This is a genomic window from Bacillus sp. EB106-07-01-XG149, from assembly GCF_058791555.1.
In genome coordinates this window covers 437,665-495,335 of the sequence record NZ_JBYTDP010000003.1, presented here as the reverse complement: position 1 = coordinate 495,335, position 57,671 = coordinate 437,665, and the positions used below count along the sequence as shown (strand labels likewise).

The 57,671-nt window shown below is 36.1% G+C and carries 64 protein-coding genes, 3 riboswitches and 3 other annotated features (1 of these 70 running past the window's edge); of the genes, 12 read left to right on the top strand and 52 right to left on the bottom strand.

Features of this window, described 5'->3' with window-relative positions; all coding sequences use genetic code 11:
- A protein-coding gene (locus tag AC3WTA_RS14890; RefSeq protein ID WP_000455764.1) for a sulfite exporter TauE/SafE family protein crosses the window boundary here: on the top strand, positions 1 to 352 show its final stretch. It extends 449 nt beyond the left edge of the window; 352 of the gene's 801 nt are visible here — the last part of the coding sequence; its start codon lies off the left edge, out of view; it ends in the stop codon at positions 350 to 352.
- Between the two features lie 293 nt (positions 353 to 645).
- On the opposite strand, the gene AC3WTA_RS14885 is transcribed toward AC3WTA_RS14890, so the two are convergent.
- Positions 646 to 873 carry a hypothetical protein gene (locus AC3WTA_RS14885; RefSeq protein ID WP_000882907.1) on the bottom strand — a complete coding sequence of 76 codons (228 nt, stop codon included), beginning with the start codon at positions 871 to 873 and terminating at the stop codon, positions 646 to 648.
- A 170-nt stretch (positions 874 to 1,043) separates the two neighbouring features.
- Between AC3WTA_RS14885 and AC3WTA_RS14880 the strand changes: the two genes are divergently transcribed.
- Entirely contained in the window at positions 1,044 to 1,556 is a 513-nt protein-coding gene (locus tag AC3WTA_RS14880) for a Crp/Fnr family transcriptional regulator (protein WP_000600574.1), read from the top strand.
- A 31-nt stretch (positions 1,557 to 1,587) separates the two neighbouring features.
- Here the strand turns inward: AC3WTA_RS14880 and hmpA are convergent, their stop codons facing one another.
- The 4 genes from hmpA to AC3WTA_RS14860 form a co-directional block, all read right to left on the bottom strand.
- Complete coding sequence (hmpA, locus tag AC3WTA_RS14875; RefSeq protein ID WP_000947341.1) at positions 1,588 to 2,796, bottom strand: NO-inducible flavohemoprotein; 1,209 nt, start codon at positions 2,794 to 2,796, stop codon at positions 1,588 to 1,590.
- A gap of 159 nt (positions 2,797 to 2,955) precedes the next feature.
- Positions 2,956 to 3,474 carry a hypothetical protein gene (locus tag AC3WTA_RS14870; RefSeq protein ID WP_000734813.1) on the bottom strand — a complete coding sequence of 173 codons (519 nt, stop codon included), beginning with the start codon at positions 3,472 to 3,474 and terminating at the stop codon, positions 2,956 to 2,958.
- 359 nt (positions 3,475 to 3,833) lie between these two features.
- Positions 3,834 to 5,189, bottom strand: a complete 1,356-nt coding sequence (locus tag AC3WTA_RS14865; RefSeq protein ID WP_000101444.1) for an RNA-guided endonuclease TnpB family protein — start codon at positions 5,187 to 5,189, stop codon at positions 3,834 to 3,836.
- Positions 5,190 to 5,559: 370 nt separating this feature from the next.
- Entirely contained in the window at positions 5,560 to 6,657 is a 1,098-nt protein-coding gene (locus tag AC3WTA_RS14860; protein ID WP_000794476.1) for a site-2 protease family protein, read from the bottom strand.
- A 149-nt stretch (positions 6,658 to 6,806) separates the two neighbouring features.
- On the opposite strand from AC3WTA_RS14860, the gene AC3WTA_RS14855 reads away from it, so the two are divergent.
- Positions 6,807 to 7,004, top strand: coding sequence for a hypothetical protein (locus tag AC3WTA_RS14855; RefSeq protein ID WP_001053356.1), 198 nt, complete (start codon positions 6,807 to 6,809; stop codon positions 7,002 to 7,004).
- A gap of 100 nt (positions 7,005 to 7,104) precedes the next feature.
- Here the strand turns inward: AC3WTA_RS14855 and AC3WTA_RS14850 are convergent, their stop codons facing one another.
- Entirely contained in the window at positions 7,105 to 7,956 is an 852-nt protein-coding gene (locus AC3WTA_RS14850; protein WP_000824711.1) for a YhfM domain-containing protein, read from the bottom strand.
- Between the two features lie 108 nt (positions 7,957 to 8,064).
- Between AC3WTA_RS14850 and AC3WTA_RS14845 the strand changes: the two genes are divergently transcribed.
- A complete protein-coding gene (locus AC3WTA_RS14845) occupies positions 8,065 to 8,841 on the top strand; it encodes a class I SAM-dependent methyltransferase (RefSeq protein ID WP_000026252.1) in 777 nt (258 codons plus the stop codon).
- Between the two features lie 39 nt (positions 8,842 to 8,880).
- Here AC3WTA_RS14845 and AC3WTA_RS14840 read toward each other — a convergent pair whose 3' ends face one another.
- Positions 8,881 to 9,090, bottom strand: coding sequence for a hypothetical protein (locus AC3WTA_RS14840; protein WP_000880630.1), 210 nt, complete (start codon positions 9,088 to 9,090; stop codon positions 8,881 to 8,883).
- Between the two features lie 271 nt (positions 9,091 to 9,361).
- Positions 9,362 to 9,620: a binding site (T-box leader), on the top strand.
- A 56-nt stretch (positions 9,621 to 9,676) separates the two neighbouring features.
- On the opposite strand from AC3WTA_RS14840, the gene brnQ3 reads away from it, so the two are divergent.
- The gene (brnQ3, locus tag AC3WTA_RS14835; RefSeq protein ID WP_001099148.1) at positions 9,677 to 11,032 is read left to right on the top strand and encodes a branched-chain amino acid transport system II carrier protein BrnQ3; all 1,356 of its coding nucleotides are present in this window, start codon (positions 9,677 to 9,679) and stop codon (positions 11,030 to 11,032) included.
- A gap of 22 nt (positions 11,033 to 11,054) precedes the next feature.
- Here brnQ3 and AC3WTA_RS14830 read toward each other — a convergent pair whose 3' ends face one another.
- From AC3WTA_RS14830 to gltP, 9 genes are all read right to left on the bottom strand, one after another.
- Positions 11,055 to 11,351, bottom strand: coding sequence for a DUF3922 domain-containing protein (locus AC3WTA_RS14830; protein ID WP_116329309.1), 297 nt, complete (start codon positions 11,349 to 11,351; stop codon positions 11,055 to 11,057).
- Positions 11,352 to 11,449: 98 nt separating this feature from the next.
- On the bottom strand, positions 11,450 to 12,082 hold the full coding sequence (locus AC3WTA_RS14825) for a response regulator (RefSeq protein ID WP_000598709.1): 633 nt from the start codon (positions 12,080 to 12,082) through the stop codon (positions 11,450 to 11,452).
- Positions 12,079 to 13,134 carry a sensor histidine kinase gene (locus AC3WTA_RS14820; RefSeq protein ID WP_000744324.1) on the bottom strand — a complete coding sequence of 352 codons (1,056 nt, stop codon included), beginning with the start codon at positions 13,132 to 13,134 and terminating at the stop codon, positions 12,079 to 12,081. Before AC3WTA_RS14820 ends, AC3WTA_RS14825 begins: the two co-directional genes overlap by 4 nt.
- On the bottom strand, positions 13,134 to 13,874 hold the full coding sequence (liaF, locus tag AC3WTA_RS14815; RefSeq protein WP_000743886.1) for a cell wall-active antibiotics response protein LiaF: 741 nt from the start codon (positions 13,872 to 13,874) through the stop codon (positions 13,134 to 13,136). Before liaF ends, AC3WTA_RS14820 begins: the two co-directional genes overlap by 1 nt.
- 106 nt (positions 13,875 to 13,980) lie before the next feature.
- Positions 13,981 to 14,643: a PspA/IM30 family protein gene (locus tag AC3WTA_RS14810; RefSeq protein ID WP_000814152.1), complete on the bottom strand. Its 663-nt coding sequence runs from the start codon at positions 14,641 to 14,643 to the stop codon at positions 13,981 to 13,983.
- 57 nt (positions 14,644 to 14,700) lie between these two features.
- Positions 14,701 to 15,057, bottom strand: coding sequence for a lmo0954 family membrane protein (locus tag AC3WTA_RS14805; RefSeq protein WP_000808634.1), 357 nt, complete (start codon positions 15,055 to 15,057; stop codon positions 14,701 to 14,703).
- A gap of 229 nt (positions 15,058 to 15,286) precedes the next feature.
- Positions 15,287 to 16,603, bottom strand: coding sequence for a Na+/H+ antiporter NhaC family protein (locus tag AC3WTA_RS14800; protein WP_000665483.1), 1,317 nt, complete (start codon positions 16,601 to 16,603; stop codon positions 15,287 to 15,289).
- 94 nt (positions 16,604 to 16,697) lie between these two features.
- A riboswitch (SAM riboswitch) is annotated at positions 16,698 to 16,803 on the bottom strand.
- 120 nt (positions 16,804 to 16,923) lie between these two features.
- On the bottom strand, positions 16,924 to 17,442 hold the full coding sequence (locus tag AC3WTA_RS14795) for a ribonuclease FAU-1 family protein (RefSeq protein WP_000824646.1): 519 nt from the start codon (positions 17,440 to 17,442) through the stop codon (positions 16,924 to 16,926).
- 66 nt (positions 17,443 to 17,508) lie between these two features.
- Positions 17,509 to 18,780, bottom strand: a complete 1,272-nt coding sequence (gltP, locus tag AC3WTA_RS14790; protein ID WP_000821129.1) for a glutamate/aspartate:proton symporter GltP — start codon at positions 18,778 to 18,780, stop codon at positions 17,509 to 17,511.
- Positions 18,781 to 19,273: 493 nt separating this feature from the next.
- Here gltP and AC3WTA_RS14785 point away from each other — a divergent pair, with 493 nt between their 5' ends.
- Positions 19,274 to 20,545, top strand: a complete 1,272-nt coding sequence (locus tag AC3WTA_RS14785) for a murein hydrolase activator EnvC family protein (RefSeq protein WP_000726100.1) — start codon at positions 19,274 to 19,276, stop codon at positions 20,543 to 20,545.
- Positions 20,546 to 20,647: 102 nt separating this feature from the next.
- Positions 20,648 to 20,809 carry a hypothetical protein gene (locus AC3WTA_RS14780; RefSeq protein WP_001096003.1) on the top strand — a complete coding sequence of 54 codons (162 nt, stop codon included), beginning with the start codon at positions 20,648 to 20,650 and terminating at the stop codon, positions 20,807 to 20,809.
- Between the two features lie 30 nt (positions 20,810 to 20,839).
- Here the strand turns inward: AC3WTA_RS14780 and AC3WTA_RS14775 are convergent, their stop codons facing one another.
- The 12 genes from AC3WTA_RS14775 to AC3WTA_RS14720 form a co-directional block, all read right to left on the bottom strand.
- The gene (locus tag AC3WTA_RS14775; protein WP_141542155.1) at positions 20,840 to 22,195 is read right to left on the bottom strand and encodes a sodium-dependent transporter; all 1,356 of its coding nucleotides are present in this window, start codon (positions 22,193 to 22,195) and stop codon (positions 20,840 to 20,842) included.
- A gap of 111 nt (positions 22,196 to 22,306) precedes the next feature.
- Positions 22,307 to 22,554 (bottom strand) — a binding site (T-box leader).
- Between the two features lie 61 nt (positions 22,555 to 22,615).
- A complete protein-coding gene (locus tag AC3WTA_RS14770; protein WP_000283334.1) occupies positions 22,616 to 23,233 on the bottom strand; it encodes an NAD(P)-binding protein in 618 nt (205 codons plus the stop codon).
- Positions 23,208 to 23,963, bottom strand: a complete 756-nt coding sequence (locus AC3WTA_RS14765; RefSeq protein ID WP_000644371.1) for a sirohydrochlorin chelatase — start codon at positions 23,961 to 23,963, stop codon at positions 23,208 to 23,210. Before AC3WTA_RS14765 ends, AC3WTA_RS14770 begins: the two co-directional genes overlap by 26 nt.
- 1 nt (position 23,964) lies before the next feature.
- The gene (gene cobA, locus AC3WTA_RS14760) at positions 23,965 to 24,741 is read right to left on the bottom strand and encodes a uroporphyrinogen-III C-methyltransferase (protein WP_000521275.1); all 777 of its coding nucleotides are present in this window, start codon (positions 24,739 to 24,741) and stop codon (positions 23,965 to 23,967) included.
- An 85-nt stretch (positions 24,742 to 24,826) separates the two neighbouring features.
- Positions 24,827 to 25,027, bottom strand: coding sequence for a DUF3906 family protein (locus tag AC3WTA_RS14755; RefSeq protein WP_000366917.1), 201 nt, complete (start codon positions 25,025 to 25,027; stop codon positions 24,827 to 24,829).
- A gap of 10 nt (positions 25,028 to 25,037) precedes the next feature.
- The gene (locus tag AC3WTA_RS14750; protein ID WP_070168576.1) at positions 25,038 to 26,660 is read right to left on the bottom strand and encodes a nitrite/sulfite reductase; all 1,623 of its coding nucleotides are present in this window, start codon (positions 26,658 to 26,660) and stop codon (positions 25,038 to 25,040) included.
- 146 nt (positions 26,661 to 26,806) lie between these two features.
- A complete protein-coding gene (gene cysC, locus AC3WTA_RS14745; protein WP_000380517.1) occupies positions 26,807 to 27,418 on the bottom strand; it encodes an adenylyl-sulfate kinase in 612 nt (203 codons plus the stop codon).
- Positions 27,419 to 27,430: 12 nt separating this feature from the next.
- Complete coding sequence (gene sat, locus AC3WTA_RS14740; RefSeq protein ID WP_000027823.1) at positions 27,431 to 28,567, bottom strand: sulfate adenylyltransferase; 1,137 nt, start codon at positions 28,565 to 28,567, stop codon at positions 27,431 to 27,433.
- 38 nt (positions 28,568 to 28,605) lie between these two features.
- Positions 28,606 to 29,310 carry a phosphoadenylyl-sulfate reductase gene (locus AC3WTA_RS14735; RefSeq protein WP_000959000.1) on the bottom strand — a complete coding sequence of 235 codons (705 nt, stop codon included), beginning with the start codon at positions 29,308 to 29,310 and terminating at the stop codon, positions 28,606 to 28,608.
- An 86-nt stretch (positions 29,311 to 29,396) separates the two neighbouring features.
- Positions 29,397 to 29,540, bottom strand: coding sequence for a YezD family protein (locus AC3WTA_RS14730; RefSeq protein WP_000116163.1), 144 nt, complete (start codon positions 29,538 to 29,540; stop codon positions 29,397 to 29,399).
- A gap of 72 nt (positions 29,541 to 29,612) precedes the next feature.
- Positions 29,613 to 29,721, bottom strand: a riboswitch (SAM riboswitch).
- Between the two features lie 116 nt (positions 29,722 to 29,837).
- A complete protein-coding gene (gene lysA, locus AC3WTA_RS14725) occupies positions 29,838 to 31,154 on the bottom strand; it encodes a diaminopimelate decarboxylase (protein ID WP_000280665.1) in 1,317 nt (438 codons plus the stop codon).
- 180 nt (positions 31,155 to 31,334) lie between these two features.
- Positions 31,335 to 31,516: riboswitch (Lysine riboswitch) on the bottom strand.
- An 89-nt stretch (positions 31,517 to 31,605) separates the two neighbouring features.
- Positions 31,606 to 32,001, bottom strand: coding sequence for a DUF3888 domain-containing protein (locus tag AC3WTA_RS14720; protein ID WP_001228833.1), 396 nt, complete (start codon positions 31,999 to 32,001; stop codon positions 31,606 to 31,608).
- A 254-nt stretch (positions 32,002 to 32,255) separates the two neighbouring features.
- On the opposite strand from AC3WTA_RS14720, the gene AC3WTA_RS14715 reads away from it, so the two are divergent.
- Positions 32,256 to 34,142, top strand: a complete 1,887-nt coding sequence (locus AC3WTA_RS14715; protein WP_000941721.1) for an LTA synthase family protein — start codon at positions 32,256 to 32,258, stop codon at positions 34,140 to 34,142.
- 182 nt (positions 34,143 to 34,324) lie between these two features.
- Positions 34,325 to 35,026, top strand: coding sequence for a CDP-diacylglycerol--serine O-phosphatidyltransferase (gene pssA / locus AC3WTA_RS14710; RefSeq protein ID WP_000285422.1), 702 nt, complete (start codon positions 34,325 to 34,327; stop codon positions 35,024 to 35,026).
- 68 nt (positions 35,027 to 35,094) lie between these two features.
- Here the strand turns inward: pssA and AC3WTA_RS14705 are convergent, their stop codons facing one another.
- From AC3WTA_RS14705 to AC3WTA_RS14605, 21 genes are all read right to left on the bottom strand, one after another.
- Positions 35,095 to 36,066, bottom strand: a complete 972-nt coding sequence (locus AC3WTA_RS14705; RefSeq protein WP_001062816.1) for an NAD(P)-dependent oxidoreductase — start codon at positions 36,064 to 36,066, stop codon at positions 35,095 to 35,097.
- Between the two features lie 147 nt (positions 36,067 to 36,213).
- Positions 36,214 to 36,390, bottom strand: a complete 177-nt coding sequence (locus tag AC3WTA_RS14700) for a DUF4025 domain-containing protein (RefSeq protein ID WP_001118876.1) — start codon at positions 36,388 to 36,390, stop codon at positions 36,214 to 36,216.
- A 67-nt stretch (positions 36,391 to 36,457) separates the two neighbouring features.
- Complete coding sequence (locus AC3WTA_RS14695; protein WP_000861829.1) at positions 36,458 to 37,477, bottom strand: histidinol phosphate phosphatase domain-containing protein; 1,020 nt, start codon at positions 37,475 to 37,477, stop codon at positions 36,458 to 36,460.
- Between the two features lie 13 nt (positions 37,478 to 37,490).
- A complete protein-coding gene (gene hisI / locus AC3WTA_RS14690) occupies positions 37,491 to 37,814 on the bottom strand; it encodes a phosphoribosyl-ATP pyrophosphatase (protein WP_000426349.1) in 324 nt (107 codons plus the stop codon).
- A gap of 10 nt (positions 37,815 to 37,824) precedes the next feature.
- Positions 37,825 to 38,130: a phosphoribosyl-AMP cyclohydrolase gene (hisI, locus tag AC3WTA_RS14685; protein WP_048561390.1), complete on the bottom strand. Its 306-nt coding sequence runs from the start codon at positions 38,128 to 38,130 to the stop codon at positions 37,825 to 37,827.
- Positions 38,127 to 38,885, bottom strand: a complete 759-nt coding sequence (gene hisF / locus AC3WTA_RS14680; protein WP_000880102.1) for an imidazoleglycerol phosphate synthase cyclase subunit — start codon at positions 38,883 to 38,885, stop codon at positions 38,127 to 38,129. The genes hisI (AC3WTA_RS14685) and hisF overlap by 4 nt, the downstream gene beginning before the upstream one ends.
- On the bottom strand, positions 38,879 to 39,598 hold the full coding sequence (hisA, locus tag AC3WTA_RS14675) for a 1-(5-phosphoribosyl)-5-[(5-phosphoribosylamino)methylideneamino]imidazole-4-carboxamide isomerase (RefSeq protein ID WP_000402306.1): 720 nt from the start codon (positions 39,596 to 39,598) through the stop codon (positions 38,879 to 38,881). The genes hisF and hisA overlap by 7 nt, the downstream gene beginning before the upstream one ends.
- Entirely contained in the window at positions 39,571 to 40,200 is a 630-nt protein-coding gene (gene hisH, locus AC3WTA_RS14670) for an imidazole glycerol phosphate synthase subunit HisH (protein ID WP_000560364.1), read from the bottom strand. The genes hisA and hisH overlap by 28 nt, the downstream gene beginning before the upstream one ends.
- The gene (gene hisB, locus AC3WTA_RS14665) at positions 40,201 to 40,785 is read right to left on the bottom strand and encodes an imidazoleglycerol-phosphate dehydratase HisB (RefSeq protein ID WP_001206365.1); all 585 of its coding nucleotides are present in this window, start codon (positions 40,783 to 40,785) and stop codon (positions 40,201 to 40,203) included. It abuts the gene before it with no gap.
- Positions 40,785 to 42,074 (bottom strand): histidinol dehydrogenase, encoded by a 1,290-nt coding sequence (gene hisD, locus AC3WTA_RS14660; protein WP_000406988.1) that lies wholly within the window; start codon positions 42,072 to 42,074, stop codon positions 40,785 to 40,787. The genes hisB and hisD overlap by 1 nt, the downstream gene beginning before the upstream one ends.
- A gap of 11 nt (positions 42,075 to 42,085) precedes the next feature.
- Positions 42,086 to 42,721 carry an ATP phosphoribosyltransferase gene (hisG, locus tag AC3WTA_RS14655; RefSeq protein ID WP_001244483.1) on the bottom strand — a complete coding sequence of 212 codons (636 nt, stop codon included), beginning with the start codon at positions 42,719 to 42,721 and terminating at the stop codon, positions 42,086 to 42,088.
- Positions 42,697 to 43,959, bottom strand: coding sequence for an ATP phosphoribosyltransferase regulatory subunit (hisZ, locus tag AC3WTA_RS14650; RefSeq protein WP_000170332.1), 1,263 nt, complete (start codon positions 43,957 to 43,959; stop codon positions 42,697 to 42,699). The genes hisG and hisZ overlap by 25 nt, the downstream gene beginning before the upstream one ends.
- 308 nt (positions 43,960 to 44,267) lie before the next feature.
- Positions 44,268 to 44,849: a 3-isopropylmalate dehydratase small subunit gene (gene leuD, locus AC3WTA_RS14645; protein WP_000433136.1), complete on the bottom strand. Its 582-nt coding sequence runs from the start codon at positions 44,847 to 44,849 to the stop codon at positions 44,268 to 44,270.
- Complete coding sequence (gene leuC, locus AC3WTA_RS14640) at positions 44,827 to 46,221, bottom strand: 3-isopropylmalate dehydratase large subunit (RefSeq protein ID WP_070168574.1); 1,395 nt, start codon at positions 46,219 to 46,221, stop codon at positions 44,827 to 44,829. The genes leuD and leuC overlap by 23 nt, the downstream gene beginning before the upstream one ends.
- Positions 46,221 to 47,285 carry a 3-isopropylmalate dehydrogenase gene (gene leuB / locus AC3WTA_RS14635; protein WP_000415374.1) on the bottom strand — a complete coding sequence of 355 codons (1,065 nt, stop codon included), beginning with the start codon at positions 47,283 to 47,285 and terminating at the stop codon, positions 46,221 to 46,223. The genes leuC and leuB overlap by 1 nt, the downstream gene beginning before the upstream one ends.
- Positions 47,286 to 47,362: 77 nt before the next feature.
- Positions 47,363 to 48,883, bottom strand: a complete 1,521-nt coding sequence (gene leuA / locus AC3WTA_RS14630) for a 2-isopropylmalate synthase (RefSeq protein ID WP_000809605.1) — start codon at positions 48,881 to 48,883, stop codon at positions 47,363 to 47,365.
- Position 48,884: 1 nt separating this feature from the next.
- Positions 48,885 to 49,901 carry a ketol-acid reductoisomerase gene (gene ilvC / locus AC3WTA_RS14625; protein ID WP_097860084.1) on the bottom strand — a complete coding sequence of 339 codons (1,017 nt, stop codon included), beginning with the start codon at positions 49,899 to 49,901 and terminating at the stop codon, positions 48,885 to 48,887.
- Positions 49,902 to 49,921: 20 nt separating this feature from the next.
- Positions 49,922 to 50,431 carry an acetolactate synthase small subunit gene (ilvN, locus tag AC3WTA_RS14620; protein ID WP_000822948.1) on the bottom strand — a complete coding sequence of 170 codons (510 nt, stop codon included), beginning with the start codon at positions 50,429 to 50,431 and terminating at the stop codon, positions 49,922 to 49,924.
- The gene (gene ilvB / locus AC3WTA_RS14615) at positions 50,428 to 52,128 is read right to left on the bottom strand and encodes an acetolactate synthase large subunit (protein WP_000095843.1); all 1,701 of its coding nucleotides are present in this window, start codon (positions 52,126 to 52,128) and stop codon (positions 50,428 to 50,430) included. The genes ilvN and ilvB overlap by 4 nt, the downstream gene beginning before the upstream one ends.
- Positions 52,129 to 52,201: 73 nt before the next feature.
- Positions 52,202 to 52,429, bottom strand: a binding site (T-box leader).
- 17 nt (positions 52,430 to 52,446) lie between these two features.
- On the bottom strand, positions 52,447 to 53,343 hold the full coding sequence (gene ilvE / locus AC3WTA_RS14610) for a branched-chain-amino-acid transaminase (protein WP_001005492.1): 897 nt from the start codon (positions 53,341 to 53,343) through the stop codon (positions 52,447 to 52,449).
- 141 nt (positions 53,344 to 53,484) lie between these two features.
- The gene (locus AC3WTA_RS14605) at positions 53,485 to 53,691 is read right to left on the bottom strand and encodes a hypothetical protein (RefSeq protein WP_081339346.1); all 207 of its coding nucleotides are present in this window, start codon (positions 53,689 to 53,691) and stop codon (positions 53,485 to 53,487) included.
- 68 nt (positions 53,692 to 53,759) lie between these two features.
- Here AC3WTA_RS14605 and AC3WTA_RS14600 point away from each other — a divergent pair, with 68 nt between their 5' ends.
- Both AC3WTA_RS14600 and AC3WTA_RS14595 read left to right on the top strand, forming a co-directional pair.
- Positions 53,760 to 53,999 carry a DUF3911 family protein gene (locus AC3WTA_RS14600; RefSeq protein ID WP_000752504.1) on the top strand — a complete coding sequence of 80 codons (240 nt, stop codon included), beginning with the start codon at positions 53,760 to 53,762 and terminating at the stop codon, positions 53,997 to 53,999.
- 126 nt (positions 54,000 to 54,125) lie between these two features.
- Positions 54,126 to 54,365, top strand: coding sequence for a YkuS family protein (locus AC3WTA_RS14595; protein WP_000101010.1), 240 nt, complete (start codon positions 54,126 to 54,128; stop codon positions 54,363 to 54,365).
- Between the two features lie 351 nt (positions 54,366 to 54,716).
- On the opposite strand, the gene AC3WTA_RS14590 is transcribed toward AC3WTA_RS14595, so the two are convergent.
- Both AC3WTA_RS14590 and ytfJ read right to left on the bottom strand, forming a co-directional pair.
- Positions 54,717 to 54,806, bottom strand: coding sequence for a hypothetical protein (locus AC3WTA_RS14590; protein ID WP_000608225.1), 90 nt, complete (start codon positions 54,804 to 54,806; stop codon positions 54,717 to 54,719).
- Between the two features lie 108 nt (positions 54,807 to 54,914).
- Positions 54,915 to 55,382 carry a GerW family sporulation protein gene (gene ytfJ / locus AC3WTA_RS14585; RefSeq protein ID WP_002096773.1) on the bottom strand — a complete coding sequence of 156 codons (468 nt, stop codon included), beginning with the start codon at positions 55,380 to 55,382 and terminating at the stop codon, positions 54,915 to 54,917.
- A gap of 203 nt (positions 55,383 to 55,585) precedes the next feature.
- On the opposite strand from ytfJ, the gene AC3WTA_RS14580 reads away from it, so the two are divergent.
- On the top strand, positions 55,586 to 55,978 hold the full coding sequence (locus AC3WTA_RS14580) for an imidazole glycerol phosphate synthase (protein WP_116480634.1): 393 nt from the start codon (positions 55,586 to 55,588) through the stop codon (positions 55,976 to 55,978).
- Between the two features lie 33 nt (positions 55,979 to 56,011).
- On the opposite strand, the gene AC3WTA_RS14575 is transcribed toward AC3WTA_RS14580, so the two are convergent.
- Positions 56,012 to 57,355: a TrkH family potassium uptake protein gene (locus AC3WTA_RS14575; RefSeq protein WP_000454121.1), complete on the bottom strand. Its 1,344-nt coding sequence runs from the start codon at positions 57,353 to 57,355 to the stop codon at positions 56,012 to 56,014.
- Between the last annotated feature and the right edge of the window lie 316 nt (positions 57,356 to 57,671).

Sequence of the window (57,671 nt, the reverse complement as noted above, 5' to 3'; positions counted from 1 at the left end):
TCTCGCTATCTTTATCGCCTTTATAGTTGGTTTTATATCTGGGTTATTTGGAATTGGCGGCGGTGCCTTACTTGTTCCAGCAATGATGCTACTTTTTGCATTCCCAGCACATATTGCTGTAGCAACTTCGATGTTTATCGTATTTTTATCAGCAATTGTAAGTTCTGCAACTCACATCTCCCTTGGAAATGTCAGCTGGGTTTACGCATTAATTCTTATTCCTGGTGCATGGATTGGCGGAAAAATCGGGGCTTATATTAATACAAAATTAAGTGGTAATGCCGTAATTAATTTATTACGTATCACATTAATTATTCTCGGAACTAGATTAATCATCACTTCTTTTTTATAACGCGTTCTTTTTAGAATGCGTTTTTCTTATACACATGAATATAAAAATCCTCCTAAGAGAACAAATAAAATTAAACAAACACATAATAACATATAATTGGAAATATGTACTTTCTTCAAGTTGACCACTCCTATAACTGCGACTGTTATCTTTATGATAGCGAAAAAATAATTCACTTGCAGTTACAAAGTGCTAACAATGCAAAATCATTTATTACAAATTTTATCCTTATATTTCATTTCTTTGTATATTCTATCGTTTTAATAAAAAAAGATGTCATATTGACATCTTTTTTAGTGAAGAAGTGACCATCCCATAAAATCCTCATGTACTTGGCACGCCCTCTTATCATTTCGATCATATAATTCAGCATAACTATCTGTTTCTTCATCATAAGCCATCGTATAAATAATTTGGCCGTCTACTTCAACGGATAACACGACTCCACCTTTCATCTCTTCTACATGAATGATAGCATTCGCCGGAATTCTCATATCCGTCATTTTTATCGCATCTAACAATATACTAAACCCCCTACAGCGTATTCATTGCTAGTACTATTACACACTAAATAGTATACTACTGTAATAGCATATATTTCGTCAATGAAATTGCTGTTTAAATAGCATATTGTCTTTATACATATACGCTAAAATAGAAGAAATAGAAATGTTTAAATGGGGGGCTAACATTGATTCTACACAAAGGAGATGTACTATTCCGTCAAGGCGAGGACGGTCCTTTATATTTTATAAAAACAGGTTTATTAAAAGTAGTACGGATAGAAGAAGATGGAACACCATTTCTATTCAACATTATCGTTCCAGGTGAAACGATACCTCACCATTCTTTAATTTCACCGAAGGAATATCACGGTACAGCAATCGCTTTAATGAAAACAGAAGTTGAACCTATAATTAGTAATGAATGGTACGATCAACTTCAGGCAAATCCTGCATCATATGCGAATATCGCTATGCAACTACAATCAAAATTAAGAATGATGCAACAGCGTATCGATCAATTGACAACCGTCTCTCCGAAAGAACGTCTACATCGTTTACAAGAATGGTTCACACTATATTTAGGTGACATTCCTATATATGAAATATTAACACAAACTGAAATCGGTCAACTCATAGGTATACGCCGTGAAACAGTAAATCGGCTGTTAAGAGAACAAATAAAAAACGAGGTAAAATAATACCTCGTTTTTTCGCTTATTCAAATCCATTCTATTGTAAGCTTGCTGCTGGACCGAAAAATTCATAATAAATATGCTCTTGTTTCACACCTAAATCAGTTAGTGCAGCATTTATATGTTTCATAAATGGTACTGGACCACAGAAATAAAATTCTGCTTCAGTTGTCGGAATGATAGTTTGTAACCATTCAGCTTCAATGAAACCTTCTTTATCAAAGTTCTTCATTTCCAAGTCTTTTTCAGTTGGTGCAGAATAGCAAGTGTATGCTTTAACTTGTTCGTATTCATTATCTACTGCCTCAACGTGTTCTTTCATTGCATGTGTATTACTATTTATCGCTGCATGAACAAAACATACATTACGTTTTGAGTTTTTTTCAATTAACGTATTTAGCATACTCATCATTGGTGTAATACCTACTCCACCACTAATTAGCACAACTGGTAATGTTGAATCCATATTTAATACGAAATCTCCTGCTGGTGCACTTACCGGTAACATATCCCCTTCTTCTACATGATCGTGTAAGTAGTTAGATACTTTACCGTCCGGTGTATCTACACCTTTTTCTTTCTTTACACTAATACGATAATATTCTTTTCCAGGAGCATCTGATAAACTATATTGACGATTATGTGTATACGTTTCACCTTCTATGTTTATTTGAATCGTTACATATTGTCCTGGGATGAATGAAGAAACTTGCCCTCCATCCTCAGGTTTTAAATAAAATGATGTAATAACGTCGCTTTCCTTCACTTTTTTAACAACCACAAAGTTACGGAAATCTTTCCATCCACCTTCTTTATGTGCCGCTTCTTCATACATCTCTGCTTCAATGCTAATGAATGCATCAGCAATGACACCATAAGCTTCGCCCCATGCATTTAAAACTTCATCAGGTGCACCTGCGACCTCTTTAATTGCACGTAGTAAACATGTACCTACAATTGGGTAATGCTCTGCTTTAATACCTAAACTTCTATGCTTATGACCAATTTGTTTTACAACTGGAATAATAGCTTCTAAATTATCAATATACGTTGCAGCTGCATAAACAGCATTCGCTAGCGCTTGTTGTTGTCTTCCCTTTTTCTGATTTGTATGGTTGAAAATATTCAATAACTCCGGATGTTCCGAAAATAAAATTTGATAAAATCTCGTTGTAATTTCAACGCCTTTTTCTTGTAATAATGGTACTGTTGACTTTACGATTTCAATTGTTTTTGCACTTAACATTGTATCCCACTCCTCTATTTCCTTAACTGTTTTTAGTTTAACTGAATTGTATAGTACATATTGTGATTTTAATCACTATTAACACGGTGTTTTTGTGAATAATATATGAACATTGCACTTACAAAAGAAAATAAGCCAACTAGAATTCTAGCTAACTTATTATTTGGACTGTATAGCTTGTTCAATTACCCTTATATCTTTCCCATCTCCAAACTCTGTATACCCCCAGATGTTCGTTTCACCTCTATATTTATTTACAATAATATCTAAGTCATGGTATATACGATGTGCATAAACTACATACTCAATATTTTGAAGTTCCACACCTTTTTTTACAATTTCATAGCTTCTATTTACATCACGTTTTATTTTTTCATTCTTTATTTCTGTATGTATATTTTTTAAAGACGATTCTTGTTGTTGAAACCATTGTTTAAATTGGTTCCAGTCCCCTTCTGTATAATTCTCTGCTTTACCGTAATTTAAGAAATTATTATAACTTTCATGCGTCATACGAATAAAATCTAGCACTTTTGTCTCTTCTTGCACATCTTCTATTTGGGCTATTGTACTTACCTCAGCAGGCTTATTCGCATAATGTAATAGCAATTTCATAAGACTATAGCTCGCAATGATCATTACGATAATAATCCCGAATACAATTAACAATTTCTTCATATACAGAACTCCTTCTCTACTAAAAATATTACAATGTATGACTATACTTGTAACATTCTCTCGTAGAAGTATAATTCCTTTGTCAACTACCCCCACTGAGTTGACACGTTTCAGTGGGGGCTTGAGTTAGAAATCTAGGTCTTTTCAGACAGTTTGACGCTCTAGCATTCATGCCACCCTACGGTAACACCCCAAGTATGTTTTTGGTTGGTACTGGCAATGAACTATTGTTTTCCCACTTGCACCACCCTTTCGAAAAAGAGCAGTTCTTCCTTGTGAAAGAAGCCACCACTCAGATGAATCCGGCGTGTGCTACAAGCCCCGACAAGTCGAGTACACATGGATGGTTGACGCACCCACTAAGCTATGCGCGAAGCAACAGCCTTACGTTTTTGCACTTCTAATAGAATCGGCGTTTTCACTTTGAGAGTGTCATCCAATTGTACAACTCTTGATTTTTGCAATGTATTCAGCGCACCATTAATATCAGCATGGATACATGTTCCTGCTTTACTTTGATACAGACCACGAGTGATTCGTTTGCCACTAAAGCGATAATGAATCCTATCATCCTCAGACCAAACTGGAACCGGATCTTTATCAAGAAAACTAGCTTTTGAAGTATAGCTTTCTTCTTGTTTTAAAAATCGTATACCTTCTTTTACACACTTATTCTCAATCGCTGCCATCAGTTTATGAAATGGGATTTGAACAAATGTTTGATTATTCTTTTTTCCCATATCTGATTTTTGTTTCCAGCCAGCGTTATACCCTACGACAACCGTATCTATGCCGAATGCTTTCACTTTTTTAAACAACAAACCTACCGTTTGTGAAATGTAACCGTTTATTTGTCGTTCCCGTTTATGCCAAAGTGCAGCCATTCTATTCGTTACAACACGTTTTGAAAGTCCATTGTCCATATTTTTCAGTTGCAGATTACGTATCATTTTGTTGAAGTATTGGTTTATGGATTTTAATTTTTTTCCATCAATTAAGAATGTATCACCCGTATTTATTACACAACTTACTAATCTGTCTACACCTAAATCGCAACTCAAAGCGTTACTAGTAGTCGTGGATGGCTTCTTCATTTGAGAAACGTGCATTTCATATGTGTAATGCACCTCAAAGAACCGACCTTTTTGCTTTGGTACAATCTCAATGTAGGAAATTTTTTTATTTCTTAAGTTTTTAGGCATACGTATTTTAATGGAACGGAATTTTTTTCTGAATGCTACATTCATCGGAATCATCCAAAACCCGTTATCATCCACTTTTGGAACTTGATAGATTTCAATGATTCGTTTGTCAGTTGAACGAGAATAATTCGGAAACTTAGGACGACCTGTGAACTTCTCAGGATTTTTCTTCCACTGTTCCCATGCTTTAAAAAAGCTCTTCACTTCTGTAAATAAGGCTCTACGAATCGCTTGAACAGAGTTTGATTGCATGCCCGAGTAGTTCATATCGGCTTGCATGGCAGTGTCCACTTCTTTTACAGTAGCCATTTTGTTATTGTTCAAGTAACTTTGTTTCATCGTGTACAATCCAACATTTCGCAATGCTTTTGAACTATGTGACATGCGTTGCAGTAAGCGAAATTCTTTTGCAGTAAGGCACGCTCGTCCGATATTCTGTTTCTGCGTGAATCGTTGCATGTTTTCTCTTTTCTTTTGTTTGCGCAATACTTTCACTGCTTTCTTTCTAGCCATTGTTTTCACCACCTTTCTTAGAGAGTTCATTAAAATTATTCCTTTCCTAAGATCATGTTTTATCTTAGGAAAGAAATATTTTTGTAATTGTTAATTACTTTTGAATCAAATAACCAAATGATTATTATTATCCAATTTCGTTGTCTTACGATATATTCCCTCCTTATCTAAGGGCAGATTATATTGTAAGACAAAAAGAAACAAATATTCGCCCCGGGAAAATTGTTATGAACCAAACAAAAGTGTTTGGTCTACCTTCTGACGGCAATTCATCTCCACCTGTATTGTTGGGTTTCACTCGTAACACAAATCAGATGAAGTCTTCTTGCCGAAAGGGATAAACCCTTCCTATCATTTCGACAATATTTTTCTATACATTTCTCGTTGGTAAATGTTCTTGTAAAACAATGTATCCTTCATAAGCTGTGTAACCGAGTATAGCCATTAATCCGATATAACAAGCAAAGACTGTCCATTTCGTTTTCATATCAACTTTATAATAGTTTTCCTGTTGTCTCTTTTCTTTCTCCCATTCCTGTAATTTTCTTTCTGACATTTCAAATGCTTCTCTTATATGAATTGTATGTGTTTCTTTTTCATCTTCATATGGAACGTAATCAAGCGGCTCAAACTTTGGTAAAAGATGCTCTAACACTTCAATCTTTTGAAGTTCTCCTACTTTTAATTCTTTCTCTCTTTCTTTTTGCCTTAATATATTTATTTCATGTTGCATCATATATATATTTCGATGCACCGCACCTGTTTCTTTTAACTCCTCTTCAAGCCTTGCAACATATTCTTTCATTCCATCAATTCTATATCCTAATTCCTTAATTGGCTCATCTCTCTTTATTACTCTATATAATTCCATACAGCCGATAATAAAAATAAATCCTCCCAAAATACTTTTAAAGTAAATGGAATAACCGAGCAATACAATAAGGCCCGCTCCCCAAATCTTTGTACTTACAACTGAGATAATTCGTCCACCATCTAATGGAGAAACCGGAATCAAGTTAAAGAAGTTAATCATACTTCCAAGTAAAATAATTAATGCCCAAAATGGCTCTTTCGTCATTATATAAAGTGGAATCGCAGGTAAAAATGACAACAATCCGAAAAGAGGTCCCATATAGGCGATATAAGCTTCATCTTTTGCATTTTTTGGCATCTCTTTCATCCCAATAAGAGCACCCATAAACGGAATAAATATTGCTGGCGATGTTGGTATACCTTTTCTTTTCGCAGCCCATAAATGGCCCATTTCATGAATAAACAATAAATAAATGAGCGCTACCCCAAATTTCCAACCATATATAACCGCGTATGCACCAAGTGATAGAAACATACTAAATACCGTTGAAAACTTTGCTAGTTTAAAAATTGCAAATACCCACTTTAACTTAGAAAGTAAAAATAGCCCTATTGCAACAATAATTCCCCATAATCCTTTTTTATTATTTTTCATATTCCTCTCCTTTATCTCTCATTAATGAATCCTATTCATTCATCAAAACTATTTTTTCTCTATTATGACATATTTTTTTCTATCGTTAGAAATAATGTTTATTTAATCCATTTTTAGCCAAAAATATAAATATAAGGAGGTGTTTGCAAATGAATTTACAATCTCTCATAATAGGCGCTCTATCGTTTTTAGCTTCAACTCTTATTTTTTATACCGTTAGTTACGTATTATTATTAGATTTGTTGCCCAATCACGTATTTATTGCCCTTGTCATCCTTTCCGCTCTTATGATTTCTTTTCTTATTACACGAAAATCAATGAATGAGCCATCTGCAAAAGCAAAGTAATAGAGAGGGGGATTTTCCCCCTCTCTATTATCATTTCCTAGGAAAGGTCATATAGACTTTACATTCATCCCGATCCGTAAGGACTAATTAAAGTTTCACTTTATCTTTGTAAATTCATTTTTTCACCATACTCTTTAACAATTTGAATGATATTTTGAAAAACACCTATTTTTTCTTTTTTACTATTTAATATTTTCAAATCATAATTTTCATAATATGTCTCTAATGACTTTAATTGTGATTCTGAAGCATCTTTTACCTGCACAGTAGCCTGTAATTCATATTGTTTATACCCTTCCTTTACCTTTTCACCTGAAATTTTTTCACTTTCTTTTGCTCCAATTAATTTTTGAACTTTTTCTGGGAAAACGACTTGTAAATAATATTCTTGTTCCTTCTCTAACTTGTTGTATAATGATTGTGAAATCGTATACCGCACCATATAATTCACTTTTTGATCGCCTGCTTTAATATGAAACGCAGTAATCTGCAAATCTTTTTTTGTTACTTCCGTTAAAGGACCTACCTGCATCTCATCTTCTTTTTGTTCTGAAACATTTGGAAATATAGCCAAAAGCTTTTCCGTATCTTTTTTATTCAGCATATACATAGCTTTCTTATATTGTACCCATCCTCGTCTGTCTTCTCCTCTTAGCCATGCATAATATGTTTCTTTTTTTCCATCCCTATTAATTTGTATTTCATATTCCGGTTCACCAAAACTACCTGTTACTTCTTGTTTTTCCGCTTTATCTATAATGTCTATTACTAACTTAGCTTCTGATTCCTGTAACTTTTTCTCTTTATGTTTTTTTTGTATAACGGTTACCCCTACTGTTTCTTTCACTTCATTCACCGCCTCTTCCACTTTTTTTGTTTCTTTTTTTTGCTCTACTTGACCACAAGATGCTAGTAACATAGCAAATAACAACAATACATATTTCCTTTTCAACTTAATCCTCCTTTTACAATAAGAAATTCTTATACTCTTCATATAAAAAACAAAAACGTGACACACTATAAAATACGCTATACTAAGTATTGAAAGGAGGTCTTTTTCATGTCCATTAATTTTCACGATGCAAATAATAAATACACATACGCACAGCGAAACGCCCATATTTCTTGGGGAGAAATGATAAAAAGTATTACAAATATACAAAACAAGCAAATAATTGATATCGGCTGTGGTGGCGGGATTTATACGAAAGAACTTGCTCTTATGGGGGCCAAAAATGTCATTGGACTTGATTTTTCAAAAGAAATATTACAAGCTGCAAAAGAAAATTGTAACGGATTTCCAAATATTTCATTCATTCAAGGCGATGCACATAGCGTCCCATATCCTAATGATACATTTGACATTGTTATTTCGCGCGCAGTGATTCATCATTTACAAGACATTCCTACATTTCTACGTGAAGCTTCTCGTATATTAAAGAAAAACGGTGTACTTATTGTACAAGACCGAACTATTGAAGATTGTACAATTCCTGGAAGCCCCGAACACATTCGTGGATATTTTTTCTCTACCTTTCCAAAACTCATTGAAATAGAATCAAAAAGGCGGCCAAAAACCACCACGATACAGCAAGAATTACAAAAACATTTTCTTCATGTGTTCCCCTCTCAAACACAATGGGAAGTACGAAAAATACATGATTCTGTAGAAGCATTGCTACAAGATTTATCACCTCGAACAGGTCGATCCATTCTATATGAATTAACAGATCATGAACTTTCTCAACTTCTACAACAGGTCCAGACCGCATTACAAAGCATCTCTCCTATTATCGAAAGAGATCGGTGGACAATTTGGAGCGCCATGAAATTGTAAGGAAGGAAGCCTCACAACATAATGTGAGGCTTCCTTCTTTCATAATCTAATTTTGCAACACTCTTGATATCCTCCACTTCTGGCCTGTGCACTTCCACACTTCGGACATACTAAATATCTAGACTGATTTGTCAACAAACTACCTTTTTGAAAGAGTAAAACTTCTGCTTGTTTAAACGAACGCGAATAATATAACCACATAAAACCAATTATAGCAATAATGCCAAATAATACTCCCATCGCAAGCATTCCAGTCACCTCTTTTGGTTTGTTCTTTCCAGCAAGTGGATTGTTGTATTATTCTCTGTAAATTCAAACAATACCTTCTTTACTCCTATAAATATCAACTTTCTCTATAAGTTTTACAATTCTCTACAAATTTTTACTCCCGTTTTACAATTCACCATTCCCTTTACAACAACGAATATCACATTCGATATTTCCATATATAAATATACCTTTCAAAAAAATGTTGACTTTCAAAAAAAAACATGTGACAATACTGTCAGAATACTTGAATAAAAATTCATTGACGAGAACGAGTACGTTATAGGACTGTCCCCCAGAGAGTTGGCGATTTGCTGAAAGCCAACGTTCAGTGCGTAGCCGAAAATCATCTCCGAGAAGTAGAACCGAATGTTACAGTAAGTTCTTACCGGCTGTCCCCCGTTACAAGGAACACGTATCATGTTGTACGTTGTAAAGCCGTATACATATAGACTAATTTCTACATGTATAAATTAGGGTGGTATCGCGGGTAAATATAACTCGTCCCTTTCTTTAGGGACGAGTTTTTTGTGTTCTTACAAATGAATTTAAAAAAGGAGGAAAAACAATGAACACTGTATCAAAAAAACATATTTTTTTCACGGGTCTTATGCTATTTTCTTTATTTTTTGGGGCAGGTAATTTAATTTTCCCTCCCATGCTTGGACAAAATGCAGGTGAAAACTTTTGGCCGGCAATGATTGGATTTTTACTAACAGGAGTCGGTTTACCATTATTAACTGTTATTGCAATTTCTTTATCAGGAAACGGCATGCAACAACTCGCAAGTCATGTTCACCCATTATTCGGAATTTTCTTTACTGTAGTTGTATACATCGCAATCGGTCCTTCTATGGGAATTCCACGCGTTGCAAATGTCGCTTATGAAATGGGTGTTAGTTCTTTCTTACCGGAAACAATTCGCTCTAGTAACCTAGCTCTATTTTTATACACGGTCATCTTCTTCGCTATCGTATTTTGGCTTAGTTTAAATCCATCTAAACTTGTCGATCGCATCGGAAATATTTTAACACCTATTTTATTACTCTCTATTTTCTTACTATTTGTTAAAAGTGTATTTACACCACTCGGGCAATCAGGACCAGCAATGCAAGAGTATCAAACTTCTCCAATCTTCAAAGGCTTTATGGAAGGATACTTAACGATGGATACCATTTCTGCGCTTGCATTTGGAATTATCGTTGTAAATGCCATTCGCTCTAAAGGTATGAGTGATCGTAAATCCATTGCTATCGCAACAGCGAAAGCAGGACTTATTGCCGCTACTGGTCTCGTACTTGTATATGGCGCACTTGGCTGGCTCGGTGCAACTAGCGTCTCGCTCGGATATGCACAAAATGGCGGACAATTACTTACTGTTATCGTACAGCAATTATTCGGTCCATACGGTTTACTTCTATTATCTCTAATCGTTACACTCGCTTGTCTAACGACTTGTGTTGGACTTGTATCTGCGTGTAGTCAATATTTCTCAACATTATTGACTAAATTTTCATACAAAATGTTCGCGATTATCATTTGTGCGTTAGGATTATTAGTTGCCAACTTAGGTTTAACGAAAATTATTGCCATCTCTGTTCCAATTCTACTTGTTGTATATCCAGTTGCAATTGTACTCGTTCTACTATCGTTACTTCATAAATATTTCGGTGGATATCGCTCTGTTTATGTAGGTGCTTTAATTGGAGCTGCAATCGTAAGCGTATTTGACGGATTAAAACAAGGTGGCATTTCAGTTTCATTTATCACAACATATTTTGAATTTATCCCTTTATATAATGAAGGAATTGGCTGGCTAATACCAGCATTAGCCGGGGCTATTATCGGGCTTACAATCGCTAAGTTAAGCGGTGCGAAAAAAGTTCCCTTAATAACCGATTCCCGCGAAGTAAAAGCATCCTAAAAAACTCCCGAAAGGGAGTTTTTTACTTTTGATAAGCAGTATGATTAAAACTGCTTATTTTATACGCTTTCGTATAATATTCGATATTTGTATCCACTGTTTCTACTTTGACAACATCGTAGCAATCTTCTTGCTTTACTAAAAATAAATAGTACTCTTCTGTCGCCTCAACAATTGCAATTTTATCTGTTTCAACATTATATTGTTCACAAAGCGCTTGTAATGCGTTCACATAATCCCCTAATTTTTTAGACTTATCCATGCCAAATATCGTTTGAACTAACATACACTCTCTCCCCTTTGTATGTACTGTTAACAACTTAATGATAACGCTTACATTTATTAACGTCAATAAAAAGATTTGGCGTAAACTAATAATCAGTGGGATAGCCCCCCACTGATTAAAGTTTCACTTTATCATTTCGTCAATTGATGTCTAAACGCATAAATAACCGCCTGTGTCCGGTCACTGACATTTAGCTTATTTAAAATATTACTCACATGTGTCTTTACTGTTTTGAGGGCAATAAACAATTCATCTGCAATCTCTTGATTACTTTTCCCCTCTGCAATTAATAACAAAATTTCAGACTCTCTTTCTGTTAACTCCTCGTGCAAAGGTTGTTCTTTCTTCTGACGCATACGAGACATCATTTTACCAGTAACTTTTGGCTCTAATACCGTTTCTCCATCATAAGTAGCTCGTACAGCGTCTGCTATATCACTTGCTCTTGATGTTTTTAATAAATAGCTTGTCGCTCCAGCCTCAATAACAGGGTACAATTTCTCATCATCTAAAAAGCTCGTTACAACTACAATTTTCGCTTCTGGCCATTCCTGAATAATAGCACGTGTTGCTTCAACCCCATCCATCTCGTCCATGACAAGATCCATCAAAATAATATCTGGTCTTAATTGCAGTGCTAACTCTGAACCTTTTCTTCCATTTTCAGCTTCTCCAACTACTTCGATATCTGGCTGCGTTGATAAATATGCTGATACACCCATTCGAACCATTTCATGATCATCGACAAGTAACACTTTTATCATGATTCTCCCCCTCTCTCAATCATAATCGGTACTTTTACTTCTATTTGCGTCCCTTTAGCCGGGAAACTAAGTACTTTTAATGTCCCACCAATTTCATGAACACGCTCTTGCATTGATCTTAAACCATATGAACCAGCCTTATTCACTCCGACTTCAAATCCAACGCCATCATCAATAATTTTTAGAATTGCATATTGATCAATTTTCCGAAGACGCACTTCCGTTTTCTTCGCTTTCGCATGTCGTAAAGTATTGGATAAAGCTTCTTGCACAATACGAAATAAATGGTCTTCTACACCTTTTTTCAATTCTATTGGCTCGATTAGCCATTCAATTTTCATATGTTGCTTTCGCGATAATTCCGTTAATAATTCCTCTATACCTTGTGTCAGTTTCTTACCTTCTAATTGTACAGGCCGTAAATGAAGAAGCAATGCTCTCATTTCTGATTGTGCATTTACAACCATATTTTCAACGAGCTGCAACTGCTTTTGCGTCGTTTCTGGAATTTCAGCCACTTGTTCATTAATAGCCGACATCATCATCGACATTGCAAAAAGCTGCTGACTTACAGAATCATGCAGCTCTCTCGCCAATCGATGCCTTTCTTGGGATATCGCTTCTTGTCTCATCTCTTCATTCCAATGAGCTCGTTCATTCGTTACTTTTTGAAAGAGTCCAGCTTGCTCCTCTAATCGACGAGCAAGGCCTATTACTTTTCGTTCTACTTCATGAAATTCATCATCTGCAGTAAACGAAACATCGCTCGGAAAATTCCCTCGCTCCACTTCAAATAGAAAAGTATTTAATCCTTGTATACGCTGCTCTATATAGTAACCGATTGCATATCCTACAATTCCCCCGATAAGTAAACTTGTAGTCATAATAAACAAGCCAATTGGAACAGAAGCGATGGATTCCTTCCATAATAAATCGTACACTTGTTGCTCACTTTTCCATACATATACAATTGTACAAATGAGTGCAATACTAACAGAAGACAACATAGAATAACGAATATACATCCACGAAATATTTTTTTGTTTCTTCATTATACTTTCCTCACTTCCGTATCGCCTACGACAAGCGAAGAAATAATTTTAATACGACGAGGAGCTTCTTTATACTGCTCTGTTCTAAATGTAACATTGCGATTAAATCCTGTCTCTTCATGTCCTGGCAGGAGCACACGCCCGACAATAACAGAATGATTTAAAGACAGTTCAATATCATATGGCACATATAAACGAATATTACCAACTACACCTCGGATAACAATTACCGTTTCTCCTTCTGGAATCATAGCAGTTGTTAAATCTATTTCCACATCACAAGCACCATATTGAACATTAATATCCTCAAGTTCATAAATATGATCCATCATTCGTATATTCCCTACAAACATATTTTTTAAATATGGTTCTGTACGATATATTTGCTTCTCTTCGTCTATAATCCCTTTTTCTTTAATTTCAACCTTTATTGCTTTTTGCTGATGTCCTTGTTGAATCAGTTGATAACCAATTAAAGCTAAACAAGCAAATACGACAAGAACAAATGCTGCTGATGAAAATAAGAAGAATAAAAATACTATACCACCAACAAATAAAAATACATTTCCCCTTACGTAACGATTCTTCTTACGATAATGCCTTCCAAACATAAGCATAATAAATGCAAAAATGAGACCACCTGGTTCAAAATGTCCAAGTATCATATCAAGAAAAAGACCGAATCCAAATATGATGAGGAGCATCCCCATTAATTGTGTTTTTGAAAATTGTTTCTTCATTTCAGCTCCCCCCTTCTTGTCACATATACATAGAAGAAAAGGCATTGCTTTCCAACACCTTTTCTCCTATCACTATATCATAAGCCTGTTTTATAATATACTACTATTATTTTGTTAACTCTTTCGTTAACGATACATCATTCTTCTCTTTCATTTCACGCTCAAGCTTTGCAATTTTCATATCAAATGTGTCACGTTCATGGTCCTCATTTATACGAGATTCTAAGTCGCAAATATGATTTTCAATTTCTTCAAAGCGTAAGAACGGATTATTTTCATCCATTTTATGCATCGCTGTATTCATACGACGATTTGCATGTGCCATATTTTCACGTGCCATTAATTCCATACGTTTTGCGTGCATTTCTTTTAATTTATTTTTCATCTCAGTAAGACGACGCTCTAACTCATCAATTTGCTCTACAACACCTGCATACATTTCTTCTAATCGAGTTACTTGCCCTTCATAATACGCTACTTCTTCTAACGCACGCTCATGTAGTTGTAATTCACCTGCTTCTTGAGCGACGATCGCTTGCTTCGATCTTTTATTAACGAAATAACGTGCTTGCTCAAGCTCACGAGCGAAATTAGATTTTAATGTTTTATGGCGCTCAATTAACTTCTCAATTTTTGTTATTTCACGCTCACTATCGCGTAAATATTGGTTTAACATCGCCATTGGATTTTTTCTTTCTTTCTCATCTAACACATTATGAAAATCTGCTAAAATTGCATCGCGTACACGTCCGAATAAAGATTGTTTCATTATAATCTTCCTCTCTTCTACTTTATAAATTTGATTTAATTTTTTATTAGTTTTTTATTAGTTTTTCATTAACTTGTTCCACTCATCTTCAAAGTTGCTATATGGTTTAGAACTTTCTGGTGCAGAATCAACAACTACATTTTTTTCTTTTTTCCACTCACGGTATCCGTAGTATAAAACTACTAATGCTGCGATACCGATTAATGCTGGGGAATGAGAAAGGGCGATGGACAAGCCGATCAAACCAACAATACCCCAAGCTAACTTTCCAAAAAATGATTGTGCTCGCACAAATGATTTATAGCTCCAGTACACAACTCCTGCTCCAATTGCGAATCCTATAATACCAGCAAGACTGCCAAGAGCAATTAAAGCTAAAATACCAGCCGCGATAAACGCTAGAAATTGTTTCATCTTGTGCTTGCCTCCCTTCGATTTGATACTCTTATCTTAACTATATTTTCACTTTTCCATAACGAGCTTAAGAACCGTTTTCGACTCAGACTTAAGACTGAGTTGCATTCAGCCTTTTGTAAAAATATGCGGTAGGATAGGATGATTCACTCTTTTATCGCAAATAAAAAGCCGTACAGAGAACATTCTCTGTACGGCTTTCGTTACTATTCATAAACTTCATTTTAATTTATGCTGTTTTGTGATACTCTTTCTTTCCTGCTACTTTAGAAAACTTCGGGAAACCAATTAATATAGAAATAATTCCACATACTCCAACTAAAATCGGATAAAACGCATATGGTAACAATTCAATCGGAGATAACGCCGCAAATCCTGCTGCCGTTAACATTTGCGCACCATACGGAATTAATCCTTGCACACAGCATGAGAAAAGATCTAATACACTCGCTGATTTACGAGGGTCAATTTCATATTGATCTGCAATGTTTTTCGCAAGCGGACCTGTAAAGATAATAGAAATCGTATTATTCGCTGTACACATATTCGTCATACTCACTAAGCCAGCAATACCGAACTCTGCTCCTTTTTTTGAACGAATGTTACGCGTTAAAAGATTCATTAAATATTGAATGCCACCATTATATTGAATCAGTTCGACCATACCGCCAATTAAAATAGCAAGTAATACTAACTCCATCATACCGCCCATTCCAGCCGTTACACTTTTAAAGAAACTCTCTAATGTGTAACTCCCATCTAAAAGACCGATAACGCCAGATAGTACAGTTCCACCAGTTAACACAATAAGTACATTCCAACCAAGCAATGCTGTAATAAGTACTCCTGCATACGGTAAAATCTTTATCCAGTCAAAGCTATGCGCTTTAATCTGCGTGTCGCTTCCTAAAGTAACGATTACTAATAGTACAATTGTAATAATAGCTGCTGGTAATACAATTAAAAAGTTCGTTTTAAACTTATCTTTCATTTCCGTTCCTTGTGAACGTACAGCTGCGATTGTTGTATCTGAAATAAATGATAAATTATCACCAAACATCGCCCCGCCAACAACAGTAGCCATCGTAAGTGCAATTGAGATATCAGTTTGCCCACTAATACCTACAGCAATTGGTGCTAATGCAGCAATTGTTCCCATTGAAGTTCCCATCGCTAATGAAATAAATGCCCCTATAACAAAAATTCCAGCTACAATAAATCCTTGCGGTAAAATGGATAACGCTAAATTAACTGTAGAATCAACGCCACCCATCCCTTTTGCTGTTTCAGAAAACGCTCCTGCAAGTACAAAAATCAGAACCATAATCATAATATCCGGGTTCCCTGCACCTTTAGCGAATCGTTCTACTTTTACATTAAAGCTTTCTTTACGATTCATTGCTAAAGCGACTCCTACAGCAATTGAAATTGCTACAAGTATCGGCAATTTATAGAAATCACCTGTAATAATTCCAGAACCAATAAATAGCGCCAAAAATATCCCAAGTGGTAATAAAGCCAAACCATTTCCTCTCGTTTCTTTCAAAGTACCATCTCTCCCTAGTTTCAACCTTTTTCTAATGAATAACAAAAGACCTCTTCCAATGAGAAGAGGTCTTATACATCTATAAGAAACACTCTTCTCATCTTTCAAGCACATGCTTGCTGGATTTGGCACAGCACTCTGAAATCGAGTCCGCTGCCGAGGCATCGTAGGGCCAGTCCCTCCGCCTCTCTTTATAAGAAGGTTTCATATTTATTTTTTAATAATAATTTCTTCCCTAACTTTACTCGCTTACAAAACAAAAGTCAATTATTTTTTGTATAGATTTTTTTGGTAATTATGAAAAAATTTGAATACAACAATCATTTTAACTTTTTGATTTCTTCTTCCAATATTGAAATCCAATAAAATTCACTATTTTTTATTGCATCTATTATCCATTTCGTAGTGTACCAAGCTAACTCGTACTCTTCTTTTGTAACATCGCCACTTTTATAGGCATCCTCTAGCTCATCTTCATCTAGTACATACATCTTACCGTTCGGTAATAACACTACATCTAAATATAAATCATCAAAATACGGTAAACCACGGTCATCAATTTTATATTCTTTCGCCACATCGATGTAATATTGCACTAATTTTTTCTGATCATCTAACATAGCTGTAATCGCAAAGTTTTTCCCGTCTATGAAATATTGAATCCACGTATATTGATTCTCTGCGATACAAAGTTTTTTACCATCATATTCTTTACAACTAGGTTCTCTTACCTTTTTTATGTCTAATATTCCTAGCATTCCTTCTTCTACTTGCTTAACCGTATAATCCTTCTCTATTAGTCGCTTCCACGAAGAACCGTCACCATATTTACGTTTCATTACGTCCGCTTCCCTTCTATATAGAAAAGCCCCCACATATTATGTGAGAGCTTGTTCAAATTATAATTAAGCTGCTTGCTTATTAGAAATTTCTTTCAAATAAGCTTGTCCTTTTTCAGCGTCATACTGACCTTCCCACTTAGACATAACTACAGCTGCTAAAGAGTTACCTACAACGTTAACTGCTGTACGAGCCATATCTAAAATACGGTCAATACCAGCGATGAATGCTAAACCTTCAGGTGGAATACCTACTGTACCAAGTGTCGCTAATAATACAACGAATGATACGCCTGGTACACCTGCGATACCTTTTGATGTAACCATTAATACAAGTAATAATGTAATTTGTTGTGTAATAGATAAATCAATACCGTACATTTGTGCTAGGAAAATAGCCGCAATTGCTTGATATAAAGTTGATCCATCTAAGTTAAATGAATAACCTGTCGGAATAACGAAAGATGTAATTGCTTTCGGACAACCGAACTTCTCCATTTTCTCCATGATTTTCGGTAAAACTGTTTCTGAACTCGCTGTAGAATATGCTAAGATCAGCTCGTCTTTTAAAATCTTAAAGAATTGGAAAATGTTAATTCCAAATATTTTCGCTGTAAGTCCTAAGACAACTACGACGAAGAAGATCATTGCTCCATATACGACAATTAGTAATTTCCCTAATGGAATTAATGAAGCTAGACCGAATGTAGAAACTGTAACACCAATTAGTGCAAACACACCAAATGGTGCAAATTTCATAACTTGGTTTGTTACATAAAACATTGCATCAGCTACACCTTGGAAAAATTGAAGAACCGGTCTTCCTCTTTCACCAATTGCTGCTACACCTAAACCAAATAATACAGAGAAGAAGATAATAGCAAGCATATCTCCGTCAGCTAATGACTTCATAATGTTTGTTGGAACAATATTTACAAATGTATCTGCAAATGAATGACTTTGCACTTGCTCTGTCGTATGTGTATATTTCGAAATATCTGTCTTCGTTAACTGATCCATATTTACGCCTTTTCCTGGTTGGAAAATATTCGCAATTAATAGACCGACAATAATTGCAATTGTTGTAATTATTTCAAAATAAAGAATTGTTTTTCCGCCTAGTCGGCCCAGTTTTTTTACATCACCAACACCAGCAACCCCAACAACAATACTTGCTACAACAATTGGTACAACGATCATTTTAATTAATCGGATGAAAATATCACCAATTGGTTGTAAATATTTCACAACCGCTGGATTATCAAAGAAAATCGCCCCAACTGCAATACCAAGCGCAAGTCCTATTAATATTTGCCATGCAAGTCCTATTCTTTTCATATTTGTTGTAACCCCCTCTTCGATGTGTCACTCTATCTCTCATTCTATATTTATAAAACTTGAAATTAAGAGTATTACATATTATTCGACAATTCACTACATTTTGTCCCTGTTAAAAATCATAAATCAAAATTTAAAATCTGACAACAAAATAAGTTTGCCCGAATACAAATAATTTTCTTGACAAAAACAAAACCCATGTCAGAAAACCTCACATGAGAACGATTCCTTATCAGTGTTTTATTGGATTCCTATCTACTATTTTACTATATAAAACAAGTATATTTTTCCTTTATTTTACAATAAAATCCAAAAAATACATCCTTGTTGAACGAATAAAAAGCGCATCCAACATGACAATTATCATTAAAAAAATGATAAATTCCGACAAAACTTAGCAATTTTATAAAATTTTCTTTACATTATGGTTACAACGATAGACACTCTTCTTCTTATGATATATAACATTCATAGGGAAAGGAGCCAGACAACCATGAAAAAGAAATTTGCAGCGTTTAGTGTTTTAGCAGCAGGAACGATTTTTGTTTCTCCACTACTTTCACCCGTATACGCTGAAACGAATCAAGATAAATTATCTAATATTCAATCTGAATTAGAAGGAAAACAAAATGACTTACAAAATAAATCAGCCGAGAAAGAACAAATAGAAAAGGAAATTCAAGAATTACAAAAGAAAATCGACGACCTAACTACTTCTATTAATAAAAACGAAGCTGAATTAAACGATACAAAAAAAGAAATTAGTAAAACACAACAAGTAATCGCTGAAAAAAAGAAACATATAGAGCAATTACAAACAAACATAGATACGCGTCAGGAAGTTATTAAGCAACGTTTACAATCTATGCAAGAAAAACCTCGTACAAATATCATTACAGAGGTATTAACAAATTCTACAAATATTGCTGATCTTGTTGATAATATGTACTCTGTAAGTTTAATTTTAAACAATGATACAGATATTGTGAAAAAGCAAACAACTGACCAAAATGCTGTAGCAACTGAAAAAGAGGCTGTTGAGAAAAAAGAGCAACAATTAAAAGAATCCGAACAGAAATTAGTTCAAAAACAACAAGAGTTGCAAACGAATCAGCAACAGCAGCAAACCTTTATTAGCGATCTACATACGAAAGTAGCAAAAGTAGATTCAGAGATTGAAGGATTAGAAGAATCTAAAGGCATTTTAGAAAATCAGCGTCAAGCTGTTCAAAAAGCAATTGAAGAAGAAAAACGTGCCGAAGAGGCTCGTAAAGCAGAAGAAGCTCGCAAGGCAGAAGAAGCTCGTAAACAAGCTACTACATCTGCTCAAACAGCTCAAGCAGCTCCAACACCACACGATACAAATATTGGCGGGTTTATTAAGCCAGCAGCTGGATCAAAAACTTCTGGGTTTGGCGTGCGCTCTATAGATAACCATAAAGGAATCGATATCGCAGCTTCAGGAACCGTTCCAATTATTGCCGCTGCTGATGGCGTTGTTATCCGCTCGGAATTATCATCTAGTTACGGAAACGTTGTGTATTTATCTCACCGTATAAATGGAAAAACATATACGACAGTATATGCTCATATGAGTAGCCGTTCTGTATCAAATGGACAAACCGTAAAACAAGGCACTCAACTTGGATTTATGGGGAACACTGGCCAATCATACGGACAACATTTACACTTCGAACTTCACCTTGGAGAATGGAATGTCGGCAAGACAAATGCAGTTGATCCATCTCCTTATATCGGATTATAGAAAAAAACTCGGTGCATACCGAGTTTTTTCTATACCCTTCACACACTATAGGCATTCCAAATAGACTACAACTAAATGCCTATATTTTACGGGGTGAATCATATGAATACACAATTACAACAAAAAATAGAAGAGGCTAGAGAAACTTACATCGGCCGGCTATTTACATTTGGCGGCTCAGCATTATTTTTAATCGGATCATTTATCGCAGTCGTCACAGCCTATAAAGCATATAATCGTTTATTAAATACACCTACAACATAATAAAAAGACGGAGAAATCTCCGTCTTTTTATTATGCAAACATTTTAAATACGCCTATCGCATTTAAAAATACAATAATTACAGTTACTGGAATAACATAACGAAGCAAGAAGAACCAAATATTAAATAATGTTTTCCCTTTCGTTTCCGTAACTTCTAATTCTTTCATTAACATCTCTTTACTCATTTTATTTGGTACGAATAGCGAAATGGCTAGTACTCCGAGTGGCAGCAATACATTACTTACCGAAAAATCGACGAAATCAAAGAATGTCTTACCAAATATTTTCACATCACTCATAATTCCAAACGATAATGCTGACGGGATTCCAACTACAAAAATAAGAATACCAATTAATAATGATGCTGACGGACGCTTTTTCTCATTATCTTTCGCAACAGATGCTACTACAATTTCAAGCATGGAAATAGCAGATGTTAACGTTGCAAAGAAGAATAAAACTAAAAACATAATGAAGAAAAATTGTCCCAATGGTATTTTCGCAAATACTGCCGGAAGGACGATAAACAGTAGTCCTGGTCCTTCAGTCGGCTTAACGCCTAATGCGAAAATCGCCGGGAAAATTGCTAATCCTGCAAGTACTGTAACAAAAACCGTTAAACTTACAATAGATGTTGCTGATTTAGCTAAATGTTCTTCTTTCTTCAAGTACGAACTATACGTGACCATTACTGAGGCACCTACTGTTAGTGAGAAGAACGATTGTCCCATCGCGTATAAAATCGTATCTGCTGTCAGCTTTGAAAAATCTGGTTTCAAGAAGAACTCTACCCCAGCAAAAGCACCATCAAGTGTTAAAGCACGAACTATGATTGCAATAAACAAAATAAATAATAGCGGCATCATATACTTACTTGCCTTTTCTATTCCCTTCTCTACACCTTTACTTACTACAAAAATAGTACAAAGCATAAAGATAAATTGCGCTCCAATCGCACTTACTGGATTTGAAATCGTTTCACCAAATAATTTTCCATAATCAACAACACCATTCCAGAAGCTTCCTGTAACACTATAGTATAAATACAGTAAAATCCATCCACCTACAACACTATAGAAAGAGAGTACACTAAAACAAGTTACAACTCCCATACGACCAATCCAAGGATATACTTTACTATTTGGTACTAGTACTTTATAAGCTGTAACCGCCTCTTTTTGAGTGCTACGTCCAATAACAAACTCCGCTAATAGTAAAGGCATACCTATAAATAAAGTTAATAGTAAAAATACAAGGAAGAATGCGCCTCCCCCGCCATTACCTGCAACATATGGAAATTTCCATATGGCACCAAGACCTACTGCGGCTCCGGCTGCTGCGAGTACAAAGCCTATTTTCGACGTCCATTGCTGTGTTTCTTTCATCATAAATTCTCCTTTTCTGAATATTTAAACTTTTACTTATTATACACTTTCATTTCATACTCGCACACCTCCTTTAGAAAATAAAAAAGTCCCCTACACGCAAATATGCATGTAGAGGACGATATATGTAATGTAAATACCGTGGTACCACCTCAATTGGATTGATAAATCCCACTTGTTCAAGTACAGGAAAACTCCGATACTCTATCCTTTTAACGGCGGAACCCGGGTTGCCTACTACAATGTTCAACATACCTCTCGCAAGCCCATTCTGTATATTTTATCGTACCGGGCTCCCACCTTACCCCAGCTCTCTGAACGTATCAAATATACATACTCTTCTTGCTCATCGATTTCATTTATTGAAGTTACTTGTGATTATAAATTATATTTTTATAGTTGTAAAGTACAATTTATTCATTATCCTATTTGAACTCTTCTCTCTAATTCTTGTAAAAACAATTTTCTTTTTTGTTCATTTTGAACATATATCGACTTTAATACTTCTTGCAACAATGTATTTCTCTCTCTTTTCTCTATTTGTAATTCTTTCACTTTTATTCTAACTTCGTATAAAAAATCAAGATACGATTCATACGCCTCATCATATTTATTTGCGATATCATCACGGATTTTTTTTGCCAGTTTCGGACTTGCTCCTCCAGTAGAAACAGCCACATTCAGTAATCCACGATGAATCGCCGCCGGAAAATGAACATTGCCACTTTCCGGGTTCGTAATAACATTTACTAATTGATTCTCTGTGCTATCTTCAGCAATTTGTTCATTTAATACGGCATCACTACTCGCTGCAACAACTAAAAAAGCACCTTGAATATCACTTTTTTCATACTCCCTTTGATACCAACGAATTTGCTTTTCTTCCACTAGTTTCACTAAATTCGCATCCAATTCAGGACTTATCACAATTATATCCGCACCTTGTTTTAGTAAAGGAATAATTTTAAATCCCGCGACTTTTCCTCCACCAATGACAACAACACGTTTCTTCTCAACTCGCACTGTAAGTGGATACATATTGATCTCCCTTCAATAATTTCTTCGTTTTCTGAATTAACATATATTGAAACGCTTCATTTTTTCCTAAATACGGACTTATTTTTATCTCATCCGACTCATATTGGCGCACTTCTTTTTCAATATGTTTCATAAGTAAACCTGTAAATAATAAGTAAGGCAATACAACGATATTCTTTTCTTTTCGTTCAACAACTTCCTTTAACTTCTCCTCAAATTTTGGCTCGGCAGCCGCTAAATAACAAACCTCTACTTTTTTAATTTTCTCTTCATGTTGAAATAAAGAAGCGATCCAGTTTATATCTCTTAATACGTCAGGATCACTACTCCCTCTTGCAACGAGAAGTAGCGTTACTTCATCCTTATCTTCCTGTTCAATGCCACTTCCGCTATACACCGATTTAACAAGTGTTTCTGATACACCAAACGGGTTACCGTAGGTCACTTTAACATTCGAAAATTGATTATTTAACTTTTCCAATTCAAACGGTATATCTTTTTTCACATGACCTGCCGCTAATAAAAAAACTGGAATAACAATAATCTCTGTAGCACCACGCTTCACACATGTACGGAACCCTTCATCAATCGTTGGACTCGCTAACTCTAAAAAACAAACTTCTTGAATACTTGCCTCTACACGGTTCATGCATGACGTAATAAATGCAACCGCTTCTTCTTTAGCTGCTTTCAAACGACTTCCATGACATATATATAAGATGGCTTTCATTTTATAACACTCCGCTTACTTGATACGTACTTTCTGTCTGTTTCTCAAACCAATGGATTTTTTCTCTAAAACGGACCACTTCTCCAATTACAATCATGCTCGGATTTTGAATTTGTTCTTTTTTCGCAACATCTACAATTGTTCCTAACGTCCCAACAACTGTGCGCTGCATTGATGTCGTTCCCCGCTCAATAATAGCCGCAGATGTACTTTTGTCTTTTCCATGCTTCATCAGTTGTTCACATATGTAGGGTAAATTGCTAACCCCCATATATACAGCTAAAGTCTCTACACCTTTCGCTAAATGTTCCCACTTCACTTCTTCTTCAACACCTTCTTTCCTATGCCCTGTCACAATAGCAAAACTTGCACTTGCATCACGATGTGTCACTGGAATGCCAGCATAAGCAGGAGCAGCTATTCCAGCTGAAATACCAGGAACGATTTCAAATGGTACACCTTGCTTTGCTAACGCTTCAGCTTCTTCTCCTCCTCTACCAAATACAAATGGATCGCCGCCCTTAAGCCTCGTTACAACTTTTCCCTTTTTCGCATATTTAATAAGAAACGTGTTAATCGTCTCTTGCTTCATCGTGTGATAATTTGGTAGTTTTCCGCAATAAATTAAATCTGCTTCAGGCTTTGCGTATGAAAGTAACTCTTTATTCACGAGACGGTCGTATAAAATAACGTCTGCCTTCTCAATACATTTCAACCCTTTCACAGTAATTAAATCTGGATCACCAGGACCTGCACCAACGATATAAACCTTCCCCATCATCTCTCCTCATTTCTACTATTAAAGTGAAACTTCCATCCTTATATACGAATGGAAGTTTTCATTATTTCGTATTACCTTTTCCCTACTCATGAATAACAAATGCCGCACCTTTTCGAATCTTCTTTTTTTCAAATAGGGAAATCTCCTTTACTTCTGGTAACGGTAAAAAATGCTTTTCAAGCTCCATCTCCGCAAGCTTAAATGCCTGTTCTTCACTTTGAGCAACGACAACAATCGGAACAATACTATTTACTAACACAGCTTCAAATCGATATAAATCCATATTGTCCCTCCTAAGACGCTATTACTTCTTCTAACACGGTATTTAACGCTATTTGTAATGTCTCTATACCAACACGACCGACAAAATCATAAAACGTTTCAGCTGGTAATTTATTCTCTTTGAAATAACTTATAAATGATGCAAGTACTTCAGGTAGATCCTCGCCATCTATTTTCCCTTTTAACTTTTGATTGTAAGCACCGCCATCTAACAACGTTCCACCTACGTATATTTCAAATGCTTCAACAATTCCTTTTTCCTTCGTTTTCATTTTCACCCCTTGTAATCCAATGTCAGCAATTTGACGTTGTCCACATGAATTCGGGCATCCTACCATATGAATACGAACTGGAACATCGAGTGCAATTTGTGTATCTAAGTACTCTGCGATTTTGCGTAATCTTTCTTTCGTTTCTACTAAAGCAAGATTGCAATATTCAATACCGGTACAAGAAACCGCATGACCAATAAATGATTTCGGACTTGCTGATATCACTTCAAACAACGGCTCATTTAGTAAACCTGTTACATTTTTTGGCGGAACATTCGGAATAATGAAGTTTTGCGAATTACATGTACGAATCTGTCCATTTCCATACTGCTTAGCAATTCTTGCAATCTCAAACATTTCTTCTGCATGTAGACGTCCTACCGGCACATTAAAACCTACATATTTTAGTCCATCTTGTTTTTGATCTTGAACACCATAAAAGTATCCCGCATTCCATCCTTTGAGAGCACTTTCTCCTTTACTTTGCAATGGTCCTATATACTCTATTAGTTTCTCTTTAAATTTCTCTGCTCCCCAGTCTGCAACTAGAAATTTCAAACGAGCTAAATGACGTTTTTCGCGGTATCCAAAATCACGGAATATCGTAGCAATTGCAATCGCTACCCCCTTCACTTCTTCTGGTAAAACGAATACATCTAATTCATCAGCTAAATATGGACGAGCTGATAATCCACCACCTACTTTTATATGAAAACCAACTTTTTTCTCGCCATCTATTTCTTTCGTAGCAGGTGTAAATGCAACACAGTTAATCTCTGCGTTTGCTGAGTTATAAATGTTAGAACTAATAGACATTTTAAATTTACGTGGTAAGTTAGAAAACTCTTCATTATGTTGGAAATAGTCATATACCTCTTTCACAATACCAGTTGTATCAAACAGTTCATTTGCATCAATGCCAGCAAGTGGATTCCCTGTAATATTACGCGTTATATCACCACAAGCCCCAGCTGAAGATAACCCAACTCTTGCTAATCTTTTAAAAATATCTGGAATTTGATGAATTTCTAACCAATGAAACTGAATCGCCTGTCTTGTCGTAATATCTATTACGTCACGCCCATAATCTTCAGCGATAGAAGCAAGCACTTCTGCCTGCGCGTTCGTAATAATCCCTGATGGAATATTTACACGCATCATAAAATAACCAGCTTCTTTGGGACGTTGTAAATACAACCCTGCCCATTTGAATGCGTCCCACTCTTCTTTCGGAATAGATTCGAATCCATTCTCCGCATAGTAAGGAATATCATTAAAAATTTCCAATCCATCTTTTTTTAATTTATTTTTCTCAGTCTGATTTAATTTTTCATTGTTAGCCCATACTTTTTCATAACTCATTTTTTAATCCCCCTATATAAAGTGAAACTTTAATCAGTGGGAAGTGTTCATCCCCCACTGATTATTAGTTGAACCAATCGGGCATTTACGGGCAGTTCATCTCCCACCTAACTTCTTTGCCCTAGCCAAATTTCGAGATGGGAGTTTTACTGCCCGGCAAATAGCGGGGTAAAACCACGCTCTTGTAAGTACTTCACGATTTGTTCTGCACATTCTTCAATAGAATACTTGTGCGTTTCTACAATTAACTCTGCCTTCTCTGGCTCTTCATACGGTGAATCAACACCAGTAAACTCTTTAATATCACCCTGTCTTGCCTTTTTGTATAACCCTTTTGGATCACGTTTTTCACACTCTTCAATTGGACATTTTACAAACACTTCTATAAACTCATCTGCCGCTAATAGATCTCTAACTTGTTTTCGGTCTACTCGAAACGGTGAAATAAACGCTGTAAGAACAACAGTACCTTGATCTACAAATAGCTTCGCCACTTCACCAATCCGTCTTATATTTTCCATACGATCACTTTCAGAAAAACCTAAGTCTTTATTTAAACCGTGGCGTACATTATCTCCATCTAGTACATAGTTTCCAATATTCTTTTCAAATAGTTTACGAGCAACCGCGTTCGCCACCGTAGATTTACCTGAAGCTGATAGACCAGTAAACCAAACTACAAAACTATGATGCCCATTTCTTACTCTTCTCTCATCTTTTGAAACAGATGCTGTATGCCAAGTAATATTCGTATCCATGTCATTCTCTCCCTATTCGGTTACTACTTCTTTTTTCAAACCTTTAATTAGCACTTCCACTACTTCTTTACGACTAAATGTACTCGGCGGAACCTCACCGTTTCTTAATAGTTCTCTTACTTTCGTACCTGATAAAATGACATGATCCTCTTTTCCGTGTGGGCATGTTTTCGTCGAAGCCATCGCTTCACATTTCGTGCAGTAAAAACTATGTTCAAAAAATAACGGTGTAATCCCTAACTCTTCCACTGTAAAGTTTGTAAAAATTTCTTGTGCTTCATAAGTCCCGTAATAATCTCCTACTCCTGCATGATCGCGCCCTACGATAAAGTGAGTGCATCCAAAATTCTTTCTGACTAATGCATGGAATATCGCTTCCCTCGGTCCTGCGTAACGCATTGCTGCAGGAAATACACCTAAAAAGACACGATCTTTCGGATAATAGTTTTGAAGTAATACTTCATAGCTTTCCATCCTTACATCAGCAGGAATATCGTCCGACTTCGTTTCCCCAACGAGCGGATTTAAAAAGAGACCATCTACAATTTCCAGGGCAGATTTTTGAATGTATTCATGGGCACGATGTACCGGATTTCTCGTTTGAAATCCAACCACTGTTTTCCAACCACGCTTTTTAAATTCTTCTCTCGTTTCAATTGGATCTAAATGATAAGAAGGAAACGGATTATTTTCAAAGCGTTTTGTAAGAATAATAGCTCCCCCGACATAAAAGTTCGGTCGTTCATATAATTTTTTCACTCCTGGATGAGCCTCATCCGTCGTTTTATACACAAGTAACGCTTCTTTTTCCTTGTCAGGCACAAAAATATCTTCTATTTGAATGACACCATATACATTTTCAGCGTTAACAAGTTTTACTTCCTCTCCAGCTTTCAGACTCTCTGCTACTTCTTCTGTTACTGGTAATGTAATCGGTATACTCCATACACTCCCGTTTGCTAAGCGAAGCGTTTCTACGACCGAATCATAATCTTTCTTTCCTAAAAAACCAGTAAGTGGGCTATATCCCCCTGTCGCTAATAGCTCTAAATCACTTAACGCAATGTTGTCTAGTTCAATTTCTTTTTCGATTTGCGATACGTCGTAAGTCTCCTCTATACGGTTTACTAATTCGTTTCTTATACTCATTTTCTATACCCTCTCTTAGCTTTATTTTCAAATTCATCTTATTGGTAATGAAGACCACATTCTGTTTTCACTTTTCCAGACCACCTACCATCTCTCGAATCTCCACCCTCACCTACAGGTAACGTACACTTCTCACAACCAATACTTGGATATCCAACATCATGCAGCGGATTATACGGCAAGCTATGTTTGTATACATATCGCCACACTTCTTTCCACGTCCAATGAATGAGTGGACAAACTTTAATCGATTGAAAACGATGATCTTGATTTATAAACTTTGTATGCTTACGTGTTTCTGATTGTTCCCTCCTTAAGCCCGAAATCCACGCTTTTTCCGCTGCTAATGATTTTTCTAACGGTAAAATTTTTCTAATTTTACAACAAAGGTTCGGATTACTTTCCCATAATTTCTCACCATGCAACTTCGCTTGTTCATCAAGTGCAAGTTCCGGCTGTTTTTCTATAATATTTAATGAAGGAAATCGTTCCCGCACTTTTTGAATTAATTCATACGTTTCTCGAAAATGAACATTTGTATCTAAAAATACAACTTTAGCAGATGGATTTACTTGGTTTATAAGATGCAGTAATACCATCCCTTCCACTCCGAAGCTACATGCATATACAATTTCACTTTTATATTCTTTATAAGCCCAACTTAATACTGATAGCGCGCCTTTCGTTTCATCTTCTTCTGAAAATGGAACATTATTTTCTTCCCACGTTTCATACGTCAACATGTTTTTTCCCCCTGTAAAAGCAAAAAGACGGTTTTAACCTAATATAATAGGTTAAAACCGCCTCTAGTTTTTCTAGTCAGCGCTTTTTACTTTAAACGTACCTTTTCACTTTTCTCTAATTGAATGACTTTCCCATCTTGCACAACAATTGTAATTGAACCATATTTCATATCAGCAAGCATCGCTTGAATTTTCTCAGATACTTCCTCAAAATGTTCCCGTACACTCACGCGAACAGCCCCCCTTTTTATTCATAAAAAAAATCTTTCCCATTTCGAAAAGACTGTTCGGTAATATATTTTACCTTATCTTTCAAAATGGATTCCATTTTGCTGGATTTAGCACCTTGCTTTCTATAAGCAGGTTGCCGAGCTTCTTCGGGCCAGTTCCCTCCGCTTCTCTTGATAAGCTTTGTATTTGTATTTTATCACAATTCTGATTTTTTTCAATCCTAGTTTTCCGATATATTTTAATTATTTTATTTTACAAAAAAGGAATTGCCCATCCGAACAACTCCTTTTCTCTATTTAAACAAGTTCTTTAATACGTATGCGATCGTTCCCAATAATATTTTCATATGTTTCGCGTTCTACAACAATTTGTGATGTGCCGCCTTTCGCGAAGACGACAGCTGGTCTACGAATTCGATTATAATTATTCGCCATCGAGTACCCGTATGCCCCTGTACAAGAAATTGCTAGTAAATCGGCAGAAGCAACTTTCGGTAGAGTAATATCCCAAATTAACATATCTCCACTCTCACAGCACTTCCCAGCAATCGAAACAAGTTCCTCATTCTCATCATTCCCTCGATTTGCTAACATCGCTTCATAACGAGCGTTATATAAAGCAGGTCTTAAATTATCAGTCATCCCACCATCCACTGATACATATTTCCGAATACCAGGAATGTCTTTCACAGATCCGACTGTATAAATTGTCGTTCCAGCATCACCTACAATACTACGGCCTGGTTCAACCCATATTTCTGGCAAGGGATAATTACATACTGTAAATTGTTCCCTCACTGCACTTGTTACAGCTCGCACATATGTCTCAAGAGTTAATGGCGTATCTGACTCTGTGTAGCGTATTCCGAATCCTCCGCCTACATTTAATACTTTTACTACATAGTTCGCGCGTTCTCTCACCTGTTCTAAAAATTGATGAAGAACTTCAATCGCTCGAACAAATCCAGCCGTTTCAAATATTTGCGATCCGATATGTGAATGAATTCCTAACACATTATAATTTGATTTTTGTAAAGCAAGCTCAATTGCTTGCATCGCTTGACCATTTGAAACTCCAAACCCAAATTTCGAATCATCTTGACCTGTTGTAATATATTCATGTGTGTGCGCCTCTACTCCAGGCGTTACACGGATTAATATGTTCACAAATTGCCCATGTTGCACTGCTAAATCATGCAAAATTTCTAATTCTAAGAAATTATCTACGACAAAACAACCAATATTTGCCTGCAGAGCCATCACGATTTCTTCTTCTGTTTTATTATTGCCGTGAAAATGAATACGAGATGCTGGAAATCCCGCTTGAAGCGCAGTATATAATTCCCCACCAGAAACAACATCTAATGACATATTCTCTTCACGAGCTACTCGGCACATCTCCATGCACAAGAACGCCTTGCTTGCATATGCTACTTGATAAGAGAAACCACTTTCTTTAAACGCACGATGAAACGCGCGGCACTTTCCTCGAATAGACTCTTCATCGTATACATAAAGTGGTGTTCCGTATTGTTTTGCTAGCTGCGTCGTATCGCACCCTCCAATTTCTAAGTGTCCTTGCCCATTGATTCGGCTTGTGCCGTGTAAATACATTTGAATTCCTCCCTTATTTCCTCTAAAACTCATAACCCCAATCTTCTATTCATTGCAGCACGCTTTTAGATAGACAAAAAACGCGCGGAACAATGTTCACACGCGTTTCTTATTAGGAAAAATATATATTGAAAAAATAAACGAGTTGTTATCTCCTCAAAATAAGAAACCGCATCAACATCTCCAAATAGCTCTCCATAAAAGAAATATTATGACAGTACTACATTTATTCAATGTAGTCCCAATATATGAATAAGATGGTTATTCTTATATTTCGGCAATAGTCCCTTTCAACCTATGATCACAGATTCCATTAAATCTCCCATAGCTTACTCTTTCCTATCGCGGCCTCTACCTTTGAGAGTAGATGAGGTAAGTCTATTTAATTTTCAAACATCTAATTGTTGCTATTAACAATACCAAAGGACCATTTTATTTGTCAAACAATTTTTTATATTGTTTTTTTACAGTTTAATTTCGTATCATTTGGTAAGCGCTTTACTGAAATCTTTGACACTTCCCATTCGCCTTCTTCATTATTAAATGTAATCGTTACCTTCTCAAATGGTGGAGCAATTTTCCCAGCAACTCGTTCATACTTCGTTACTTCAATACTTGCTTGAAATAAATATGTACCGCTATACACTTTTTTTAAACTAATAATTTTAGGACATTGATAAGGCTTCAAGCTCCCATATTGCTTTTCAATTGCTTTATTTATTTTCGGAAATAAAACAGAATAAAGGGCATCTTCCATAAGAGGTGCATCATATTGGGCTACCGACACACTCGGTGAAGCAAAAAGTATAACACTACTGCATACTATAAAATATAATAATTTTCGCATTATAACCTCCGTATTATTACACGATTCTTTCTGCGCACGATAATTATCATACATAGAAACTCCGTTTTATTGTCTCCCACTGCCCTTTTTCTACTCAATTATTATAAAAAAGCCCACAACTCTCTTTTATTTTCGTATAATGATACTCATAGTATAATAAACATAATAACAAAGGACTGTTCGTATATATAAAATGAGGCGCTAACCAAACCGGCTCACAAGAACTGTCATGCTTTTTAGGAGAGGAGTATATTATGCTACAACGTCTGTTTCCAAAACTGCGATTTGCACTCGTTGCAGTCGTTTTATTATGGATAAAAACATATATTGTGTACAAGCTAGCATTTGATATTAAAATTGATAATTTCTTTGAAGAATTTATGCTTTTTATTAATCCGCTAGCTGCGTTACTTTTATTTTTCGGTTTTGCTTTACTTGCATCTAAGCACCGAAACCGCATTATAATTGGAATCAGTTTTATACTGTCCTTTATTTTATTTGGAAATGCAATGTTTTATGGGTTTTATAACGATTTCGTTACGTTCCCAGTTTTATTCCAAACAAATAATATGGCTGACTTAGGGACAAGTATAAAAGAACTCTTTACGTACAAAACATTACTTTTATTTGCAGATGCGATTATTTTAATGTTTCTTTCGCGTAAATTCCCAGCATTTTGTGACAAGACGCCGCTTTCTCGCACTGAGAAGCGAACTTTCTTTAGCGGTGTAACAGCTTTATTAGCACTACAAATTGTTGTTTCAGTTATTTATAAACCACAAATGTTCTCACGCTCATTTGATCGTCAAACTGTCGTGAAAAATTTAGGTTTATACACATATCATCTATTTGATATTACACTTCAATCTAAATCTTCAGCTGAACGTGTATTTGCAAGTGGTGACGGGTTCTCTGAAATTAAAAACTATACAGACTCAAAAGATAAGCAAGTTGATAAAAACTTATTTGGAGCTGCAAAAGGTAAAAATGTAATTTTGATTTCAATGGAATCTACACAAAGTTTTGTTATTAATAAAAAAATAAATGGAAAAGAAATTACTCCATTTTTAAATGAACTTATTAAAGATAGTTTTTATTTCGATAACTTCTATCATCAAACAGGACAAGGTAAAACTTCTGATGCTGAATTTATCGTTGAAAATTCACTTTATCCGTTAGACCGCGGTTCTGTATTCTTTACTCACGCAACAAATGAATATACAGCTACACCAGAACAATTAAAAAAATACGGATATTCTTCTGCTGTCTTCCATTCCAACGATAAAACGTTTTGGAATCGTGATGTAATGTATCCTGCACTTGGATATGATCGTTACTTTAATTTAAATGATTACGTAGGCACAGAACAAATGTCTGTCGGTTGGGGATTAAAAGATAAAGAGTTCTTTGAACAATCGATTCCAAAGCTAAAATCTTTACCACAACCGTTCTATACAAAATTTATTACTTTAACAAACCATTTTCCATTTCTTTTAAATCCAGAAGATCAATATGTTGATGAGTTTAATTCGGAAAGTGGTGTTGTAAACCGCTACTTCCCAACCGTTCGTTACACGGATGAATCTCTGAAATTATTTATTAAACAATTAAAAGACGAAGGACTGTATGATAATTCCGTTATTGTCATTTATGGAGATCATTATGGTATTTCTGAAAACCATAACACAGCTATGGCTCAGTTCCTTGGGAAAGACGCTATTACACCGTTTGATTCTATGCAATTACAACGCGTCCCTCTCATTATTCATGTACCTGGTCAAGAAGGAAAAGTCATTTCTAAAGTATCTGGTCAAATTGATATTAAACCAACACTACTTCATTTACTTGGTATTAAAACAAATCAATCAGTTGAATTTGGAACTGACCTATTTATTAAAGAAGAAGATCCACTTATGGTAATGCGTGATGGTAGCTTCGTTTCGGAAAACTATGTTTATACAAAAAACATGTGCTATAAACGAAATACAGGTGAAGAAGCGGATATTTCATTATGTCAACCAAATATTGAAAAAGCAAAAACTGAATTGAAACTCTCCGACAAACTCATTTATGGAGACTTATTACGTTTCGACCCTAACAATCGTTATAAAACCGGAACAATGACAACGAAATTTGAATAGCGCCAGAAGCAACTTTTATAAAAGTTGCTTCTTTTTTTACTTATTTTTCAAATCATTCCGCTATGAAATCTTTCACAAATTGGGAATTTTTTTCGTATGAGGAAGAAATTTATGGTATGATAAAATAAGTAAAATTTCATAAACTAATTAAGAATTTATTACAGAAAGCAAGGGATCAGATTTTGTATAGAGCAGCTATTCCAAACTTATTTACGCTCGGAAATTTATATAGTGGATTCTTATCTATCGGCTATGCATCTTTAGGATATTATAAATCAGCTGCTATTTTAGTACTTATCGGGATGATGTTAGATAGTCTTGATGGACGTGTTGCTCGTTTATTACGTGTTGATTCACAAATGGGAAAAGAACTTGACTCGCTGGCGGATGTCGTAACATTTGGTGCAGCACCTGCTGTTCTCATGTATTACACATCTTTCTCCAATTACGGAATCATCGGACTATACATAGCGGGACTATTCCCTCTTTTCGGAGCATACCGTTTAGCACGATTTAATGTAACACCATCTTCTACTTCAATGAAATATTTCACTGGCGTACCGATTACAGCAGCCGGAGGGCTTGTTGCTTTCTTAACATTATTTTCACATACCATTCCAAAAATCGTTCTTATTACAGTATTTGTAACGTTCGCATTTTTAATGGTGAGCCGTATTCGTATCCCAAGTTTAAAAGATGTACCAATTCCACGATATAGCATCATTATTACACTATTTTTAGTTGGAATCATTATAACAATGTACCAAACAGGGTTCGGTAATTTTTCTGTTTTCTTATTCATTGCCATTCCACTATATATTTTGTATATGCTATCTCAATTTCTTAGACAAAGACCATCTAAAAGAGCAAATAAAGAAAAATAAGAAAAACCTTCCGATTCCGGAAGGTTTCTTTTTATGCCGTAAAAGCCCACTCTCATTAAAGCTTCACTTTATTTTGTAACCAATACCTTTTGATTTACAGGTGTTACTGGCTCTTCACCGTTTAATACGGCTAAAATATTTCTTACTGCCATTTCAGCCATCGCATCACGCGTTTCGAACGTTGCGTTCCCTACGTGAGGAGCAAGTACTACATTCTTTAATCCTTTTAGCTCTTCTGTAATTTTCGGTTCAAATTCAAATACGTCAAGAGCTGCTCCTTCAATTTCATTCGTTTTTAATGCATGAGCAAGTGCCGCTTCATTCATAATTGGTCCACGTGAAGCATTTACAATATACGCTGTTTTCTTCATCATTTTAAACTGTTCATCATCAATCATATGATGCAATTTCGGATTATAAGCACAATTAATTGTAATAAAGTCTGCTGTTTGTAATAATTCTTCCAATGTTACATATGTTGCTTCCAGTTCACTTTCAGCTTCAGGCTTTCGATTTGGTCCTGTATATAAAACATTCATTCCAAACGCTTTCGCACGCTTTGCAACTGCCTTGCCGATTTCTCCAAGGCCAATAATTCCAATTGTTTTACCATGTACTTCACGGCCTAAGAAAAATAATGGTGCCCATCCATTAAATCCAGTTGTACGACATAATGTATCACCTTCAGGAATTCTACGTGCAGCTGCTAAAAGAAGTGCAAATGTTAATTCTGCTGTCGCTTCAGTTGATACTTTCGGTGTATTCGTTACCGCAATCCCTTTTTCTCCGGCATACGAGTAATCAATATTATCGTAACCAGCACCGTAGTTTGCAACAATCTTCAAATTAGGTGCCGCATCAATAACTTCTTTTGTCACCTTTGTAGAAAGTAGACTTAACAATGCATCTTTATCTTTTACACGATCTGTTAATTCATCTAAAGAAATTAACGCATCTTTATCGTACATTTCTACATCATGATCCTTTAATAGTTCTAATCCGATTGCTGGAATTTTCCCTGCTACTAATATTTTTGCCACTACTAACACCTCTTCTATAAAAAATAAGATATCTCTTATCTTTCATTGTAAGAAATCCACCTATAAAAACCAAGGAATTTGATCATAGTTTTGAAAATCGACATTTTTTACCCATAAGAAAAGAGGAGATCCATCTCTCCCCTTTTCTTACGCTTTCTCTTGCGATTCTTGTCCAAGCTTTGCATCGATCGTTCCTTCTGCAACTGTATCGCTAATTTGTTCCTCAATAACTGATTGAGATGTAGCATTCGTTTCAGAAGTATAAGCTTGTTGCTGTGCACCTTGTAAATCTTGTACATTTTGTTTATTTTGTTGTTTCGCCATTTCTTACCCTCCTTTTTATTCTTTCTTATTTTGAACAAAAAGGGTGGTTTTCATCAAAAAATCGTGATCATTTTGAAATTGTTACTTCTTCTTCCAGTAATCTCATCGTTCTTACTCGTTTCGTAAATGTAGCTATGTGAGAAATATCATGATTACGTAACGTCTTTATATTCTCTGCCACATATTTTCCTAAATCACTCGGATAATGAGCATCTGAGGAGAGAGTAACCGGAACGCCATGCTTAGCTAATACTTGTAAATATAGCGGACTCGGACACATTTCGCGTACAGGATAGCGATAGTACAATCCTGCATTTATTTCCGTTGCCGTATTTGTTTCTACTAACACACGCGCAATTTCCTTATAATAAGAAAGTTGTTCATTTTCATCTAACCGATAATTAAATACTTTTATGTTATCAAGATGAGCTATAATATCAAATAAATTAGAGCGAACTGCACACTCAACCGTTTTGAAAAACGTATCATATAAAGCATATAAGTCATGTTCCTTAAAATATTCTTTCGTATCTGGATTATCAAATCCCCAGCCATTTAAAAAATGAACAGAACCAATTACATAATCAAAATCTCCTAATGCGAGTAAAGATTGTAATTCTTGTTCACCACCAATAAAATAATCCGCTTCAATTCCAAGTTTAAGCGTAACACCTCTTTTACTCCACCGTTCTTTCGCCTCTTCAATTGCCTTTGTAAAATCATGTAGTGATGTTACCCTTACTTGGTCTAACCATTCCTTCTGTAAACGACCAAGCCTCGAATCACTAATATCGACATATCTTTCATAGTATTCTTTCGCTTCATAAAAACGGTATAAATGATCGACAATACCAACTTCTTTTATACCTTTTCGCAAAGCTTCTTCTAAATATAAATCAATCCATTTCGTTGTAAATGGCCCTTCTTTCACACGTCTTTGCAGGCGTTCTTGTGTTTTCACAAGCCATTCCATAGAATATTTTTCTTCTTTAAGTGGTTCATAATGTTGTAACACTTCATTTATTTTAGCTAGCCATCCTATTGAATATGGCCCTTCTTCTAAATGAATGTGATAATCCACCTTCATCTACATTTCCCCCTTATAATGTATCTATTTCACTTCTGTCCCCCACTCGCGAAAGCTTCCCATTTCTTTCTGTCACTTCCTCCATAACATCTTCTAATGATATATTTTTTTCAGCTAATAAAACAAAGCAGTGATACAATACATCAACCATTTCTTTCACTAATTCTTCTTTGTCATTATTTTTAGATGCGATAATTACTTCCGTGCATTCTTCACCAATTTTCTTTAAAATTTTATCTTCTCCTTTTGAAAATAAATAATTTGTATACGATTCAGGAAGTGGATTTCCCTTTCGTTCTTCAATTGTTTCAAAGAGTAATTTAAAGGCATTTTCCATATGTATCCCCCTATATAATTTGGTAGTGAAAACATGTTTTTTCTCCTGTATGACAAGCAGGTCCCACTTGCTTTACGACAACAACAATTGAATCTTGATCACAATCTAAATAAAGAGATTGCACATATTGGACATTTCCTGATGTTTCTCCTTTATTCCATAACGATTGTCTTGAACGAGAATAAAACCATGTTCTTTTCGTTTCTAGCGTTTTTTCATATGCTTCTTCATTCATATAAGCTAGCATTAAAACTTCTTTTGTCCCTTCTTCAATTACAACCGCTGGTAATAATCCTTTTGAAAAGTTAGGTTTCATAACCGCACCTCAACATTTTCATTTCTTAATTTTCTCTTTACGTCCTGCACTGTCGCCTCACCATAATGAAAGATGGATGCCGCAAGTGCTGCATCAACTGTTGTCTTTTGAAAAACTTCTATAATGTGATCAACATGACCACATCCGCCTGACGCGATGACTGGTACGGAAACGCTTTTTGAAATTTCTTCTGTTAAACGAAGATCATACCCGTTTTTCGTTCCATCTGCATCCATACTCGTTAACAAAATTTCGCCTGCTCCTAGCTCCGCAACGCGTTTTGCCCACCCGATTGCATCCATCCCCGTATCAACTCTTCCGCCGTTCACATAAACATTCCACTTTTCTTCTGCTACTTTTCTAGCATCAATTGCTACGACAATACATTGTGAGCCAAAGTGTTCTGCCCCTTCTTCAATTAGCTTTGGATTTCGCACTGCCGCTGAGTTGATTGAAACTTTATCCGCTCCAGCTCTTAGTAAATTGTACATATCTTTAACACTTGAAATCCCCCCGCCAACTGTAAGAGGAATAAATACTTTCGAAGCTGTTTTTTCTACAACATCTATAATTGTTTTTCGTCCTTCATGCGTTGCCGTAATATCTAAAAATACAATTTCATCTGCTCCCGCCTCATTATATAAAGCGGCTATTTCAACAGGATCACCAACGTCTTGTAACCCTATAAAATTTACACCCTTTACGACTCGGCCCTCTTTTACATCTAGACATGGAATAATGCGTTTCGCTAACATAACTTTGTTACCTCTAACACTTCTTCTAAATCAATCGTTTTCTCATAAAGAGCCTTACCAATTATGACGCCGTATATATTCATATCATTTAATTTTTTCACATCTTGAATAGATGCCACTCCTCCAGAAGCAATAAGACGAATGCTCACGCTTTTTTGTAGTAACTCCAATTGCTCTAAATTCGGCCCTGCAAGTGTCCCGTCTTTAGAAATGTCTGTAAACACAATCGTTTGAACACCTACATTCTCCATTTGCTTTGCTAAATAAATGTAAGAAATTTCAGACACATCAAGCCAACCTCTCGTTGCTACGAAACCATTTTTCGCATCAATTCCAACAATGATTTTCTCTTTATATAGAAGAACCGCTTCTTCTAAAAATTCCTTATCATAAAGAGCAGCTGTTCCTAAAATCACTTTATCTACACCTACTGACAATAACTTCTCTACCGTTACAAGTGATCGAATTCCGCCTCCAACTTGCACAGGAATACGTACTGCCTTACAAATCCTTTCAATAACGAGCAAATTTACTGACTCACCAGCAATTGCGCCATCTAAATCAACAATGTGCAACTTTTTCGCTCCCAATTTTTCGAATATAATCGCTTGCGCAACCGGATCTTCATTCATTACTGTTTCTTTACTAAACTCTCCTTGATAAAGTCTAACGCATCGCCCCTCTTTTAAATCGATAGCTGGGAAGATTTCCATGCCTCTACCACCCCTTTGAAATTTTTCAACATTTGCATTCCAATGTCACCGCTTTTTTCAGGATGAAACTGTGCGCCGTATATATTTCCTTTTGCTACAAAACCAGGTACTTTCACTCCATATTCACTTATCCCATACACAATTTCATTTGGACAATCTGCATAATAAGAGTGAACATAATATACGAAAGAACCGTCCTCTACTCCATTCCAAAGTGCTATTTCTCCCTCTTTCTTTAACTCATTCCATCCCATATGTGGAATTTTATAAGGAACCTTTAACTTTCGAATAACACCTGGCAATAAACTTAATCCGTTACAGTCTTGTAGTTCCTCACTTTTTTCAAATAAAAGCTGCATCCCTAGGCAAATGCCCAGAAGCGGTTTTCCTGAACTCCCGACTTCTTTTAACACACGCACTAAATTTTTTTCTTCCAATACATCCATCGCTTTCGGAAATGCACCTACTCCTGGTAAGATTACTCCATCACTTCTAAAAATCTTTTCTTTATCACCCGTTACGATGTACTCTGCTCCAATATATTGTAATGCTTGTTCCACACTGCGAATATTTCCCATTCCATAATCTATAATAGCAATCAATTACAACATCCCTTTCGTGGAATTTACACCAGTAATGCTGGCATTTCTTTCGACTGCTTCTCTAAGCGCTCTACCAAACGCTTTAAATAACGCTTCAACTTTGTGATGTGTATTGCTTCCGTATAAAATGCGAGCGTGTAATGTAATATTGGCAGCATGAGCAACTGCTCTAAAAAATTCTTCTGTTAGTTCTGTATCAAAATCCCCTAGCTTCGGATTCGTTAATTCTCCTTGAAATACAATATATGAGCGCCCGCTAATATCAATTGCGACAAAACCTAAAGATTCATCCATCGGTACATATGCGGAGCCATAACGGTTAATCCCCTCTTTATTTTGCAATGCTTCTTTCAAACAATTTCCGAGTACAATTCCAACATCTTCAACTGTATGATGCGCATCAACGAATACATCGCCTTCCGCCTCCACTTGTAAACCGAATCTTCCATGCCTTGCAAATAAAGTTAGCATATGATCAAAAAATCCAACTCCCGTTTGTACAGAAACGTTCTTGCCTTCATCAAGCTGCAAACTTAATTTGATTTTTGTTTCTGTCGTTTCACGTATTTGACTGCACTCACGCATTATTCTTCCTCCTCAAATCTTATTTGAATTGCTCTCGCATGCGCATGTAACCCTTCTTTATTGGCAAGTTCTACAATATGATGTTGTACATCTCTTAACGCGTCCTCCGTATAAGACAGAAAGCTTGATTTTTTCACGAAATCATCGACTGATAACGGTGAGAAAAACCTTGCCGTTCCACTTGTCGGTAACACGTGATTCGGTCCTGCTAAATAATCACCGAGAGGTTCCGGTGCATATGGACCAAGAAAGATAGATCCTGCATGTTTCACATAAGCTAGAGCATTCATCGGTTCTTTTATATGTAACTCTAAATGTTCTGGAGCGATTTCATTCGATAATTGTAGCGCCTCATCTAAAGAAGGAACGATAAAGATAGCTCCATTTCTATTTATCGATTCACGTGCAATTTCGCTTCTTGGTAATGTTTCTAACTGTCTTTCTATCTCTCTTTCTACTTCTTTTGCTAACTCTATATTCGTTGTAATACAAATTGCTGTTGCTCTCTCGTCATGTTCTGCTTGCGATAATAAATCAGCAGCGATATATTTTGCATTACCGGTTTCATCAGCAATAACTACAATTTCTGACGGTCCAGCAATCATATCGATATTTACTATTCCGTATACTTCTCGTTTCGCCAGAGCGACATACAAATTTCCTGGTCCAACTATTTTATCCACTTTTGGAATCGATTCCGTCCCATATGCTAAAGCAGCAATTGCTTGCGCACCACCTATCGTATAAATTTCATCTACTCCTGCAAGGCTTGCAGCAACTAAAATATGTGGATCAATTCCTCCTTCTCTCGGCGGTGTTACCATTACAATCTTTTTCACACCAGCAAGTTTTGCTGGCAATACATTCATTAATACTGACGAAGGATACGAAGCAGTTCCCCCTGGCACATATACTCCTACATTTTCTAACGGCCGAATAATTTGTCCTCTAATGATGCCATTACTCGCACAATCGAATATGGATTGCCTTTTTTGCTTTTCGTGATATGAAATAATGTTTTTCTTCGCCTCTTGTAACGCTTCTAAAAATGAATTCTCTACAAACATACCCGCTCGTTTTATTTCTTCTTCACTTACACGAAACTCTTTAATCTCCACACCATCAAACTTTTTTGTATAAAAAGATAGAGCCTCATCCCTACTCTCCCTTACATTACGAACAATTTCGCTTACACTTCTTTGAACAGTTTCTTCTATTATATTAGCGTTTTCTCGTAGCAATTTTATTTTCGATAACGCCTTTTGAAAATCTTCACAAACAATCTCCATTACAAGTCCCCCTATTTTCCTGACAAAATTTCTTGCTCCATCATATTTATAATACTGAATATTTCGTCTTTTTTAGTTTTTAATGCAGCCTTATTTACAATCATTCGAGCAGATATAGAACACATTTCCTCAAATACAATGAGCCCATTTTCTTGTAATGTTTTTCCTGTTTCCACAATATCAACAATTGCATCTGCCAATCCAAGAATAGGAGCGATTTCTACCGAACCTTCTATTTTTATAATTTCTACATCCTCTCCTTTATCATGAAAATAGTTAGAAGTAATATGTGGATATTTCGTCGCAATACGTTTCTTCCGGTAACTCTTCGGATTATAAGTAGGAATAGAAGCAACACAAAACTTACATACGCCTACTCCTAAATCCAACATTTCATAAATATCTTTCTCATTTTCCATTAAAATATCTTTTCCAACGATCCCAATATCAGCTACTCCATGTTCTACATAAGTAGCAGCATCTACTGCTTTCACTAAAATAAATGAGACATCTGTATTTTTACTTTGAAAAACAAGCTTTCGTCCTTTATTTTTGAGCTCTGAACAATCAATTCCAATCTGCTCAAAGAGTGGAATCACATGTTTTTCTAATCTTCCTTTCGTTAACGCAATTTGAATGTTACGCATGAAGTTTCTCCTTCTTTCTGGACTACCCATTTCTCTTTCCATACATATTCCACTAATGATTCGTTCTTTGCCTCTACGACCGTTACTACTTTATTTTTTCTTGCAAATTGAAAGGTGTCATTTATATTAGAGAATAAAGATAGCTCTACTTTTTTTCCGTCCTTTTGAAGTAAATTTCGCAATCTTTCCGCTTCTGCTAATCTATTTAACTTATAATGAATGATAATATCTATTCTCTTTCTTTCATATGGTTCTTGCTGCTCTTGCAGCGCCTTCACAATTTGATTGACTTGCACCGCGAGTCCAACAGCCGGCAGCATCTCTCCAAAATTTCCAATTAACTCATCATATCTTCCGCCACTAACAATTTCTTCTCCAATTTCATATATATACCCTTTGAAAATAACTCCCGTATAGTAATCTAAATGTTGGATCATACCTAAATCAATTGATATGTAAGATCCATAGCCTAGTTTTTCAATTGCTTCATATATTTCTTTCACTCTTGCAATCGCCATTTTCATTTCATTACTTGAGGCGAGTTTTTCTGCTTCCTCAATCACTTCTAAATTCCCAAATAGCCTTGGTAATTTCTCAAGTAATCTTACTGTTTCATCACATCGATCTAATTTCTTTTCTCTAATAAAATTTGATAGAGCCGCATAATTTTTACTTTCAATGTATGTCCTAAGTACTCTCTCTTCTTCCTCATGAATGGAGAGTTTTTTTACAATACATTTATATAACTGCACTTGCCCAATCTCTATTGTAAAAGATTGCACCTTCACCTTTTGAAGTGATTGAATGACGCTTATGACGCATTCAATTTCAGCTCTTACGTTATCAATCCCTATAATTTCAATACCACTTTGTACAATTTCATTATATTTTCCAGTAAGGGACTCATTCGCCCGAAATACATTCCCGCCATACGTCAGTTTAAGCGGCGTATCCCACCTCTGCGTTCCCATCACTCTCGCTAAAGGAATTGTCATATCTGGACGTAACACGATAATCCGTCCCTTTTCATCAAAAAATTTATACATCTTTTCTTCATCTATCGGTCTATTTTGAAAGGCAAAAACATCATAAAATTCAATTGTAGGTGTCCTTATTTCCTCATAACCTCGCCCTAAAAAAGTACGTCTTAATTTTTGCTCCACTTCTTCAATTAACGTACATTCTTCGAATAAATAGTCTCTCGTTCCATTTGGGTTTGCCCGTTTCCATTTTGTCATCTAAATTCTCACACCTTTCCCTTTCTAATGTATGCCCATTTCATTCACCTAAACCGAAAATAAAAAGAGCCTTGTAGACAAAATACCTACAAGGCTCTTTAGTAGAGTGTAGGTACAACGGGAATAACCCTTGTGCCTACACGTTTTCACGCTAGGTTCAAGGGCTTTATGTATGATGATGTAGTTGTGTAAGCATTTTAATAGATTGCATGATATTCATAATACTTACTCCCTTTCTCCTCTGATTTTTACATAGTATATAATACTTAATTCTGAATGTAAATACATTTTGAACATTCCGTTATTTCTTAATATAAAGCTACTTTCCTTTCATACTCTACAATTTCTTGTTCATATTGCATCGTAATACTAATTTCGTCTAGACCATTTAATAATTTCTCTTTCCACATTTTCTCGATTGTAAAATGAAACCTGTGCGTACTCGTTGTAATTACTTCATTCTCTAAATCTACTTCTATTTGTTCTCTCGCATCCGTTTTGGCAAGTTGTTCTCGCATTTCTTTATCCATTACAATTGGTAAAATACCGTTTTTCATACAATTCATATAAAAAATATCTGCAAACCCGCCGGCGATAATAACGCGAAAACCATAATCAGCAAGCGCCCACGGAGCATGTTCTCTTGAAGAACCACAACCAAAATTATCACCTGTAATTAATATACTTGCTCCTTTTCTATTTTGTGCATTAAGCGGAAAATTAGGGTTTTCATGGCGGTTATTATCATAACGCCATTCATCGAATAAATATTTTCCAAATCCCGTCCTTTCAATTCTCTTTAAGTATTGCTTCGGAATAATTTGATCTGTATCAATGTTATCATTCATCAGTACTGCAGCAGTACCTTTATGAATATGAAATGGCTCCATCATAACTCTCCTTTCTAGTATCAACAAAATGACCGTATAACGCAGCTGCTGCCGCCATTGCTGGGCTAACTAAATGTGTCCGTGCCCCTTTTCCTTGTCTTCCTTCAAAATTACGATTTGAAGTCGAAGCACAATGTTCTCCTTCAGGTACTTGATCTGGATTCATTCCAAGACACATTGAACATCCAGGTTCTCTCCATTCAAATCCAGCTTCTTCAAATATGTGATGTAGCCCTTTTTGCATCGCAGCTTCCCTTACTCTTTTCGATCCAGGTACAACGAGCGCTCGCACACCTTCTTTTACCTTTCTCCCTTTCACAACAGATGCAGCAATTTCTAAATCAGAAAGCCTGGAATTTGTACAAGATCCAATGAAAACATGCTGAACAGGAATGTCATACGTGCTTTGTCCAGGGCTTAATCCCATATAAGAAAATGCTCTTTCGTCATTTGCATCCTGCTTTTCTGGCAATTTTTCATCAATACGAACACCCATACTCGGGTTGGTTCCCCACGTAACGTACGGTGCTAAATCCGTAACATCTATCGTAATATGTAAATCATAAATTGCATCTGAATCTGTATAAAGTTCAGACCATTTCTTCTCGAATGTTTCAAAGTCTTTCGGTGCATATTTACGTCCTTTTACATAAGCAAATGTTTTTTCATCTGGTGCTATAATACCAGCCTTTGCTCCTCCTTCAATTGCCATATTACAAAGCGTCATTCTCTCTTCCATCTCCATAGCCTCAATCGTCTCTCCGTAAAATTCCATTACATATCCAGTTCCAACTGCTACACCGTACTTTGAAAGGAAATGCAAAATAATATCTTTTGCGTAAACACCTTTCTGTAATTTTCCTTTTAACTCAATACCCATCGCTTTCGGCTTTCGTTGCCATAACGTTTGCGTTGCCAATACATGCTCCACTTCACTCGTACCAATGCCAAATGCTAGCGCGCCAAACGCACCATGCGTTGCTGTATGACTATCACCACAAACAATTGTTTTTCCTGGTTGTGTAAGTCCAAGTTCTGGTCCGATAACATGAACAATCCCTTGCTCTTCATCCCCGATATCCGCTAACGGCACCTGAAATTGTTTACAATTTTCCCGGAGTGTATCTAGTTGCTGTTTCGCAATGCGATCGGTAATATTCCAAACATCTTTCGTTGGAATATTATGATCCATCGTTGCGAATGTTAAATCAGATCTGCGAACCGTTCGATTTGTAAGCCGCAAGCCTTCAAAGGCTTGCGGTGACGTTACTTCATGAACAAGATGAAGATCGATATATAATAAATCTAATCCATTTTCGTTTGTCGTAACTACGTGTCTTTCCCAAAGTTTATCTAGCAGCCTTTTTCCCATTATCTCCCTCTCCCTACTAACGCTTGCTCTTCCATCTCTTGTATAACTGCCTTCGTAAATGAAGTTGTCGTCTCATCTCCTCCGATATCTACTGTACATTTTCCTAATTTAAGAACTGCAGATATCGCAGATTCAATTGCATTCCCTTCTCTCGTTAATTCAAATGATTGCCCAAGCATCATTGCAACAGAGCGCATCATTGCAATTGGATTCGCCTTATTTTTTCCGGCAATATCCGGCGCTGATCCGTGAATAGGCTCGTATAATGAAGGTCCCTTTTCTGCATGACTTGCTGATGGAAGCATTCCTAATGATCCCGCTAATACTGAAGCTTCGTCACTCAAAATATCCCCAAATAAGTTTTCCGTTACAATTACATCAAACCGTCCTGGATTCCGAATTAACTCCATCGCAGCTGCATCTACTAAAATATGTTCTAGTTCAACGTCTGGATAACGAAGTGCTACTTCTTCCGTAACAGTTCTCCATAGTTTACTAGATTCTAAAACATTCGCCTTATCAATAGATGTTACTTTTTTCTTCCGCTTACTCGCTAATTGAAAGGCATAAGAAACGATCCGTTCAATTTCATGACGATGATACGTAAGTGTATCTGTTGCTACTTCGTCCGTTCGTTCTTTCGGATAAGAAAAATAAATTCCACCTGTTAATTCACGAACGACAACGAAATCAATTTCATCAGCGTTTTTTAATGGCGATAAATGTGCCGTTGCGCTTTCTACCGTTACAGGGCGAACATTTGCAAATACTCCAAGCCCTTTTCTTAGAGCTAATAATCCTTTCTCTGGTCTTTCCTTCGCGCTATCCCACCTTGGTCCACCAACCGCTCCAAGTAAAACCGCATCACTTGCTAAACAAGCGGCAAGCGTTCGTTGCGGTAATGGTTGCCCATTTAAATCGATAGCACTCCCGCCAAAATACTCATCTTGCAAATGAAAATGATGCCCATATAACCTCTCTACCATATGCAATACTTCCTTCGCACTTTCCATAACTTCTGGGCCAACACCATCACCAGCTAAACAAACGATACGTTTTTCCAATTTCAACACTCCTTTTAACTGAATTTTCAGAACTTTAATTTGATAGGTGAGGAAGGCTTCTCTCACCTATCAAACACTTATTTCACAAGCTGGATAAAAGATTTCAATTTCCCTGCTGCATGGACATATGCTCTCGCCGAAGCTTCCAATACGTCTTGTGCAACACCAAAACCTGATACTTGATGCGTTCCTTCTTTTAATTCAACATGAACATGAGCCAGTGCATCTTGACCTTGTGTAATAGATTGTATGCGATAATCCGCCAATTCACATTCTAATCCTAAAATTCTTTGGATTGCATTATAAATCGCCTCAATACTACCAGAACCAGTGGCTGCATCTTCGTATACATTTCCTTCTTCGTCTTTTAGCACAACTGTCGCGCATTGTGTACTATTTGATACAAAATGTACTTGTAGTTGCGTAATGTTATATTGCTGAGCCGCAAATGCTGATTCCCCAAGCATAAGTGCACGTAAATCTTCCTCAGTAATTTCCTTCTTACGATCAGCTAATTTTTTAAAGGCTTCAAACACCGCATCTCGTTCTTCCTTTGTAAATTCATAACCAAGCTCTTTCATTTTTTCTGTAAACGCGTGACGTCCAGAATGTTTTCCAAGTACGAATAGATTTTGAGATTCGCCTACTAGCTCTGGTTCAATAATCTCATACGTTGTCACTTCTTTTAATACACCATCTTGATGAATTCCTGATTCATGAGCAAATGCATTCGCTCCAACAATCGCTTTATTTTTCGGTACAACCATACCGGTTAATCTGCTTACTAATGTACTCGTCGCTTTAATCTCTTTTAGCGTCATAGAAGACTCCGCTTTATAGAGATCTTTTCTAATATGAAGAGCAACTGCGACTTCTTCTAACGCCGCATTCCCTGCTCTTTCTCCAATTCCATTAATTGTTCCTTCTACTTGCAACGCTCCGCCTTCAACCGCAGCTAATGAATTCGCTACTGCCATCCCAAGATCATCGTGACAATGACAAGAGAAAATTGCTTTTTCATATGAAGGAACGGATTCTTGTAAGTATTTAAAAAGAGAATAATATTCTTCTGGATTCGTATATCCAACTGTATCTGGAATATTAATTACATTCGCTCCTGCACGAATCGCAACTTCAACTGCTTCAGCTAAAAAAGCTTTTGCTGTTCTTGTCGCATCTTCTGCTGAAAATTGTACTGTCGGAAATAATGATTTCCCGAGTGTAACCGAGCGGTGAATACTATCTAATACATCTTCTTTTGACATACAAAGTTTATATTTCATATGAATATCACTTGTAGCTAAAAATACGTGTAGACGAGGAGATACAGCACCTTTCACCGCTTCATATGCTCTTCGAATATCACTTTCTTTCGCTCTAGCTAAACTCATAACTGTAGCATTTTGAATGGTATTTGCGATGCGTTTTACCGATTGAAAATCCCCTTCGGAAGCTGCTGCAAAACCAGCTTCCATGACATTAATACCTAGTCTCTCTAATTGCCTTGCAATTTGCAATTTCTCTTGTTCATTTAAATTCACTCCTGGTGATTGTTCGCCATCACGTAGCGTCGTATCCATGAACAAAATCTGCTTCATATTATTTAACCCCTGCCTTTACTCGCGGCTGTACAAACGGCATCATTTCACGTAATTTACGTCCAACTACTTCGATTTCGTGTTCATTCTCTTTCTCATTTGTCGCATGGAAATTTGGTTTTCCTGCTTTATGCTCTGCAATCCAGCCTCTTGCAAATGTACCATCTTGAATTTCTGCTAGCACTGCACCCATCGCTTTCTTCGTATCTTCCGTAACAACGCGTGGGCCTGATACGAAGTCGCCCCACTGCGCTGTATCTGAAACTGAATATCTCATATTTTCAAGTCCGCCTTCATACATAAGGTCAACGATTAGTTTTAGTTCATGTAAACATTCAAAATATGCAAGTTCCGGTTGATAACCGGCATCAACTAACGTTTCAAATCCAGCTTTTACTAGTGCAGTTACTCCGCCGCAAAGCACAGCTTGCTCTCCAAATAAATCTGTTTCTGTTTCTTCTTTAAACGTCGTTTCTAATACACCGGCTCTCGTCGCTCCAATTCCATCAGCATAAGAAAGTGCCTTTTCAGTCGCAACTCCTGTTGCATCTTGGTATACTGCAAATAATGCAGGAACAGCTCCGCCTTCAGTAAACGTACGGCGTACGAGATGACCTGGCCCTTTTGGTGCTACTAGAAATACATCTACATTAGCTGGCGGTTTCACTTGATCAAAGTGAACATTAAATCCGTGAGCAAAAACGAGAGAATTTCCTGCCTTTAAATTTGGCGCAATTTCCGCTTCATATACTTCTGGCTGCAGTTCATCCGGTAGTAGAATCATTACTACATCAGCTTTTTCCGCTGCTTCTGCTACTGTATATACAGAAAATCCATCTTCTTTCGCTTTATCCCAAGAGTTCCCTTTTCTTAAACCTACTACTACATCAAATCCGTTATCACGTAAGTTTTGTGCATGTGCATGACCTTGCGAGCCATATCCAATGATTGCTACTCTCTTTTCTTTTAATACATTTACCGTTACATCTTTCTCATAATAAACTTTTGTCATTTTCATTTCCCCCTATATTTAAATGGTTATTGAATTAACATAACTTGCTTATCTTGTTTTTTCATACTACGCGTAAACGCTGTTACACCTGTTCTAGCAATTTCTTTCAAACCATACGGACGAAGTAATTCAATTAATGCTTCTACTTTCTCCTGCGTACCAGTTACTTGCACAACTATGGAATCCTTCCCAACATCTATTACAGCGGCTCGAAACGGTTCAATTAAACTATATAATTCTGCTCTTGCTACTGATGTTGCTACTTTAATAAGTGCAAGTTCTCTTGCGATCATCGCTTCTTCTGTAATATCTGATACTTTCAGAACATCAATTTGCTTATGAAGTTGTTTAATTAACTGTTCCACTTGCTGTTCATTTTCAACGTGTACAACAATCGTCATCCGCGATATGTCCGATGATTCCGTATGACCTACTGAAATACTTTCAATATTAAAATGTCTTCGTGTCATAACACCCGTAATTCGGTTTAACACACCACTTTGATTTCGAACTGTCGCTGTAACAATTCTCTTCACCTTTTTTCCACTCCCTCCATTTGGTGAACACCTTTCCCTGGCGCAACCATCGGCATTACCTTTTCTGATTGAAGTACACGGCAATCAATTACGACTGGTTCTTGTAATTCAATCGCCTGCTGTATTTGCTTCTTTGCAAGAAGTGGATCATCTATACGAACTCCTTTTATGCCATACGCATTTGCAAGAGCAACGAAATCTGGTTGACACGATAGTAAAGAGTGCGAATATCTTTTGTTATAAAATTCATCTTGCCATTGTCTTACCATTCCTAAAGCTTCATTATTTAAAATAAATACTTTAACAGGCAATGAGTGTTCTTTTAACACACTTAATTCTTGCAAGGTCATTTGAAATCCAGCGTCACCTACAATTGCAATAACTAGTTCCTCAGGCTTTGCAATTTGCGCACCAATTGCTGCTGGAAATCCGAAGCCCATCGTTCCTAATCCTCCTGAAGTTACCCATTTATCAGGAGTTTTGAGCGGATAATATTGGGCTGCCCACATTTGATGTTGCCCAACATCTGTTGTTACAATCGCTTCTCCTTTCGTAATTTCATATAACATATCAATTGCGTATTGAGGCTTAATACTTTCCGAATTCCTTTTATAAGATAGTGGATACTTTTCTTTTCTACTCTTTAATAAAGAGAGCCACTTATGATGATTTTCTTTCCTTCCTTCTGGTTGAAGTAATACTTCCAGCGCTCGCTTAGCACTTGCAACAATTGGAATTTCAGTCGGCACATTTTTTCCGATTTCTGCTGGATCAATATCAATATGCGCAACAGTCGCCTCTTTAGCAAAATAAGCCAAATTTCCTGTAAGGCGATCATCAAATCTTGCACCTATATTAATAAGTAAGTCGCATTCATATAACGCCATATTGGCTGTGTAAGAACCGTGCATTCCTCCCATTCCTAGAAAAAGTTCATCATCTGGCGGAAACCCACCAAGACCAAGTAATGTATGCACAACAGGAATTTCATATTTACGAGCAAAACTTGTTAACTCTTTCGAAGCCTTCGCATGCAATACACCTGCTCCAGCTAAAATTAACGGCTTGTTTGCAGCACTAATTGCTTGTAATAATTTGTTTATTTGGAGTAAATTCGGTTCATAATTAGGATTGTATCCTGGTAAATCCATTTGTACGTCATTACATCGTTCTCCTTGCTCTACTACCATATCTTTCGGAAGGTCAATAACGACTGGGCCCGGTCTTCCTGTTCTAGCAATATGAAATGCTTCTTTAATAATTCGAGGTAAATCTGAAGCCTTTCGCACTTGATAGTTATGTTTTGTCACTGGCATCGTAAGCCCCATAATATCCGCTTCTTGGAAAGCATCACTTCCAATTAATGTCGTTGCTACTTGCCCTGTAAATACAACAAGTGGTAATGAATCAATCATCGCATCTGCTAGACCCGTAATAACATTTGTAGCACCTGGCCCACTCGTTGCAATGACAACCCCTGGATTGCCAGTAATTCTGGCATACCCTTCCGCGGCGTGAATAGCTCCTTGCTCATGCCTTGTTAAAATATGCGGAATTTCACAGTCATAGAGTGCATCATAAAGAGGTAAAACAGCACCACCAGGATAACCGAAAATTACTTCTACTCCTTCCTTTTCTAACGCTTCTAACAATAGCTGTGCACCAGTTGCCAGTTTCTCTTCCGTTTTTGAAGACATTGTTCTTATAAGCCCCCTTTTTGAAAACTTTTATCAATAAAAAAAATCCTACGTCCACACTCCAGCTATGTGCTGAAGGGACGAAAGATTTCGCGGTACCACCCTTCTTCGCAAGAATACTCTTGCCTCAGTGACCCATAAATGAGTCTAGCTAATAACGGAGCTACCGTCTAAGCCTAGACAAATGCTTCAGCTTAGCACTCAAGGGCGATGTTCGTCGACGTGAACCATCGGTTTTCAGCAACCACCGACTCTCTGTGAGGCTTCACAATCAACTACTCCTCCCTCTCAACGCTTTCTTATTGTTATAAAGAGTTGTTATCCAACTTTATTTTCTTCGTAAATCTTCTCTCCATCTTCTACAACTAACTTTCGGAATTCTTCTAATAAACGATTCGTATGTGGACCTGTTTGCCCTAAACCAATCGTTCTACCATCTACTGTCGTAACAGCAATTACTTCAGCAGCCGTTCCTGTTAAAAATACTTCATCAGCTACATATACATCATGTCTTGTAAATAACTCTTCTCTAACGTCATATCCAAGTTTTTCACCGATTTCTAATATAGCGTTTCGTGTAATGCCTTCTAACGCTCCAGCAGAACTTGGTGGTGTAATTAATTTATTTCCTTTTACAATAAACACGTTATCTCCTGAGCCTTCAGCTACGTATCCTTGATCATTTAACATAAGTGCTTCTTGTACTCCAGCTAATTTCGCTTCAATACGAACTAAAATATTGTTTAAGTAATTTAAAGATTTTACTTGAGGCGACAAAACATCTGGACGGTTTCGGCGCGTTGCAACTGTTACAACCGGAATCCCCTTTTCATAATATTCTTGCGGGAATAAAGATAGTTGTTCTGCAATTACTACTACATTCGGTTTCTTACAAGAATCAGGATCTAATCCAAGATTTCCTGCTCCTCTCGATACAACAAGGCGAATGTATCCATTAGATAATTTATTTTGTCGAATCGTCTCAACAACAATATCCGTTACTTCATCTAAAGAATATGGAATTTCTAACATGATGGATTTTGCTGATTCATATAACCGGACAAGATGCTCTCTCAAACGGAAAACATTACCGCTATATACTCTAATTCCTTCAAATACTCCATCGCCATATAAATAACCATGATCATATACTGAAACTTTTGCCTCGTCTTTTGGAACAAATTCTCCATTTAAGAAAATCCATTGCTCGTTCACTGGAAAGCGCCTCCTATGTTCTATGAATTTTTTATTGTTTCCTAGTTTACTCTCCTTTCTAAATAAATCAAGTGAATTTTTAGAAAATTTATAATTTTTAATCGTACGTACATCTTTGATTATATTGATTTAACAGCATTGTTAACGTTTACAAAAAGTCAAAAAAATTTTTTCGTCAATTTCCCCTAAAAAAAATATTTGTTTAAAAGAAGGATTTTCATCAATTAATACGAATCTATTGTATTCAATAAACGGACGTCCGTTTTTATAAATTCGGGAATATATAAGGACTTTTGCTGAAAAAGGGGGAAAATAATAAAAATAACGCTGTCTAAAAATAACATTCATATTTTTCGTTTCGTAATCATAATCCTATTTTTAAAAAACAATTTGTCAAAATGAAGGAGGAAATCAATATGGCGTGTGTACAAATTAAAGGAACGAGACAAGAGGTAGTAGAAATGCTTCAACTATTTGATCTAATGGATACGAAAGGTTTTTGTAAATTCGATAATTATGTAGAGGTAGAACCAAATAATAAAGAACATAATAATTTTATTGCTTCAATTGACATTCATTCAAATACTTCTTCTGCCCAAGATACTTTAAACGATCAATTCGTAAGTCAAATGCTTACTGGTGTATATAACGACTAAATAAAGTGATACTTTAATCAAGCTATCTGTAAATAGCAGGATAAATATATGCTTCCTACCGTCTTTGCATAAATATATACGATGTACTAGAGCATACTAGCAACTAGATGGTAGGAGGTGAGAATTATGGCTAGAATTGGCGTTGAAAACTCATTAACAGATGTTCAACAAGCTCTTCAGCAACAGGGACATGAAGTTGTTACCCTGGGCTCCGAACATGATGCACAAGGGTGCGATTGTTGTGTTGTAACTGGGCAAGATTCTAATATGATGGGTATTGCAGATGCATCAATTAAGGGATCGGTAATTGCAGCTCATGGTTTAACAACAGATGAAATTTGTCAGCAAGTTGAGAGCCGCACTTAAAAAAGAAAGAGGACTCCTTTTGAAAAGGAGTCCTCTTTTTTATATTCACCTAACGGGAAAGTAACATATACTGGATGAAAGCCCTACCTCTCTCTCATCATTACGGTTCCACTGACCGCTCCTTGATTCACTAGTATACATATAAAGCCTACAATAATAATTTATAGGGTTTGTTCACAAAAGTTGTTGGTAAGACTACCCGATCTTTCGCAAACTTTTCGTATTATATTTATAAGGTTTATTTACTTTACACTAGCTGTAACCGAGACACGAATTAAAATTTTAACACCAATACAATAACTTGTCAACATTTTTTACAAATTTAAAACAGACAGTAACGGTTTGTCTGTTTTAAAATGGAGCTTTTTCTTTTATTACATATACAACAAAACCGCTTACTAACATACATAAGCCAACTACTAAGTTTTTGATATTAATCATAAATTCCTCTCCCTTATTCCACACATCATATATATTTACAGTTCAATTATTCCGATCATCATAAAGCGCACTTTTTCTAATATATCACAATTCCTAAAAAATGCAAGTTCACTTTTGGCGACCATTTACAAATTTATCTACAGTGCTTGGTACCGTATTTAAAGCCTTTTCAATTAAATGTGTACTACTATTGAGGTGTAATACTTGCACACCGTTAGAACCGACTACTAAAAAAGCAACTGGGCTAATAGAAACCCCAGCCCCGCTTCCGCCTCCAAATGGATGGCTTTGCTTGTTCTCTTTATGCTGCCCTTGTCCGTTATTATGCTTTTCGGAAATAAAATCACCTTTAAAGTCACTTCCGCCGGCACCAAAACCAAAAGCCACTTGAGATACTGTTAATACTACATTTCCATCAGCCGTTGAAACTGGACTTCCAACAATCGTATTTACATCTACCATCTCTTTTAAATTTGTCATTGCTGTTTTCATTAAATTTTCAATTGGATGTTCCATTATGTATTGCACCCTTTCCTCATTATTCTTTTTTATACTTTCCAAAATAGAGGAAGTCATACTAACTTTTCCTATTTCAAAAAAACAATTCCACTCTTCTAAGTAGAATTATGCCTTGTACACGCTCGGATAAAGTAAAACTTTAATCAATGAGGTTTTGTTCATCACCTATTAAGTATTAACCCTCACCAATCGGGCGTTTGCGGATCACAAATAGCGGGATAAAAAAGAAAAAGAGATGCATACTACTATTGAACCTTGTTATGAAAGGAGTCATGACTTTGACTGAGAAATTTGATGAATATAAGAAAAGAGATAGAATAGATAGTGATTATAGTGACTATAAAGAAGAATACGCAGCTGAGGTTGCACCACAGCGCATTGATTATGATTACGATGAAAAAGAAAATAAAGAGGATATAAGATCGTCTGCCGCTGGATCAACTGCTGGCTTTATCGCTCTTGCCTTATCTATCTTATCACTCTTTACCTTCCCAACACTATTTGGTCTTGTTTCTGTATTACTTGGAATTTACGCTTATAATCGCGGAGCTACTGTAACTGGTGGTATCGCTGCGATTGTCGGCGGAATTGCAGCACTCATTGCAATTTTATTCCGAGTAGCACTTGTCGGATTATTGTTCTCCCTTTTTTAAAAAGAAAAAGGTATCTCGCTTATGCGAGATACCTTATCCTGTAAATACATCTTCCGATGGATATTTAATTTTTTGTTTTGCTGGTCGCGCTAAAGAAAACACAAGTGTTAACGGTCCGATTAATCCACAAAACATAACAAACATAATAATACATTTTCCAAACGCTGATAACTTTGCAGTAATTCCCATCGTTAACCCTACTGTACCAAACGCTGAAATTGTTTCAAATAGTAACTGAATAAAGCTGAAGTTTTCTGTAAGCATTAATACAAATACCGCTGCCAAAATGAGTATTTGACTGGCAACAGCAATAGCTAACGCTCTCGTTACTGTTGACATTTTAATTGTGCGCTGAAATAAAACGATTTCCTCTTTTTTTCTAAAGAAAGAAAGGACGGATGTAACTAAAATAACAAACGTTGTTAATTTAATCCCTCCACCTGTTGATACACTTCCTGCACCAATAAACATTAAAACCATCGTAAATAATATAGATGATTCTTCCATTCCCCCGTAGTCAACTGTATTAAATCCAGCAGTACGAGGAGTAATACCTTGGAAGAAAGAAGCCCATAACTTTTCATTTAAAGGTAAATTCCCTAACGTCTTCACATTATTATATTCCAATACAAAAATCACAATCATTGCTATAACATTTAACGCTACCGTTCCAACAATCATGATTTTAGAATGAATTGATAATTTTCGAAAGCTACGACTATACCATATATCAATTAATACGGTAAAACCGAGACCACCTATTACGATTAAAGAGCAAATCCCAATATTAACAATAGGATCTCCTACATACCTTGTTAAATTATCCGGCCATAGAGCAAATCCAGCATTATTATAAGATGCAATAACGTGAAAAATACTATAGTATACACCTTTTCCAAAGCCAAACTCTGGAATAAAGCGAAACGATAAAAAAATGACTCCAATAAGCTCAATACAAATTGAAAATATAAAGACACGCTTTACTAATTTTACAAGACCACCTATATTTGTCTGATTAAATGCCTCTCCGATTAATAATCGATGGCGTAACCCGATTTTTTTACCTAATACCCAAACAATTAAAATGGCAATTGTCATAAGACCTAAACCACCTGTTTGAATTAAAAACATAATAACAATCTCGCCAAACATCGTAAACGTACTTGCAGTATCTACTACTCCTAATCCCGTTACAGTTGCTGCTGACGTTGCCGTAAAGAAAGCATCTACCCAACTAATATGTACTTTCGTTGCGAATGGTAACTTTAATAACAAACCGCCAACCACAATTAAGCAGAAAAAACCTAATGCTAATATTTGTGGTGGATTTAATCGTATAAAACGATTATACAGCCCTTGTCTTTTTGTTACTTCCATATTCACTAACTCCCTTTTCCCCTCATAACTAAAGGCTTATAAGAAACCTTACATAGCGGGATAAACCTTATATTCTTATAATATAGTTGAGCATAATCCTTTTTTTTAAAGATTTCAACTTTTATTTATACTTGAACTCCACTTCATTTTATGACAAGAAACTTTCTATTATATTTATTCGTACTCTACAACTCTCGCAACAATCATTTTATATGTATCATTTCTCAAATTCTCATACCTTTCACTCTATGTTCACACCAAGGTCACATCCAACTTTTATAGTATATGTATCGAAGTTGTTCCTCCCTAATTTATA

Bases quoted from the DNA above. Each gene is read 5' to 3' on its own strand.
- AC3WTA_RS14600 (WP_000752504.1), top strand. From the start codon at position 53,760: ATGGCGTGTGTACAAATTAAAGGAACGAGACAAGAGGTAGTAGAAATG.
- leuD (WP_000433136.1), bottom strand. From the start codon at position 44,849: ATGGAGCCATTTCATATTCATAAAGGTACTGCTGCAGTACTGATGAAT.
- gltP (WP_000821129.1), bottom strand. From the start codon at position 18,780: ATGAAAAGAATAGGACTTGCATGGCAAATATTAATAGGACTTGCGCTT.
- AC3WTA_RS14735 (WP_000959000.1), bottom strand. From the start codon at position 29,310: ATGTTGACGTATGAAACGTGGGAAGAAAATAATGTTCCATTTTCAGAA.
- AC3WTA_RS14845 (WP_000026252.1), top strand. From the start codon at position 8,065: ATGTCCATTAATTTTCACGATGCAAATAATAAATACACATACGCACAG.
- AC3WTA_RS14595 (WP_000101010.1), top strand. From the start codon at position 54,126: ATGGCTAGAATTGGCGTTGAAAACTCATTAACAGATGTTCAACAAGCT.
- AC3WTA_RS14715 (WP_000941721.1), top strand. From the start codon at position 32,256: ATGCTACAACGTCTGTTTCCAAAACTGCGATTTGCACTCGTTGCAGTC.
- AC3WTA_RS14605 (WP_081339346.1), bottom strand. From the start codon at position 53,691: ATGAATGTTATTTTTAGACAGCGTTATTTTTATTATTTTCCCCCTTTT.
- hisZ (WP_000170332.1), bottom strand. From the start codon at position 43,959: ATGACAAAATGGAAACGGGCAAACCCAAATGGAACGAGAGACTATTTA.
- hisI (WP_000426349.1), bottom strand. From the start codon at position 37,814: ATGGAAAATGCCTTTAAATTACTCTTTGAAACAATTGAAGAACGAAAG.
- hisF (WP_000880102.1), bottom strand. From the start codon at position 38,885: ATGTTAGCGAAACGCATTATTCCATGTCTAGATGTAAAAGAGGGCCGA.
- AC3WTA_RS14855 (WP_001053356.1), top strand. From the start codon at position 6,807: ATGAATTTACAATCTCTCATAATAGGCGCTCTATCGTTTTTAGCTTCA.
- AC3WTA_RS14765 (WP_000644371.1), bottom strand. From the start codon at position 23,963: ATGAAAGCCATCTTATATATATGTCATGGAAGTCGTTTGAAAGCAGCT.
- AC3WTA_RS14695 (WP_000861829.1), bottom strand. From the start codon at position 37,477: ATGAAGGTGGATTATCACATTCATTTAGAAGAAGGGCCATATTCAATA.
- AC3WTA_RS14580 (WP_116480634.1), top strand. From the start codon at position 55,586: ATGAAAGGAGTCATGACTTTGACTGAGAAATTTGATGAATATAAGAAA.
- AC3WTA_RS14865 (WP_000101444.1), bottom strand. From the start codon at position 5,189: ATGGCTAGAAAGAAAGCAGTGAAAGTATTGCGCAAACAAAAGAAAAGA.
- liaF (WP_000743886.1), bottom strand. From the start codon at position 13,874: ATGAAGAAACAATTTTCAAAAACACAATTAATGGGGATGCTCCTCATC.
- hisG (WP_001244483.1), bottom strand. From the start codon at position 42,721: ATGCGTAACATTCAAATTGCGTTAACGAAAGGAAGATTAGAAAAACAT.
- hisB (WP_001206365.1), bottom strand. From the start codon at position 40,785: ATGCGTGAGTGCAGTCAAATACGTGAAACGACAGAAACAAAAATCAAA.
- AC3WTA_RS14750 (WP_070168576.1), bottom strand. From the start codon at position 26,660: ATGAGTTATGAAAAAGTATGGGCTAACAATGAAAAATTAAATCAGACT.
- AC3WTA_RS14825 (WP_000598709.1), bottom strand. From the start codon at position 12,082: ATGATAAAAGTGTTACTTGTCGATGATCATGAAATGGTTCGAATGGGT.
- leuC (WP_070168574.1), bottom strand. From the start codon at position 46,221: ATGGGAAAAAGGCTGCTAGATAAACTTTGGGAAAGACACGTAGTTACG.
- AC3WTA_RS14810 (WP_000814152.1), bottom strand. From the start codon at position 14,643: ATGAAACAATCTTTATTCGGACGTGTACGCGATGCAATTTTAGCAGAT.
- AC3WTA_RS14700 (WP_001118876.1), bottom strand. From the start codon at position 36,390: ATGGCGAAACAACAAAATAAACAAAATGTACAAGATTTACAAGGTGCA.
- hisA (WP_000402306.1), bottom strand. From the start codon at position 39,598: ATGGAAATCTTCCCAGCTATCGATTTAAAAGAGGGGCGATGCGTTAGA.
- AC3WTA_RS14770 (WP_000283334.1), bottom strand. From the start codon at position 23,233: ATGTATCCACTTACAGTGCGAGTTGAGAAGAAACGTGTTGTTGTCATT.
- ytfJ (WP_002096773.1), bottom strand. From the start codon at position 55,382: ATGACTTCCTCTATTTTGGAAAGTATAAAAAAGAATAATGAGGAAAGG.
- ilvC (WP_097860084.1), bottom strand. From the start codon at position 49,901: ATGAAAATGACAAAAGTTTATTATGAGAAAGATGTAACGGTAAATGTA.
- ilvB (WP_000095843.1), bottom strand. From the start codon at position 52,128: ATGTCTTCAAAAACGGAAGAGAAACTGGCAACTGGTGCACAGCTATTG.
- AC3WTA_RS14860 (WP_000794476.1), bottom strand. From the start codon at position 6,657: ATGAAAAATAATAAAAAAGGATTATGGGGAATTATTGTTGCAATAGGG.
- AC3WTA_RS14780 (WP_001096003.1), top strand. From the start codon at position 20,648: ATGAATACACAATTACAACAAAAAATAGAAGAGGCTAGAGAAACTTAC.
- AC3WTA_RS14590 (WP_000608225.1), bottom strand. From the start codon at position 54,806: ATGATTAATATCAAAAACTTAGTAGTTGGCTTATGTATGTTAGTAAGC.
- AC3WTA_RS14820 (WP_000744324.1), bottom strand. From the start codon at position 13,134: ATGAAGAAACAAAAAAATATTTCGTGGATGTATATTCGTTATTCTATG.
- hisD (WP_000406988.1), bottom strand. From the start codon at position 42,074: ATGGAGATTGTTTGTGAAGATTTTCAAAAGGCGTTATCGAAAATAAAA.
- cobA (WP_000521275.1), bottom strand. From the start codon at position 24,741: ATGGGGAAGGTTTATATCGTTGGTGCAGGTCCTGGTGATCCAGATTTA.
- hmpA (WP_000947341.1), bottom strand. From the start codon at position 2,796: ATGTTAAGTGCAAAAACAATTGAAATCGTAAAGTCAACAGTACCATTA.
- hisI (WP_048561390.1), bottom strand. From the start codon at position 38,130: ATGAAACCTAACTTTTCAAAAGGATTATTACCAGCGGTTGTAATTGAA.
- AC3WTA_RS14775 (WP_141542155.1), bottom strand. From the start codon at position 22,195: ATGAAAGAAACACAGCAATGGACGTCGAAAATAGGCTTTGTACTCGCA.
- leuA (WP_000809605.1), bottom strand. From the start codon at position 48,883: ATGAAGCAGATTTTGTTCATGGATACGACGCTACGTGATGGCGAACAA.
- cysC (WP_000380517.1), bottom strand. From the start codon at position 27,418: ATGGATACGAATATTACTTGGCATACAGCATCTGTTTCAAAAGATGAG.
- AC3WTA_RS14795 (WP_000824646.1), bottom strand. From the start codon at position 17,442: ATGAAACGTAAATATGGTGACGGTTCTTCGTGGAAGCGACTAATAGAG.
- AC3WTA_RS14840 (WP_000880630.1), bottom strand. From the start codon at position 9,090: ATGCTTGCGATGGGAGTATTATTTGGCATTATTGCTATAATTGGTTTT.
- brnQ3 (WP_001099148.1), top strand. From the start codon at position 9,677: ATGAACACTGTATCAAAAAAACATATTTTTTTCACGGGTCTTATGCTA.
- sat (WP_000027823.1), bottom strand. From the start codon at position 28,567: ATGAGTATAAGAAACGAATTAGTAAACCGTATAGAGGAGACTTACGAC.
- AC3WTA_RS14785 (WP_000726100.1), top strand. From the start codon at position 19,274: ATGAAAAAGAAATTTGCAGCGTTTAGTGTTTTAGCAGCAGGAACGATT.
- AC3WTA_RS14575 (WP_000454121.1), bottom strand. From the start codon at position 57,355: ATGGAAGTAACAAAAAGACAAGGGCTGTATAATCGTTTTATACGATTA.
- AC3WTA_RS14870 (WP_000734813.1), bottom strand. From the start codon at position 3,474: ATGAAGAAATTGTTAATTGTATTCGGGATTATTATCGTAATGATCATT.
- AC3WTA_RS14755 (WP_000366917.1), bottom strand. From the start codon at position 25,027: ATGGATTTATATCGATTTGAAGCTGTGTTAGTAAATAGTATTGTTCCG.
- AC3WTA_RS14720 (WP_001228833.1), bottom strand. From the start codon at position 32,001: ATGCGAAAATTATTATATTTTATAGTATGCAGTAGTGTTATACTTTTT.
- AC3WTA_RS14805 (WP_000808634.1), bottom strand. From the start codon at position 15,057: ATGAAACAATTTCTAGCGTTTATCGCGGCTGGTATTTTAGCTTTAATT.
- lysA (WP_000280665.1), bottom strand. From the start codon at position 31,154: ATGTATTTACACGGCACAAGCCGAATCAATGGGCAAGGACACTTAGAA.